The organism is Neptuniibacter pectenicola, assembly GCF_001597735.1.
Lineage (GTDB): Bacteria > Pseudomonadota > Gammaproteobacteria > Pseudomonadales > Balneatricaceae > Neptuniibacter > Neptuniibacter pectenicola.
Map to the genome: position 1 here is coordinate 170,863 of NZ_LUTS01000003.1, position 57,671 is coordinate 228,533.

At 45.6% G+C, this 57,671-nt stretch carries 55 protein-coding genes (2 of these 55 only partly in view); 36 read left to right on the top strand and 19 right to left on the bottom strand.

Going from position 1 to position 57,671, the window contains the following annotated elements; genetic code table 11:
* On the top strand, positions 1 to 82 hold the final stretch of the coding sequence (locus A3773_RS05440; RefSeq protein ID WP_067983868.1) for a thiopurine S-methyltransferase. It extends 557 nt beyond the left edge of the window; only the last 82 of its 639 coding nucleotides appear in the window; its start codon lies off the left edge, out of view; the stop codon is at positions 80 to 82.
* Between the two features lie 6 nt (positions 83 to 88).
* Here A3773_RS05440 and ispB read toward each other — a convergent pair whose 3' ends face one another.
* A complete protein-coding gene (gene ispB / locus A3773_RS05445; protein WP_067983870.1) occupies positions 89 to 1,057 on the bottom strand; it encodes an octaprenyl diphosphate synthase in 969 nt (322 codons plus the stop codon).
* 348 nt (positions 1,058 to 1,405) lie between these two features.
* Here ispB and rplU point away from each other — a divergent pair, with 348 nt between their 5' ends.
* The 4 genes from rplU to proB all read left to right on the top strand — a co-directional run bounded on the left by rplU (position 1,406) and on the right by proB (position 4,534).
* Positions 1,406 to 1,717, top strand: coding sequence for a 50S ribosomal protein L21 (gene rplU, locus A3773_RS05450; RefSeq protein ID WP_067983872.1), 312 nt, complete (start codon positions 1,406 to 1,408; stop codon positions 1,715 to 1,717).
* Positions 1,718 to 1,742: 25 nt separating this feature from the next.
* A complete protein-coding gene (gene rpmA, locus A3773_RS05455; protein ID WP_067983874.1) occupies positions 1,743 to 2,000 on the top strand; it encodes a 50S ribosomal protein L27 in 258 nt (85 codons plus the stop codon).
* 154 nt (positions 2,001 to 2,154) lie between these two features.
* A complete protein-coding gene (gene cgtA, locus A3773_RS05460; protein ID WP_067983875.1) occupies positions 2,155 to 3,354 on the top strand; it encodes an Obg family GTPase CgtA in 1,200 nt (399 codons plus the stop codon).
* Between the two features lie 55 nt (positions 3,355 to 3,409).
* Positions 3,410 to 4,534: a glutamate 5-kinase gene (gene proB, locus A3773_RS05465; protein WP_067983876.1), complete on the top strand. Its 1,125-nt coding sequence runs from the start codon at positions 3,410 to 3,412 to the stop codon at positions 4,532 to 4,534.
* 58 nt (positions 4,535 to 4,592) lie between these two features.
* Here the strand turns inward: proB and rpsT are convergent, their stop codons facing one another.
* On the bottom strand, positions 4,593 to 4,856 hold the full coding sequence (gene rpsT / locus A3773_RS05470; RefSeq protein ID WP_067862774.1) for a 30S ribosomal protein S20: 264 nt from the start codon (positions 4,854 to 4,856) through the stop codon (positions 4,593 to 4,595).
* A 257-nt stretch (positions 4,857 to 5,113) separates the two neighbouring features.
* Here rpsT and murJ point away from each other — a divergent pair, with 257 nt between their 5' ends.
* From murJ to thiO, 13 genes are all read left to right on the top strand, one after another.
* The gene (murJ, locus tag A3773_RS05475; RefSeq protein WP_067984207.1) at positions 5,114 to 6,610 is read left to right on the top strand and encodes a murein biosynthesis integral membrane protein MurJ; all 1,497 of its coding nucleotides are present in this window, start codon (positions 5,114 to 5,116) and stop codon (positions 6,608 to 6,610) included.
* A gap of 121 nt (positions 6,611 to 6,731) precedes the next feature.
* Positions 6,732 to 7,664: a bifunctional riboflavin kinase/FAD synthetase gene (gene ribF, locus A3773_RS05480; protein ID WP_067983878.1), complete on the top strand. Its 933-nt coding sequence runs from the start codon at positions 6,732 to 6,734 to the stop codon at positions 7,662 to 7,664.
* Between the two features lie 17 nt (positions 7,665 to 7,681).
* Positions 7,682 to 10,501: an isoleucine--tRNA ligase gene (ileS, locus tag A3773_RS05485; RefSeq protein ID WP_067983880.1), complete on the top strand. Its 2,820-nt coding sequence runs from the start codon at positions 7,682 to 7,684 to the stop codon at positions 10,499 to 10,501.
* Positions 10,501 to 11,043, top strand: a complete 543-nt coding sequence (gene lspA, locus A3773_RS05490) for a signal peptidase II (RefSeq protein WP_438942550.1) — start codon at positions 10,501 to 10,503, stop codon at positions 11,041 to 11,043. The genes ileS and lspA overlap by 1 nt, the downstream gene beginning before the upstream one ends.
* Complete coding sequence (locus A3773_RS05495; protein WP_067983882.1) at positions 11,044 to 11,472, top strand: FKBP-type peptidyl-prolyl cis-trans isomerase; 429 nt, start codon at positions 11,044 to 11,046, stop codon at positions 11,470 to 11,472.
* A gap of 161 nt (positions 11,473 to 11,633) precedes the next feature.
* The gene (locus tag A3773_RS05500; RefSeq protein WP_067983884.1) at positions 11,634 to 12,140 is read left to right on the top strand and encodes a GspH/FimT family pseudopilin; all 507 of its coding nucleotides are present in this window, start codon (positions 11,634 to 11,636) and stop codon (positions 12,138 to 12,140) included.
* Positions 12,137 to 12,583 (top strand): type IV pilus modification protein PilV, encoded by a 447-nt coding sequence (pilV, locus tag A3773_RS05505; RefSeq protein ID WP_067983886.1) that lies wholly within the window; start codon positions 12,137 to 12,139, stop codon positions 12,581 to 12,583. Before A3773_RS05500 ends, pilV begins: the two co-directional genes overlap by 4 nt.
* A gap of 3 nt (positions 12,584 to 12,586) precedes the next feature.
* Positions 12,587 to 13,546: a PilW family protein gene (locus tag A3773_RS05510; RefSeq protein WP_067983888.1), complete on the top strand. Its 960-nt coding sequence runs from the start codon at positions 12,587 to 12,589 to the stop codon at positions 13,544 to 13,546.
* A complete protein-coding gene (locus A3773_RS05515; RefSeq protein ID WP_067983890.1) occupies positions 13,543 to 13,986 on the top strand; it encodes a pilus assembly PilX family protein in 444 nt (147 codons plus the stop codon). The genes A3773_RS05510 and A3773_RS05515 overlap by 4 nt, the downstream gene beginning before the upstream one ends.
* Positions 13,987 to 14,017: 31 nt before the next feature.
* Positions 14,018 to 18,565 carry a pilus assembly protein gene (locus A3773_RS05520; RefSeq protein WP_067983892.1) on the top strand — a complete coding sequence of 1,516 codons (4,548 nt, stop codon included), beginning with the start codon at positions 14,018 to 14,020 and terminating at the stop codon, positions 18,563 to 18,565.
* Positions 18,565 to 18,957, top strand: a complete 393-nt coding sequence (locus tag A3773_RS18535) for a type IV pilin protein (RefSeq protein ID WP_067983894.1) — start codon at positions 18,565 to 18,567, stop codon at positions 18,955 to 18,957. The genes A3773_RS05520 and A3773_RS18535 overlap by 1 nt, the downstream gene beginning before the upstream one ends.
* A 50-nt stretch (positions 18,958 to 19,007) precedes the next feature.
* Positions 19,008 to 19,565 carry a GspH/FimT family protein gene (locus A3773_RS05530; protein WP_075109491.1) on the top strand — a complete coding sequence of 186 codons (558 nt, stop codon included), beginning with the start codon at positions 19,008 to 19,010 and terminating at the stop codon, positions 19,563 to 19,565.
* Positions 19,566 to 19,640: 75 nt separating this feature from the next.
* Positions 19,641 to 20,726 (top strand): glycine oxidase ThiO, encoded by a 1,086-nt coding sequence (gene thiO, locus A3773_RS05535; protein WP_067983898.1) that lies wholly within the window; start codon positions 19,641 to 19,643, stop codon positions 20,724 to 20,726.
* Positions 20,727 to 20,834: 108 nt separating this feature from the next.
* Here thiO and nadE read toward each other — a convergent pair whose 3' ends face one another.
* Both nadE and A3773_RS05545 read right to left on the bottom strand, forming a co-directional pair.
* Entirely contained in the window at positions 20,835 to 21,668 is an 834-nt protein-coding gene (gene nadE, locus A3773_RS05540) for an NAD(+) synthase (protein WP_067983900.1), read from the bottom strand.
* 125 nt (positions 21,669 to 21,793) lie between these two features.
* Positions 21,794 to 22,714 carry an outer membrane protein assembly factor BamD gene (locus A3773_RS05545; RefSeq protein WP_331709169.1) on the bottom strand — a complete coding sequence of 307 codons (921 nt, stop codon included), beginning with the start codon at positions 22,712 to 22,714 and terminating at the stop codon, positions 21,794 to 21,796.
* Positions 22,715 to 22,868: 154 nt separating this feature from the next.
* Between A3773_RS05545 and rluD the strand changes: the two genes are divergently transcribed.
* From rluD to clpB, 8 genes are all read left to right on the top strand, one after another.
* The gene (gene rluD, locus A3773_RS05550) at positions 22,869 to 23,837 is read left to right on the top strand and encodes a 23S rRNA pseudouridine(1911/1915/1917) synthase RluD (RefSeq protein WP_067983903.1); all 969 of its coding nucleotides are present in this window, start codon (positions 22,869 to 22,871) and stop codon (positions 23,835 to 23,837) included.
* A 6-nt stretch (positions 23,838 to 23,843) separates the two neighbouring features.
* Positions 23,844 to 24,575, top strand: coding sequence for a peptidoglycan editing factor PgeF (gene pgeF / locus A3773_RS05555; protein WP_067983905.1), 732 nt, complete (start codon positions 23,844 to 23,846; stop codon positions 24,573 to 24,575).
* A gap of 38 nt (positions 24,576 to 24,613) precedes the next feature.
* A complete protein-coding gene (locus tag A3773_RS05560; protein WP_067983907.1) occupies positions 24,614 to 25,246 on the top strand; it encodes a M15 family metallopeptidase in 633 nt (210 codons plus the stop codon).
* Positions 25,247 to 25,713: 467 nt separating this feature from the next.
* On the top strand, positions 25,714 to 26,679 hold the full coding sequence (locus tag A3773_RS05565; protein ID WP_067983909.1) for a GTP-binding protein: 966 nt from the start codon (positions 25,714 to 25,716) through the stop codon (positions 26,677 to 26,679).
* Complete coding sequence (locus A3773_RS05570; protein ID WP_067983910.1) at positions 26,676 to 27,026, top strand: hypothetical protein; 351 nt, start codon at positions 26,676 to 26,678, stop codon at positions 27,024 to 27,026. Before A3773_RS05565 ends, A3773_RS05570 begins: the two co-directional genes overlap by 4 nt.
* A 210-nt stretch (positions 27,027 to 27,236) precedes the next feature.
* Positions 27,237 to 28,193, top strand: coding sequence for a GTP-binding protein (locus tag A3773_RS05575; RefSeq protein WP_067983913.1), 957 nt, complete (start codon positions 27,237 to 27,239; stop codon positions 28,191 to 28,193).
* Positions 28,177 to 28,503 (top strand): hypothetical protein, encoded by a 327-nt coding sequence (locus A3773_RS05580; RefSeq protein ID WP_067983915.1) that lies wholly within the window; start codon positions 28,177 to 28,179, stop codon positions 28,501 to 28,503. The genes A3773_RS05575 and A3773_RS05580 overlap by 17 nt, the downstream gene beginning before the upstream one ends.
* Positions 28,504 to 28,670: 167 nt before the next feature.
* Positions 28,671 to 31,250 (top strand): ATP-dependent chaperone ClpB, encoded by a 2,580-nt coding sequence (gene clpB, locus A3773_RS05585; RefSeq protein ID WP_067983917.1) that lies wholly within the window; start codon positions 28,671 to 28,673, stop codon positions 31,248 to 31,250.
* A 128-nt stretch (positions 31,251 to 31,378) separates the two neighbouring features.
* Here clpB and A3773_RS05590 read toward each other — a convergent pair whose 3' ends face one another.
* The 4 genes from A3773_RS05590 to A3773_RS05605 all read right to left on the bottom strand — a co-directional run bounded on the left by A3773_RS05590 (position 31,379) and on the right by A3773_RS05605 (position 37,309).
* Positions 31,379 to 32,539 (bottom strand): siderophore-interacting protein, encoded by a 1,161-nt coding sequence (locus tag A3773_RS05590; protein WP_067983919.1) that lies wholly within the window; start codon positions 32,537 to 32,539, stop codon positions 31,379 to 31,381.
* Between the two features lie 87 nt (positions 32,540 to 32,626).
* A complete protein-coding gene (locus tag A3773_RS05595; protein ID WP_231902151.1) occupies positions 32,627 to 34,633 on the bottom strand; it encodes a TonB-dependent receptor in 2,007 nt (668 codons plus the stop codon).
* 235 nt (positions 34,634 to 34,868) lie between these two features.
* Positions 34,869 to 36,113, bottom strand: coding sequence for an MFS transporter (locus A3773_RS05600; RefSeq protein ID WP_067983922.1), 1,245 nt, complete (start codon positions 36,111 to 36,113; stop codon positions 34,869 to 34,871).
* A 311-nt stretch (positions 36,114 to 36,424) separates the two neighbouring features.
* Positions 36,425 to 37,309 (bottom strand): helix-turn-helix domain-containing protein, encoded by an 885-nt coding sequence (locus A3773_RS05605; RefSeq protein ID WP_067983925.1) that lies wholly within the window; start codon positions 37,307 to 37,309, stop codon positions 36,425 to 36,427.
* A 414-nt stretch (positions 37,310 to 37,723) separates the two neighbouring features.
* On the opposite strand from A3773_RS05605, the gene A3773_RS05610 reads away from it, so the two are divergent.
* The gene (locus tag A3773_RS05610) at positions 37,724 to 38,404 is read left to right on the top strand and encodes a hypothetical protein (RefSeq protein ID WP_067983927.1); all 681 of its coding nucleotides are present in this window, start codon (positions 37,724 to 37,726) and stop codon (positions 38,402 to 38,404) included.
* 129 nt (positions 38,405 to 38,533) lie between these two features.
* Positions 38,534 to 39,319, top strand: a complete 786-nt coding sequence (locus tag A3773_RS05615; RefSeq protein ID WP_067983928.1) for a response regulator — start codon at positions 38,534 to 38,536, stop codon at positions 39,317 to 39,319.
* 76 nt (positions 39,320 to 39,395) lie between these two features.
* Here the strand turns inward: A3773_RS05615 and A3773_RS05620 are convergent, their stop codons facing one another.
* Entirely contained in the window at positions 39,396 to 39,662 is a 267-nt protein-coding gene (locus tag A3773_RS05620; RefSeq protein ID WP_067983930.1) for a hypothetical protein, read from the bottom strand.
* Between the two features lie 459 nt (positions 39,663 to 40,121).
* Between A3773_RS05620 and A3773_RS05625 the strand changes: the two genes are divergently transcribed.
* Together A3773_RS05625 and ilvN are read left to right on the top strand one after the other, a co-directional pair.
* Positions 40,122 to 41,843, top strand: coding sequence for an acetolactate synthase 3 large subunit (locus A3773_RS05625; protein ID WP_067983932.1), 1,722 nt, complete (start codon positions 40,122 to 40,124; stop codon positions 41,841 to 41,843).
* A gap of 2 nt (positions 41,844 to 41,845) precedes the next feature.
* Positions 41,846 to 42,340, top strand: coding sequence for an acetolactate synthase small subunit (ilvN, locus tag A3773_RS05630; protein WP_067983934.1), 495 nt, complete (start codon positions 41,846 to 41,848; stop codon positions 42,338 to 42,340).
* A 141-nt stretch (positions 42,341 to 42,481) separates the two neighbouring features.
* Here ilvN and A3773_RS05635 read toward each other — a convergent pair whose 3' ends face one another.
* A complete protein-coding gene (locus tag A3773_RS05635; protein WP_067983936.1) occupies positions 42,482 to 42,760 on the bottom strand; it encodes a hypothetical protein in 279 nt (92 codons plus the stop codon).
* Positions 42,761 to 42,901: 141 nt separating this feature from the next.
* Positions 42,902 to 44,068 (bottom strand): cytochrome-c peroxidase, encoded by a 1,167-nt coding sequence (locus A3773_RS05640; RefSeq protein ID WP_067983938.1) that lies wholly within the window; start codon positions 44,066 to 44,068, stop codon positions 42,902 to 42,904.
* Between the two features lie 183 nt (positions 44,069 to 44,251).
* On the opposite strand from A3773_RS05640, the gene A3773_RS05645 reads away from it, so the two are divergent.
* Positions 44,252 to 45,688 carry a sensor domain-containing diguanylate cyclase gene (locus A3773_RS05645; RefSeq protein WP_067983940.1) on the top strand — a complete coding sequence of 479 codons (1,437 nt, stop codon included), beginning with the start codon at positions 44,252 to 44,254 and terminating at the stop codon, positions 45,686 to 45,688.
* On the opposite strand, the gene A3773_RS05650 is transcribed toward A3773_RS05645, so the two are convergent.
* From A3773_RS05650 to A3773_RS05660, 3 genes are all read right to left on the bottom strand, one after another.
* Positions 45,689 to 45,970, bottom strand: coding sequence for a peptidylprolyl isomerase (locus A3773_RS05650; protein WP_067983942.1), 282 nt, complete (start codon positions 45,968 to 45,970; stop codon positions 45,689 to 45,691).
* An 84-nt stretch (positions 45,971 to 46,054) separates the two neighbouring features.
* Complete coding sequence (locus A3773_RS05655) at positions 46,055 to 46,888, bottom strand: NAD-dependent protein deacetylase (protein ID WP_231902152.1); 834 nt, start codon at positions 46,886 to 46,888, stop codon at positions 46,055 to 46,057.
* A 106-nt stretch (positions 46,889 to 46,994) separates the two neighbouring features.
* On the bottom strand, positions 46,995 to 49,172 hold the full coding sequence (locus A3773_RS05660; RefSeq protein ID WP_067983945.1) for a malate synthase G: 2,178 nt from the start codon (positions 49,170 to 49,172) through the stop codon (positions 46,995 to 46,997).
* Between the two features lie 231 nt (positions 49,173 to 49,403).
* Between A3773_RS05660 and A3773_RS05665 the strand changes: the two genes are divergently transcribed.
* Entirely contained in the window at positions 49,404 to 50,408 is a 1,005-nt protein-coding gene (locus tag A3773_RS05665; RefSeq protein WP_067983947.1) for an alpha/beta hydrolase, read from the top strand.
* Between the two features lie 40 nt (positions 50,409 to 50,448).
* On the opposite strand, the gene serA is transcribed toward A3773_RS05665, so the two are convergent.
* From serA to A3773_RS05680, 3 genes are all read right to left on the bottom strand, one after another.
* A complete protein-coding gene (gene serA, locus A3773_RS05670) occupies positions 50,449 to 51,681 on the bottom strand; it encodes a phosphoglycerate dehydrogenase (RefSeq protein WP_067983949.1) in 1,233 nt (410 codons plus the stop codon).
* Positions 51,682 to 51,936: 255 nt separating this feature from the next.
* On the bottom strand, positions 51,937 to 52,218 hold the full coding sequence (gene ppnP, locus A3773_RS05675) for a pyrimidine/purine nucleoside phosphorylase (RefSeq protein WP_067983952.1): 282 nt from the start codon (positions 52,216 to 52,218) through the stop codon (positions 51,937 to 51,939).
* A 65-nt stretch (positions 52,219 to 52,283) separates the two neighbouring features.
* Complete coding sequence (locus A3773_RS05680; RefSeq protein ID WP_067983954.1) at positions 52,284 to 53,183, bottom strand: LysR family transcriptional regulator; 900 nt, start codon at positions 53,181 to 53,183, stop codon at positions 52,284 to 52,286.
* Between the two features lie 93 nt (positions 53,184 to 53,276).
* Between A3773_RS05680 and A3773_RS05685 the strand changes: the two genes are divergently transcribed.
* Genes A3773_RS05685 through A3773_RS05700 form a run of 4 tightly spaced genes read left to right on the top strand, consistent with a single transcriptional unit; the run spans position 53,277 to position 56,394 of the window.
* Entirely contained in the window at positions 53,277 to 54,482 is a 1,206-nt protein-coding gene (locus A3773_RS05685; protein ID WP_067983957.1) for an MFS transporter, read from the top strand.
* Positions 54,483 to 54,525: 43 nt separating this feature from the next.
* Positions 54,526 to 55,188, top strand: a complete 663-nt coding sequence (locus A3773_RS05690) for a fumarylacetoacetate hydrolase family protein (protein ID WP_067983959.1) — start codon at positions 54,526 to 54,528, stop codon at positions 55,186 to 55,188.
* Complete coding sequence (locus tag A3773_RS05695) at positions 55,188 to 55,970, top strand: DUF2927 domain-containing protein (RefSeq protein ID WP_067983961.1); 783 nt, start codon at positions 55,188 to 55,190, stop codon at positions 55,968 to 55,970. The genes A3773_RS05690 and A3773_RS05695 overlap by 1 nt, the downstream gene beginning before the upstream one ends.
* Positions 55,971 to 55,980: 10 nt before the next feature.
* Complete coding sequence (locus tag A3773_RS05700; RefSeq protein ID WP_197462728.1) at positions 55,981 to 56,394, top strand: CopD family protein; 414 nt, start codon at positions 55,981 to 55,983, stop codon at positions 56,392 to 56,394.
* 15 nt (positions 56,395 to 56,409) lie between these two features.
* Here the strand turns inward: A3773_RS05700 and A3773_RS05705 are convergent, their stop codons facing one another.
* A complete protein-coding gene (locus A3773_RS05705) occupies positions 56,410 to 57,027 on the bottom strand; it encodes a ubiquinone biosynthesis accessory factor UbiJ (protein ID WP_067983964.1) in 618 nt (205 codons plus the stop codon).
* A 13-nt stretch (positions 57,028 to 57,040) separates the two neighbouring features.
* Positions 57,041 to 57,671, bottom strand: the 3' portion of a protein-coding gene (gene ubiE, locus A3773_RS05710) for a bifunctional demethylmenaquinone methyltransferase/2-methoxy-6-polyprenyl-1,4-benzoquinol methylase UbiE (protein ID WP_067983966.1). The gene runs 128 nt beyond the window's last position; the window shows 631 of its 759 coding nt (coding positions 129-759); its start codon lies off the right edge, out of view — the gene reads right to left on this strand; the stop codon is at positions 57,041 to 57,043.

Genomic DNA, 57,671 nt, shown 5'->3' on the forward strand with positions numbered 1-57,671 from the left:
GCATGAGGTACAGCTGTCAGACCCCCGGGACGCTGGGCGTACAGAGGTCGTATGGCTGCTTACCGATAAGTCATGCGGGTAAGGTAGGTTAGCTTTTTCGTTTTACTGCGATATTAGCTATTTGAATTAGCGTGTCTTTAAATGAGTTATCCGGCAGCGCGGTGAGTGCGGCGATTGCGCTGTCGGCTTCTGTTTGAGCTTTTTGTTGTGTGTATTCGATCGCGCCTGTTTCTTTGACGATATCCATGATGGGCTGGAGGTCGTCTAAGCCGCCTTTTCGAATCGCTTGGCGAACCAGCAGACGTTGCTCTTCGGTTCCCGCGCGCATGGCATGGATGAGGGGAAGAGTGGCCTTTCCTTCGGCGAGATCGTCACCTACATTTTTACCCATCTCTTCAGTGGTAGACAGGTAATCCATTACATCGTCAATGAGCTGGAAAGCGGTGCCTAAATGTAGGCCGTATAGACGTAAAGCTTCACGTTCGCTGGCGCTGCTATTGGCTAAAATAGCGCCGGCTTCTGTTGCTGCTTCAAATAGCATGGCTGTTTTGCCTAAGATAACCTGCATATAGGCATCTTCTGTTGTATCGGGGTTTTTAGTATTGAGTAACTGAAGCACTTCCCCTTCGGCAATCACATTAGTTGCGTTGGAGATTACAGACATGATCTCCATGGAGCCGATCTCGACCATAATTTGAAACGCACGTGAATAGAGGAAGTCACCCACTAATACACTCGGTGCGTTGCCCCACTTTGCGTTCGCTGTGTCTTTGCCACGGCGTAGATCTGAGTTATCCACAACGTCATCATGCAGAAGTGTCGCGGTGTGGATAAATTCAATGATGGCCGCTAAAGAGATATGTTCTTTTCCCTTATAGCCTGCCACATTCGCAGCGAGTAGCACGAGGAGGGGGCGGATTCTTTTTCCGCCGCTTTCTACTATATAGTGACCAATTTTTTCTACCAGCGGCACATTGGAGCCTAAGTGATTGATAATGTAATCATTTACGGCTTCAAATTGTGGTTCAATGGCCGGATTTAATTGGTGTGGCTGCATAATAATAGGCTACTGCTTACTTGGCGAATAGTGGAGTTGTAGCGCGAATGCTAGGGGGCTGGCTGGACGCTGTCAAGAAGCGGGCTATTAATCGTATGTTGTATTGATCTAATAGGAAAAGACTGCGGATTGTTGGAGGAAACGTGGGCTCCATCCCTTTTTTGCCAATAAATTAAGCGAGGTTTATCGGTTTGTTGAGGTATGGGGTGGTTTCAGCTTGTGTCTTTTTTTAGTTTGTCTTATAATCGCGCGCCCTGACCCATCCAAAATGGCTCCCTACCATATGGTGTATCCATTAGAAGTAGGCCTTTTTCTTAGTAGCTGGTTGGGCAATAAACGGAGAAAATCATGTACGCAGTAATCGTAAGCGGTGGTAAACAGTACCGCGTCCAGGAAGGTGAAGTCCTTAAACTGGAAAAGCTGCCAGTAGAAGCAGGATCAAATGTAGATTTTGATCGTGTTCTATTAGTAGGCAATGGCGACGATTTGAAAATCGGCGCGCCTGTTGTAGAAGGTGCTAAAGTGACTGCTGAAGTTGTTCAGCATGGCCGCGCTAAGAAAGTTGAGATTATCAAGTTCAAGCGTCGTAAGCATCACATGAAACGTCAGGGCCACCGTCAGTGGTTTACTGAAGTTAAAATTACTGGCATTTCTGCCTAATATAACCGATCTGGGAGACAGATAGATGGCTCATAAGAAAGCTGGTGGTTCTACTAAGAACGGTCGCGATTCCGAGTCGAAACGACTTGGTGTCAAGCGTTTCGGCGGACAAGCTGTAACTGCTGGAAACATCCTTATTCGTCAGCGTGGAACTAAATTCCATGCCGGTACGAACGTAGGTTGTGGTAAAGACCACACATTGTTTGCGAAAGCAGATGGCGTTGTTAAATTTGAAGTTAAAGGCCCACAAAAACGTAAATACATCTCTGTTGTAGATGCGTAAATAACGGTTTTTTACTTTTTGAAAAGCTCCGCTATGGCGGAGCTTTTTTGTTTATGATGTTTTTTATAAAATTTAGGGTATCTACCGCTGAGTCTTGGAAGTAAAGGCAGGGCTTAATTGTAGATTATCCTAGCGATAACTTTGGGGAGATGAAATGAAATTTGTCGATGAGGCGGTCATTACGGTGGAAGCCGGTAAGGGCGGCAACGGTTGTATGAGCTTTCGGCGTGAGAAGTATATCCCCCGAGGTGGTCCTGATGGTGGTGATGGCGGCGATGGCGGTTCTATCTTTTTTGAAGCGGATGAGAACTTAAATACACTGATCGATTTCCGTTTTACCCGGCATTACAGTTCGGATAATGGTAAGAATGGAACAAGCCGAAATTGTACTGGCCCTAAAGGTGAAGACCTTATCTTAAAGGTGCCTGTAGGTACGACTATTATTGATACGGATACTGAAGAGATCTTGGCTGATATGACTGAGATTGGTCAGCTGGAGAAGGTTGCTCAGGGTGGCTTTCATGGTCTAGGTAATACGCGTTTCAAAAGTAGTGTGAATCGCGCCCCTCGTCAGACAACGAAAGGGTCAATGGGTGAGATTCGTAACCTTAAACTAGAGCTTAAAGTGTTAGCGGATGTTGGCTTGCTAGGCTTGCCTAATGCCGGTAAATCTACATTGATTCGTGCGGTTTCTGCGGCTAAGCCTAAAGTGGCGAATTACCCTTTTACCACCTTAGTGCCTAACTTGGGTGTTGTTCGTATTGAGCAAGAGCGTAGCTTTGTTATTGCGGATATTCCGGGCATTATCGAAGGCGCGGCTGAAGGTGCGGGTTTAGGAATTCGTTTCCTTAAGCATCTTGCACGTAACCGTTTGTTATTGCATCTGGTTGATATGGCGCCTTGGGATGATGTAACGCCCGCACAGGCAGCTGAGGTTGCGGTGAATGAGTTGACTAAATTTAGTGCGACTTTGTCAGAGCAGCCCCGTTGGTTGGTGTTAAATAAGCTTGATATGGTGACTGAAGAGGAGCGTGAAGAGCGCTGTCAGGCGGTCATTGATGCCTTAGATTGGAAAGGGCCTGTTTATCGTATCTCTGCGTTGAGTAAGCAGGGTACGGACGAGATGATGCGCGACATACAGATGTTCCTTGATAAGCGTCTTGAGGCGATAGAGGAAGATCCAAGCATCATTGAGCAGGAACAAGCAATCCGCGAGAAAGTTGATACTGAGGCGCGTGAGCGTGTTGAGCGGATGCGTGCTGAAATGCGAGCGCGTAGAGAAGCAGATAATCTGGATGATGACGACTTTGACGATGATGATTACGATGTCGAAGTTGAATATGTGCGTGAGTAGAAGAACCTAAATACTCGGTGTTTTTACGGCTGTAGATAAAAGTCGGGGTGGTTAAGTGTCGTTGGGTAGGGAAAAGCTTAAGCGTAGTAAACGCTGGGTTGTAAAAATTGGTAGTGCGCTACTAACGAATGATGGTCAAGGCCTTGATCTTGCGGCGATCGCGCGCTGGGTTGATCAGATCGCTGCGTTGAAGCAATCGGGTATTGAGGTTGTTTTGGTTTCATCTGGCTCTGTTGCTGAAGGGATGACGCGCTTGGGCTGGAGTGATCGGCCGCAGGAGGTGTACAAGCTACAGGCGGCAGCCGCGGTAGGCCAGATGGGGTTGGTGCAGGCCTATGAGACTAATTTTCGGCGTCATGACACCCATACAGCACAAATACTCCTAACCCATGAAGACCATTCAAATCGCAAGCGCTACCTTAATGCGCAGGCTACGTTGCGTGCTTTGTTGGGTATGGGGGTTGTTCCGGTTGTTAATGAGAATGATACGGTTGTCACCAAAGAGATCCGTTTTGGTGACAATGATACCTTAGGTGCGTTGGTTGCCAATTTGGTTGAAGCAGATGCGTTGATCCTTTTGACGGATCAGCAGGGCTTGTTTACCGCTGATCCGCGTCAGGATCCTACCGCAACATTGATTTCGGAAGCACGTACTGAGGACGACGCATTGGTGGCTATGGCTGGTGATGGCGGAAGGCTGGGTCGTGGAGGGATGGCGACCAAAGTTCGCGCAGCGAGGCTTGCAGCGCGCTCAGGAGCGGTTACTGTCATTGCAAGTGGGCGCGAAGATGATGTTTTGTTGCGTATACGTGATGCGGAGGCTGTTGGGACCTTATTGGTGCCTGAGCAAAGTCCGGTTGTTGCGCGTAAGCAGTGGATCGCAGGCCATCTCCAAGCGCGGGGTAATCTTGTGTTGGATGAGGGAGCTGTAAAAGCATTAAAAGAGCGTGGTAAAAGCTTGTTGCCTGCGGGTGTGCGTAGCGTCAGTGGTGATTTCTCACGTGGTGAGATGGTTATTATTAGTGATGAGCTGGGTCGGATTGTAGCGCGTGGCTTGGTTAACTATGGTTTAGATGATGCTGAGAGGATTATCGGTAAGCCAAGTCGTGAGATTGAATCGATTTTAGGGTTTATGGGTGAAGAAGAGTTAGTCCATCGTGATAATCTTGTACTTGCCTGAATTTAGGCAATAAAAAACCGGCATATGCCGGTTTTTTTTATTGTTGGAATTGCTTAAATTAAGCGATACCAACAATCTGTTTTACCATGCGGCTCTTAGTGCGGGCAATCTTGTTTTTATGGAAGATGCCTTTGTTTACAGAACCATCCAAGATAGGCTGTGCAGTTTTAAATGCTGCTTCTGCTGCTGCTTTGTCGCCAGCTTCAATAGCTACTTGAACTTTTTTGATGTAGGTACGTACCATGGAACGCAGGCTAGCGTTATGCTGGCGACGCTTCTCTGCCTGGCGAGCACGTTTACGAGATCCTGCGGAATTTGCCACAGTTCGGCTCCTTAAAATTAGTTAGTGTGCAATATATCGGCTTAGCGCCGAAAAATAAGAGGCGAGATTATTCATATTTGTTGGCCCTCTGTCAATAAAACTACAGAAATTTTCTTGTTGAAGCAGTAATATGCCGTTTCTCTTGAGTATAATTCATCGAATAATGGAATTTATCAGTGCAACAGGACAAATCACAGGCCGTCGTTAAGCCGAAAAAAACCGTAGGTTTGCTGCGTTCAAGTGCCATTGTGGGTGTGATGACTATGTTATCACGCATGCTTGGTTTGGCACGTGATGTGGTGGTGGCGAGTTATTTTGGTGCCAGCGGCAGTGCGGATGCTTTTTTTGTTGCCTTCAAAATCCCGAACTTTATGCGCCGCCTTTTTGCCGAAGGGGCATTTTCCCAAGCGTTTGTGCCGGTTTTATCTGAGTATCGTTCGCAGCGGGACCTCCAGTCGGTTCAACAACTTGTGAACTATGTGGCGGGAACGCTGGGTAGTGTTTTGATTGCTATCACGGTACTGGCGGTTGTGGGCGCGCCCATGCTAACGGCGTTGTTTGCACCCGGTTTTTATCTTGGGGATGAAGGTAAGTTTGAGCTGGCTGCCCAGATGTTGCGTATAACCTTTCCCTATTTGCTGTTGATCTCTTTAACGGCGTTTGCCGGGGCGGTGCTCAATAGCTATGAGCGCTTCGCTATTCCTGCTTTTACGCCAGTCTTGTTGAATGTTTCGTTGATCTGCTCAGCTATTTTCTTGAGTCCTCTGTTTGATCCGCCCGTTTTAGCATTAGCGTGGGGGGTTATGATCGCCGGTTGCGTGCAGTTAGTGTTTCAGCTGCCCTTTATGGCGCAGATGCGTTTGCTCCCTAAGCCGCGATGGGGATGGGATGATCCCGGTGTTCGCCGTATTATGACGTTGATGGTGCCTGCGCTGTTTGGTGTGTCGGTGACGCAGATTAACCTGTTGCTCGATACGGTGTTGGCGTCATTTTTACAAACGGGGAGTGTTTCATGGCTTTACTACTCGGATCGTTTAGCTGAGTTGCCTTTAGGTGTGTTTGGTATTGCGATTGCTACCGTTATTTTGCCGAGCCTTTCGCGACGACATGCCGAAGACTCTAATGAATCCTTTTCGGCAACGTTAAATTGGGCGTTGCAGATGGTGATGTTGATTGGGATTCCGGCCGCTGTTGCGTTGTTTGTGCTGGCCGAACCGATGTTAATAACCCTTTTTCACTATGGCGCATTGGGTGATCGTGATGTGTTGATGGCGTCGATGAGCTTAAGGGCGTATGCCTGTGGCTTGTTGGCTTTCATGATGATTAAAGTGTTAGCGACAGGGTATTTCTCTCGGCAGGATACAAAAACCCCCGTAAAAATTGGTATTCAGGCGGCGGTCGTCAATATGATTTTTAATCTGTTGTTGATTGGGCCGTTTGATCATGTGGGCTTGGCTGCGGCGACGGCGATCTCTGCGTTTATGAATGCGGGCTTGTTATTGTACGGTTTAATTAAGTCAGGCGTTTTTGCTTGGAGTACGGGCTGGGGCATGTCTATTGTTCGAATGCTGGCGGCCAATGTTGTGATGGGGGCTGTCTTGATCTGGTTGATGAAAGCCCCCTCTGTTTGGTTACAGTTGGGGTTGTGGCCCCGTGTTATTGATATGGCTATTTTGGTGACCGTAGGTGCAGTGGTCTATGTGCTGGTCTTGGTGGTTTTTGGATTAAGGTTACGGCATTTGAGGCATAGTTAGCCTTATGCTCTAGGTTTGTTGAAAACAACGTGGCTCAGTGGTACTCGTTGATCACTATCTAGGCTATAATGCCGCGTTTATTTTTAGCCAGTAGCGTTTGGGCAGCAATTAAGAGTTCTTAATGGAATTAATTCGCGGATTACATAACCTGCGCGAAAAGCACCGTGGGTGCGTCGCGACTATTGGTAACTTTGATGGTGTACATCTTGGTCATCGACAGGTTTTGAGGCAGGTAAGGGCAAAAGCGGATGAGCTTGGCTTGCCCTCTGTTGTGATTACTTTTGAGCCTCAGCCACGAGAGTTTTTTGCTGGCAAAGACGCGCCGCCGCGATTGACCCGTTTTAGTGAGAAGCATCGCTTGTTGGCGTCGGAGGAGATTGATCGTCATCTCTGTCTCACGTTTAACGAACGGTTACGCTCCATGACGGCTGATGCCTTTGTTGAGGAGTTGTTGCTTCGAGGGTTGGCGGTCGAGCATTTTGTTGTGGGTGATGATTTCCGCTTTGGCTGTGATCGCTCAGGTGATTACAACATGTTAAGAGAAGCGGGTGAAAAGCATGGCTTCTCTGTGGTTAATACAGAGACTTTTTTGAGCGCCGATGAACGTGTCAGTAGTTCACGTATTCGTCATGCGCTTGAAGACAATTTATTTGAAGAGGCGGCCCAGCTTTTGGGACGTCCGTACGCAGTAACTGGGCGTGTGATGCATGGCCAGAAGTTAGGTCGCCAGTTAGGCGTGCCGACGGCTAATGTAAGAATGCATCGCTTTCCTTGTCCTTTACGGGGTGTTTATGCCGTTGAGGTATCAGGGGAGGGGATAAAATCTCAAGGGGTTTGTAATGTTGGGGTGCGGCCGACTGTAGGCGGTAGACAGCCCGTGTTAGAAGCGCATTTGTTTGATTTTGATGAAGATATTTATGGGCAGTTGTTAACGGTCGAATTTAAGCATTTTATTCGTGCAGAAAAAAAATTCGATGGCATAGAGCAGCTCAAACAGCAGATTTTTGCAGATATTGATGAAGTGCAGGCCTTTTTCGCCTGTGCCCGTAGTTAATTCGGAACTTAATAACCATGACCGATTATAAAGCGACACTGAACCTTCCAAATACCCCTTTCCCTATGCGAGGCAATCTTGCTCAGCGCGAGCCTGAAATGCTCAAGGGTTGGCAGAAAATGGATCTATACCAAAAAATTCGTGAGGTAAGTGCCGGCCGCGATAAGTTTATTTTGCATGATGGCCCCCCTTACGCGAATGGTGATATCCATATTGGTCATTCGGTTAATAAGATTCTTAAAGATATTATTATTAAATCAAAAACCATGAGTGGCTTTGACGCGCCTTATATCCCTGGTTGGGATTGCCACGGGTTGCCGATTGAACACAAGGTGGAGACTAAGGTTGGTAAGGCCGGCGTCAAAGTGTCACATAAAGTGTTCCGTCAAAAATGTCGTGAATATGCACGTAAACAGGTTGAAGGTCAGAAGAAAGACTTTATCCGTTTAGGTGTGCAAGGTGATTGGGATAACCCTTACCTAACGATGAATTTTGATACTGAAGCGAACATTATCCGAGCGCTTGGTAAAATTGTTAAAAATGGCCACTTAGTTAAAGGTTTTAAACCGGTTTACTGGAGTGTTGTGGGTGGTTCAGCGTTGGCTGAAGCGGAAGTGGAATATCAAGATAAAACCTCTACGGCGGTTGATGTTCGTTTTGCGCCCGTTGATAAAGCCGATTTTCTCTCCCGCTTTGATGCAGCAGACTCTGGCGAAGGTGAGCCATCCGTTGTTATCTGGACGACAACACCGTGGACATTGCCTTCTAACCAAGCCGTTTCATTGAATGCTGAATTGGATTATGTCCTTGTTCAGCTAGACCTTGGCCAAGGCCAGGAACGCATTTTGCTGGCGGAAGGTTTAGTCGATGATGTCATGGGACGTTACGGCGTAGAGACATACGCTGTCGTGGGGCGCTGTCTTGGTGCTGCGCTTGAAAACGTTGCGCTTCAGCATCCCTTTGTTGATCGTCAAGTGCCGATTATTTTGGGTGATCATGTCACGCTAGATGCCGGTACTGGAGCGGTACATACTGCGCCGGACCATGGTGTAGAAGATTTTGAAGTGGGTCGTAAATACGGCATTGGTACTTTGAATTTAGTCAACGCTGCGGGCGTACTAGGTGAAGGTGCGGGCGTGTTTGCAGGCGAACATGTGTATAAAGTGGACGAGAAAATCGTTGCTTTATTACAAGAGAAAGGTGTGTTGGTACTGGAGCATAAATTCCAGCACAGTTACCCCCATTGCTGGCGTACAAAAACACCGTTGATCTACCGTGCGACTCCGCAATGGTTTATCAGTATGGAAGAGAAAGGCCTTAAAGCGGACGCTTTAGCTGCGATCAAAGGGGTTGAATGGTTCCCAGAGTGGGGCCAAAACCGTATTGAATCGATGGTTGAACAGAGCCCTGATTGGTGCGTGTCGCGTCAGCGTACATGGGGTGTGCCTATTGCTTTATTTATCCACAAGGAAACGCAGCAGCTACATCCAAACACGGCGGAGCTTATCGAACAGGTTGCGCTTCGAGTAGAAAAGGAAGGTATCGATGCGTGGTTTGATCTCGATGCAGCTGAGCTGTTAGGTGATGAAGCCGCAGACTACGAAAAAGTGACGGATACCTTAGATGTTTGGTTTGATTCGGGTGTGACGCACTACTCAGTCGTGGATCAGCGTGATGAGCTAACCTTCCCTGCTGATATGTATCTAGAAGGCTCTGACCAGCATCGTGGTTGGTTCCAGTCTTCGCTGAAAACCGGTATAGCGATTAAAGGGTGTGCACCTTATAAGCAAGTGCTTACTCACGGCTTTACGGTTGATGGGCAAGGTCGCAAGATGTCTAAATCTGTGGGTAACGTTGTTGCGCCGCAGGAAGTCATGAACAAATACGGCGCTGATATTCTGCGCTTGTGGGTTGCGTCTACTGATTACAGTGGCGAGATGACCTGCTCTGACGATATTTTGAAACGCGCTGCTGATGCTTACCGTCGTATCCGTAATACGGCGCGCTTCTTTCTTGCTAACTTGAGCGGCTTCAACCCTGAAACAGATATGGTTCCGCCAGAAAAAATGGTGGCCTTAGATGCGTGGGCTGTTGATCGTGCGGCGCGTTTACAGGAAGAGTTGCTGGGGCATTATAACCAGTATGAGTTTTTGCTCGTGTTCCAAAAAATCTCCCACTTCTGCTCTCAGGATATGGGTGGTTTTTATCTCGACATTATTAAAGATCGCCAGTATACGGCTGCAACTAATTCGGCTGCGCGTAAGTCAGCACAGACCGCTTTGTACCATATTGTTGAGGCCTTAGTACGTTGGATTGCACCTATATGTAGCTTTACTGCTGATGAGATCTGGGCAACGCTGGCAGGGGAGCGTACTGCGTCGGTACACCTTGATCTATGGTATCAAGGATTAACTAAGTTACCCGAGAACTGCCCGCTTGATAGTGCCTATTGGGAACAGCTGATGGCCGTGAAAGATGCGGTGAATAAGCAGCTAGAAGAGCAGCGAAATGCGGGTGTTGTGGGCGGTAGTCTTGAAGCAGAAGTAACTCTGTATTGCAGTGATGAGCTGCAACAGCTGCTGGCTAAGTTAGACGATGAACTACGTTTTGTCTTGATTACCTCACAAGCTCAGGTTGCGCCGTTATGTGATGCAGTTGATGCTAAGCAAACAGAACTTGATGGCTTGCAGGTTAAGATCGTGAAGAGTAGCGCGGAAAAATGTCCACGCTGCTGGCACTACCGTGCTGATGTGGGTCTGAATGCCGATGAGCCTGAGTTGTGTGGACGTTGTGTCGAAAATGTTCATGGTGACGGTGAAAGCCGTAGCTTTGCTTAATGGCAGAAACAGAGATGACGCTGAAAGCAACGAAAACCTCTGACGTTAAGGGAAGCTGCCTCATCTGGGGGTGGCTTTCTTTGTTGGTTGTGTTGCTTGATCTGGGTAGTAAGCAGCTTGCTGATATGTATCTAGATTATGCGGACCCTAATCCGTTGCTGCCGATGTTTGATCTGACGCTGCTCTATAACCGAGGTGCGGCGTTTAGCTTTTTGTCAGACGCGGGTGGTTGGCAGCGGTGGTTGTTTGCGATGATTGCTGTGCTTGTGAGTACGGTAATCGTTGTTTGGTTGCGCCGTATTGAGCGTAAGCACTGGTGGTTAGGTTTCGCACTCTCCATGATACTCGGGGGTGCGCTGGGTAATCTATATGACCGTGTAGTTCTGGGATATGTAATTGATTTTATCTCTTTGCATTATCAAGGTTATTATTTCCCAGCGTTCAATTTGGCCGATTTTGCTATCACTTTAGGCGCTGTAATACTTATTTTTGATATGCTGTTTCTAGAAGCTAAGCGAAAACCCTCTAAAGAGAAAATGTAAATGAGTAAATTGATCGGTCCCGGAAAAACAGTCACCTTGAATTTTGCAATTAAGTTGGCAGACGGTCAGATTGTTGATTCCACTTTTGATAAAGAGCCTGCTACGTTTACGGTTGGTGATGGTAATCTACTCGAAGGATTTGAAAAAGCACTCTTTGGTTTGGAGGAAGGCGCAAAGCAAACGCTGAAAATTCTTCCGGAAAATGGTTTTGGTATGTCTAATCCTAGCAATATCCATAATGTTCCCCGTTCGCAGTTTAAGGATGTGGAACTTGAACTAGGTTTAGTGATCTCGTTTTCAGATGCTGGAAACGGAGAGCTACCTGGAGTAATATCGGAATTTGACGATAAGATGGTAGCGGTTGATTTTAATCATCCATTAGCAGGGAAACAGCTCGATTTTGAAGTAGAAATACTTCAAGTGAGCTAGCAGCAAACATGCAGCCCGAATAAAATATTCGGGTTTTTTGTATTTTTACAATCTTAGGTCTACGCTTCCTTAAAGACCCCTCAAATGTTTGTATGGCGTATGTTTCCCTAAACGACTAATCTTAAGTATATAAGAGCATTTTTATTTACTGGATGTAGGTAATGTCTGAACGGGAAAAAGGCTTCACTTTGTTAGAGTTGATGATCACTCTAGTTATATTAGGGATCATCCTTGGGCTTGGTGTGCCTAGCTATAATTCAATTACCGAGTCATCTCGACTTCGGGCAGCCACTCATAGTTTAAATTCTGCTATTCAGCTTGCGCGTTCTGAGGCTTTGGCTCGGCGCGAGACCGCGGCTGCGTGTCGCTCTAATTTGGCACTTACCGCTTGTGATTTTGATCCTGACTGGAGCCGTGGCTGGATGGTTGTGACACAGCAAGGTACAGATTTGGAAACGCCTGCCGATGTGACTGTTATACGTATTTGGGAGGGCATTGACCTTGTGACCTCTGGCGCTGCGAGTGGTTTTGTTTTCGACCGTTTGGGGCGGGGGCAGGTTACAGGCGCTTTGCGAATTCAGAATGATACAGACCACCGCTGCTTATCAACTAATGCTACAGGGCGTACAACTGTACAAGAGATTGATCCGGGGGACAGTTGTCCATGATGCATCATCCAAGTAATTTACATAAGAAGCAACAAGGTACAACGTTGATTGAGGTGTTGATTGCCGTTGTTGTTATCTCTATCGGTCTGTTGGCTGTTGCAGCACTGCAAACGGTTGCGTTAAAAAGCAATAATGGATCGTACTATCGGTCACAGGCTACGTTTTTGGCTTACGATATGGCTGATAGAATTCGAGCGGCACCAGACGCTGCTGAAAATGGGGATTACAACGACGGTCAAGCGGGTGATCGAGCTGAATGGGATGCAAGGGTGACGGCTTTATTAGGGTCTGGTGCTGTAGGGCAAGTTGTGATGGCCATAGGTTCAACGGCTAATCAGGCATCTATCACGATTCAGTGGAATGATAATAGAGCAAGAATTCGTGCGGCGAGTGATGCTGATGAATCTGCGATAACTAGCTTTAGCTATCAAATGGAGTTTTAGTTGATGTTAGTAAAAGGCAAACAGCTTGAAAAGGGTTTCAGCTTAGTTGAGCTGATGATTGCCTTGGTTTTAGGTTTGTTTCTCATCGGTGGGGTGATCTCTGTTTTTATCGGGAGTTCGCAAAGCTTTAATGCTAATGAAGCGTTATCTCGGGTACAAGAAAATGGGCGTTTTGCCATAGAGCTGATCGCACAAGATGTGCGTAATACCGGTTATAAAGGCAGCTGTTTTGTTAATGCATTAGATATTATTGATACGGCTGATGGGGATTACGAAGCGGATGCTTATGACATCAATGACCCAATTAAAGGCTGGGATGACCCAGCGGGCGAGTTTTTTGTTGGGGATTTGACCGATTACGTGGCGGGCACTGATCTTATTCTAGTGAAACATGCCGCAGAAGCCGCTGGCGCGATACTTTCTGCTAATGTTGACACGGACGATGTAACGTTTACTACGATTGGTGGTGAAACGCCCGGCGCTATTTTGGTTATGTCAGATGCTGCGGGTTGCGATATCTTTCAAAATACGGCTGCGAGTGATACGGCTGACCTTCAGCGGGGCACCGCCGGGCAATCAATTAATAATAAATCGGCTGCGGCGCAACCATTAAGCCATGCCTATCTATCAGGTGGGAGTACGAATATAGCACGTTTTTCAAGTACGCTATTTTATGTCGGTTCAGGTTTAACGTCTTCGCGTGCTTTACGCAGTATTAGTTACGATAATGGTGCGCCAAATGACCAAGAGTTGGTAGAGGGTGTTTCTAATTTAACGGTGACCTACGCTATTGCATCAGGTGGAGGCGCTTCACTTGATTATTCCAATACAGCGACTCAAGTGAGTGCCGCAAGTGACTGGGATGATGTGGTGGCTGTCAGGGTGACGATTGATGTGGAAGGTGAGCAAAATATATCGCATCAGTTCTCTACAACCATCGCGTTAAGGAATCGCTTAGAATGATAGCTAACTGTAAAGGTCGCATGGGTGAAAAAGGCGCTGTATTAGTGGTGGCGCTGATCTTCTTATTAATCTTATCTTTGATCGGTGTGAGCTCTATGCAAGGCACTACGATGCAGGAAAAGATGTCAGGTAACTTGCGTGATCAGCACTCTGCTTTTAATGCGGCGGAAGCGGCATTAAGAGAAGGGGAGCGGCAGGCGCGTCTCGACTATTTCAATGATTTATTAGATCAAGATACGATGGTCAATGATACTTATGCCTCATCATTTTCGTCAGCAGCAATCCCGTCTTGGAATGCTGAGCTACTTGCTCAAATTTTTGTAAGTACAGGTATAGATGCGGAGCCATCTGGAGCTGTTATCCGAGTAACTGCATCGTCCGCCGGCTTTAGTGGTCGGTCAGATGTTCGGCTGGAATCAATTTATGTAGTGGAAGAGTAAGAGGACTTACTCTGCTATAGGAGACTTTGCAATGAAAATGTTTAAATCTACAAGCCTCTGTTACTTAGTCTCTGCGCTTGTTTATGCTGGTGCTTTATTTCCTGTAAATACCGTCGCTGGTACTGTTGCTCAAACCCCCCTTTTCTTAGGTGAAGGTAATGTGCCGGGTAATTTAGCGCTTACTCCTTCAGTTGAGTACCCTACCGTAACGAGTGTTGCTAATTTAGGGAATTATGACGAAACGGTCAAAAGTGTAGGCTATTTTGATTCAAATAAATGTTACGGCTACCAGTATAGTGCCACCGAGTCCGAACGACACTTTTACCCAGTCAGTGTGAGCGCGGACTATACCTGTCCAGGCGATGTATGGAGTGGCAACTATTTGAATTGGGCGGCGACCTCAACAATTGACCCATTTCGTTGGGCATTAACAGGTGGATATCGAGTTAAAGACACGGTTACTGAAACTTGGATTGAAAAAGCCCGTCATACGGGGCAAGGCAGTCTTTTCCCCACGCGAACGATCTCCGGTGTGGCGGTTGTTAATAATGCTACGCCCTTTTCTACTTCAAGCATCACAACCTATGTGAATGGTGAAGGTAACAAAATGGATTTTCAGTTACCTAGTGGACACGGGTTTTCAAACACAGCGCCAGGAGTAGATACGCCAGTCTTTAGTGATACTGACTTTGGTTCTATATCAATAACTCAATTTGGCTCAGGTACAGTTGAGCGTAGTTCCGAGTATTCCTATGACGCGGGTGGATTCTCGCTTAAGAAAAAAACAAACAGTGACCCAAATGGTGCGCGGATAAAAGTCGTTGATTCCGGTAGTGTTGATTATGATAATTTCATCTTTACGGGGCGGATCTATCGTCCCTCTGGTGGCCCCACAAACGGGAGTTCTGATCGACTCGCCTTGTCTGATAGTGACGGTAATGGTTATGGTTTTTCGGTTTCTGGTAGTTCTATTAAGGTAGAAAAACGTACTAAAAGTGGTTCTTCTGTTAGTACTAATACGCTAGGTAGTAGCGTTTCTATTAGTCGGCCGACAGGGAGTTGGTATAGCTTTGTTTTTGAATCCGTATCGGGGAATAAGTTTAAATTAACCGTTTATAACGAGGGCGGCACAGAGTTAGGCAGCGTTACCAGTAGCTCATCTAGCTCCCATTCAGATTTTAACTATTTATTTATTCATGGTGGTTCAGATTATTATATTGATGATCTAAGTATTATTGAAAGTGGCGGAGGCGGTGGTGTTGCTTATCATGCTATATCTGGTGATCGTTTTGAAACCAGTGTACGCGTCAAAGTGTGTGACCCTGCTGTAGGTGTTGAATCTAATTGCCGACTTTATGGTTCTAACTGGAAGCCCGAAGGGTTGATCCAACGTTATTCCGATAATGTACGTTACAGTGTGTTTGGTTATTTAAATGATAGTAACGGCCTGCGAGACGGCGGTGTATTAAGGGCTGAACAGAAGTTTGTTGGGCCTGAGCAGTTAGACCCTAGCTTAGGGGTAGTGGCGAATCCAAATAAAGAGTGGGATGAAAATACGGGTATTTTAATTCAAAATCCTGATGCTTCTATTGCGGCTGATACGGCGAGTTATTATGGTGTGTCTATTGCCGATAGCGGTGTGATCAATTATATCAATAAGTTTGGTCAACTTAACTCTAACTCGTTTAAGAGTATTGACCCTGTTAGTGAGCTATATTACACCGCCCTACGTTATTACAAAAACCAATCTAACGTTCCTGCTTATTATTCGAAGTCTCCTGCCCATAACTCGTCACCTAGTAGTGGTACTATTTCGGCGTGGTTAGATAACTTTCCAGTGGTTCGTAGTTGGGATGACCCAATTCAATATGCTTGCCAAAAAAATGTGGTGTTGGGAATTGGGGATGTTAATACCCATAGAGATAAAAACTTACCGGGCAACACGTCAAGCGAAAATGAGCCAGCAAAGCCGTCCGAGGTTAGCAGCGATACTACGGTGAACGTGCGAACAGCGACGGATAAAATCGCTGAGTTGGAGGGTATTAGTATTGATACTGCTTCGGGTAGTTATTCGGGGCGTAATAACTCGGCGTTTATGGCGGGCCTTGCTTATGATGCTAACACGTCCGATATTCGGGATGATTTTGCGGGTACTCAAACCATTCAGACCTACTGGGTGGATGTGCTGGAAGGTCAGGTGCTTCAAGATAAAAGGGATAACCAGTTTTGGTTGACAGCTAAATATGGCGGGTTTGAAGTACGTAAGCATCCTAGCTGTTCTATACCAAGTTATACCCCGGTTGGAACTGAGTGCAATGAACAGAGTTTGGGCAATCCTTATGCAAGGACAGATCCTTTACCTGAGTGGTGGTGGCATACCAATAGCGATACTTTAGATCCTAATTCGGGCAGCGATTATAAACGAGCGGATACCTACTATACTGCTGGCGATGCTCAGAAGATGGTTGATGGGTTAACAGATGCATTCGCTTCAATCTCTGCATCTGTACGTGGCGCTGCTTCTGCGCTGACAGCCAATACCTCTCGTTTAGGTACGGACTCCGCGTTATTTAATGCGCTTATGGATACAACTTTATGGTCGGGTGATTTGGTTGCGCGGGGGATTAGTTCGACGGGTGTACTAGATAGTGCGGATACATGGAGTGCAGCATCTATTATGGATGCCATTCCTGAAGCCGACTTAAATAGTCGGAAGATATTTACCAGTACTTATGCCGCTAAAGATGCATTAACGGGTGTCACTTTAAACTCTGGTGGGGTCGAATTTAAATGGGCTAGCTTATCCGCAGAGCAGAAAGAGATGCTGCAGACGACACCCGCGAGCGGTCCTTTAACGACAGAGGCTGTAGCGCAGCAGCGGTTAGACTTTTTACGTGGTAGTCGCACATTAGAACAGACGATTGTGAATACATCGAATCCTTTCCGGCAGCGTAGTAGTCGTTTGGGGGATATCGTAAATTCTTCGCCTCAGTATGTGAATAAAAATAACTATGGTTACAGTGCGCTAGGGGCACCTACGTTTTCAGCTTCTGTTGGTAATGATTATATTAGCTATCGTAAATCGGCTACTTATGTGGATAAACCACCGATCATCTTGGTCGGTGCAAATGATGGGATGCTTCATGCGTTTGATGCCTCTTTAGGCGTTAATGGTGGTAAAGAACTGTTTGCGTATGTGCCATCGGGAGTGTTTAGTAATTTATATGAACTCGTTTATCCCGATTATAGTCATCGCTACTATGTAGATGGCATTCCTCGAGTTTTTGATGCTTGGTTTGATCCTGCTGATGTGCCGACTGGGATAAGTTCTGGTTGGAAGTCTGTGGTGGCTGTGACGCCTGGAGCGGGCGGTGCTGGGGTATCGCTATTAGATATTAGTAATCCTGAAAATATGACCAAAGATGAGGTCTTGTGGGAGTTCTCCCATGAAAATATGGGGGTGTTGATTCAGCAGCCTTATATTGCACCTTTGCATAATGGTAAGTTTGGTGTAATCGTCACGAGTGGTTTCTCTCATGGTGCCACGGAGGGACATATTTGGGTTTTAAATATTGCTGATGGATCAGTCATTAGAGACATTATTGTGCCAACGTTGGGGGGGCTAGGTCAGCCAGCCATTGTTGATTTAAATAGAGATAAAATCGCTGATCGCATTATTGTAGGTGATACGTTAGGTAATGTGTGGCGGTTTGATATTACTAGCTCGCTTCCGAGTAGTTGGGCGCCACCTAGTGCTTTACTTAGTGGCGTAACTCCTCTCCCATTTTTTGTTGCTAAAGATGCGTCGGGAACACGTCAGCCGATTACGGGGCCGGTAAATACAGCGTTTGATAGCAAAGGTCGTCATATGGTGTTGTTCGGCACGGGTAGTTATTATTTGAGCGGCGATAATCAGATAACTGCGACACCTCAAGTGCAATCACTATACGGTGTATTAGATACAGGTGAGGTTATCAATGATCGGTCTCAGCTTCTGAAGCAAGAAGTTCTTTTTGAGGGTTACATTGGAGGCAATGGGGCACGAGTGACGACGGATAATAACTTGCTGCTATCCCATAAGGGGTGGTACTTGGATTTAGCGTGGGGGTCCTTGTATGGAGGGCCTGGCGGCATTGGCGAGTTGGTTGATACGCGTCCTGTGTTAAGAATTGGGCAAATGATTGTTGCAACAAAAGTTCCCTCATCAGACCCTTGTCTGGCAGGGGGGAGCAGTTGGATTATGGCGCTTGATTATGAGTCGGGATCAGCATTAAGTAATACGACATTTGATTATGACGAGGATGGAAGCTTCACTAGTTCTGATTTAGTCGGGGTGCCTACGACGGATGCGGATGGTAATCCGATCGTTGAGAACCAAGTGGGGTCTGGTTTGATGTTGCAAGGCGGAGGGTTTGCGAATTTAGGTGACGGATCATTTGTTGCCGAAATTCCGCCGGAGGATGGTTCTTCGACCACCATCAGGGCGTGCTTAAGCAACAGTAGTACTACAGGGATTAGTTGTCCTGAATTTAATGGGACATTTAGCCAAGGCCGTAAAGGGTGGAGAGAGGTAAGGTGATGCAGCGAAGGAGTGAACAAGGCTTTTCTTTATTAGAGCTAATGATTGTTGTGGCAATTATCGGTATTTTGGCATCGATAGCTTACCCTAGCTATCAGGAAAGTGTTGCAGAAGGGCGTAGGGTTGATGCGCAAGCGAACTTATTATCGTTGGCTCAACATATGGAACGTGAGTTTACAGAGAATGGGACTTATGCAGGTGCTGGTTTGCCTTACACTGAGGCGCCGAAAGATGGCACTGATAAGTTTTATGACCTTGCGCTAACTGTGCAAACGGCTACCACTTACACCATCAGGGCTCGGCCTAAGAATGGCATGGCTGGTGATCGTTGTGGTGATATGTCCCTTAATCATATAGGGCAAAAAACAGCGGCGGAGACTGACTGCTGGTAGCAATTTCTATAATTTAATTGACTAACCTGCAATGGACTGCGGGGGGATGTATGAGAAAGGGATGTTCTTCCGGCTATTGTTGGCCGCTGCCTGTGATTTTTTCAAAAGGCTTTTCTCTTGTTGAGTTGTTGTTGGCGTTAGCCTTGCTCTCAATCTTATTATTTGTAGCGGTGCCAAATTTTTCTGCAGTGTTGTCAAGGATGCAGGTGGATGCTGACGTGTCTTCTATTCGAGGCACATTGTCCTTTGCTCGAATGACGGCTTTATCAACACATAAAAAAATCATTGTTTGTCGCTGGGATGGCGGCAGTAATTGCACGGGCGATAGCGGAAAAGATTCATTGATATGGCAAGAAGGTATGCTCGTGTATGTAGACGAGGATGCTGATGGTAACTGGAATCCTTTAATTGATAATGTACTTAAAATTATTGCGTTTACTACTCATAATGAGATTAGATGGAATAATGGAGAGAAAGTTATTTTCCAGCCTAATGGAAGCAGTCCTGGGTACAATGGGACGTTTCGTATAGTGAATAATACGAATGTAATTTCGGCCGAACTGATTTTATCTATGACCGGCCGTTTACGCAATAAAAGTTTAGAATAAATTACCTATGTCATGGTATCTATGCCAACTTACCTGCAGAATATAGCCCATTTTCAATAGCCCTAGGATTTTTTAATGTCTGACTTCCTCATTATTGGTGGTGGTGTGATCGGCATGATGTTGGCGCGTGAATTGGCGCAGTCAGGTGCAGAGGTAACCATCGTAGATCGTAAAGCATGTGCGAAAGAAGCCTCGTGGGCGGGTGGAGGGATTGTTTCACCACTTTACCCTTGGCGATACCCCGATGCCGTTACCCAGCTAGCCACATGGTCGCAAAGTAGTTATATACACTTATCTCAAGACCTACTTGAAGAAACCGGCTGTGATCCTGAGTTGCGACAAAAAGGGATGTTTATGGTTGATGTTGAGGACCATAAAGAGGCGCTTGTTTGGGCACAGAAGTTTCACCGCCCTCTCCGTGAAGTTGATGCTTCTTTCGTTTATCAGAAAGAACCTAATCTTGCTAAAGATATCGAGAATGCTTTATGGATGCCTGAGGTCTGTAGCATTCGAAATCCACGCTTAGGTCGTTCGTTACGTGAAAGTTTATTAAAAAACCCTAAGGTCAGTTTGCTTGAGCATCAAGAGGTGCATGGCTTTATTCGGGCAGGAAACCGAGTCTTAGGGATCAAAACTCAGCAAGGGGATGTATGTGGTAATAATGTCATTATTGCTGCTGGTGCCTGGAGTGCTGAACTACTCAAATTAGTGGGTAAAGCTATTCCGATTGAGCCTGTGCATGGGCAGATGATGTTGTTTAAGGCTGAGCCTGGTTTGGTTAATCGAGTGGTGCTAAAAGGTGGGCGTTACGTCATTCCTCGAAATGATGGGCGTGTGTTGGTGGGGAGTACGCTTGAGCATTTTGGGTTTGAGAAGCAAACGACAGAAGAGGCTGCCGCGTCACTGTATCAAACGGCGTTAGATATTGTGCCTGAATTAGAGAAGTTTAACGTTGAACACCATTGGTCGGGTTTACGCCCAGGGTCTCCAGAAGGGATACCTTATATTGGTCGTGTTCCTGACGTTGATAATCTCTATGTAAATGCAGGTCAGTACCGAAATGGCTTGGTATTAGCGCCAGCATCTACGCGTCTACTGGTGGATATTCTCTTAGGGCAGGAGCCGATTATTCCTGCTGATCCCTATCGAGTGGATCGATAACTCAAACGGCAAAATAAACAGTCTTGTTTGTCAGAGTGAAGGCCTTAATTTGATTAAGGCCTGTTTGCCTATAGGTAGACTCCTGTAGGCAGGGGGCTCTATTATGGTTTAATCGTAAATGGTTGGAATGGGGGCGCGCTTATGCACAGTCTTTGTGTAGATTTCAATAATGCGTTGCTCTGCTGCTTTGGATACGCTTTTACCTTCTAAAAAGTCATCTATTTCATCATACGTAAGGCCGAGAGCGAGTTCGTCAGCTTTTTGAGGGGCTAAGCACTCCAGATCCGCAGTGGGTGTTTTCTCTACGAGAGGGGCGGGCGCACCTAACGTTTGTGCGAGGAGGCGAACTTGACGTTTACTCAGGCCAAACAAGGGCGCTAAGTCGCAGGCGCCATCACCCCATTTAGTGTAAAACCCCGTAATGTTTTCGGCGGAGTGGTCCGTGCCGAGCACTAATGCACCTGTAATACCGGCCACTTCATATTGAGCGATCATGCGTGCGCGGGCTTTGACATTGCCTTTTGCAAAATCAATGGCTGATTCTGATGCTTGATTTAAACCGTTTTCTGCAAGCGATTTGCAAACTTCAGTGTGCATGCCTTCAACGCCAGGTTGTACATTTACCGTTAGTCGCTGGGAGGGTTGAATGAAATCCAGTGCCATCTGGGCGTCATCTTCATCATGCTGAGTACCAAAAGGTAAACGCATAGCAATAAAGCGATAGTCGCTGCTGTGACTTTCTGCATTAAGCTCATCGATGGCGAGTTGAGCAAGCCGTCCACAGGTTGATGAGTCAACACCACCACTGATACCAAGCACAAGGGTTTTGAGTCCTGATTTTTTTAGTGTGTTTTTAATAAATGAAGTTCTGCGTGCGATTTCTGTTATAGGGTCGATTTCCGCTAAAACTTTCATCTCTTGAATAATGGTTTCGGCCTGCATCGTGGATATCTCTGCTTAGTTGAACGCTTTTAATGTGATTATGCTACTTGAATTAGGCCTTGTAGGTAAATTATGTTTTATGCTTTCGCCATTAAAAAAGGCACCCGAAGGTGCCCTGTTATGAATTACTTACTTTCTTCATCATCATCGAACACACCAAATGTGACGGTGCTGAAAATACTACGTTCAGGTTTGGGTGCATCTTGGCTCATTCGAACCGGTGCGGCTACCGGCGCTTCTTTTGCGCTACTAAAGAGATCGAAGGTGGCGGCGTCAAATAACGTTTTCTCCCCTTTATAAACGGGGGTGTATTGATAGCCCGGGAAGTTTTTATTTAAGACCGATTGGGTATCTGCTGCTAAGTCTTGCTGCCCTAAATGGGTATAGGCCTCTATCATTACCGCTAACGCGTCAGGTACCGCTGGCGTTTCCTGCATATTCTCAACCACGTAACGACCTCGGTTGGCGGCTGCGACAAACGCTTCACGTTGAATATAGTAACGGGCTACATGGACTTCATATGCGGCCAAACGGTTTTTTAGGTACACCATACGTTTTTGTGAGTCGGGCGCATATTGGCTATCAGGGTAACGGTTAACCAGTGTTGAGAAGCTTTCAAATGAGTCAAGTGCGGCGCCTGGGTCTCGTTGTGTTTCATCAACCGGTAAATATTGTGTTATCCATGAGATGTCTTGCTCAAATGAGGTGAGTCCTTTGAGGTAGTATGCGTAGTCGATATTTTCATGGTTTGGGTGTAAACGAATGAACCGGTCTGCTGCCGCACGAGCGGCTTCTGGCTCGTAGCTATTATGGTAGGCATAGATCAGCTCAAGCTGAGCCTGTTCGGAAAAACGCCCAAATGGATAACGGGCTTCAAGTAACTGTAATTTTTCGATGGCGAGATCATAGTTTTCCTGATCCATCGCGCTCATCGCTTCTTGGTAAAGCTGTTGCTCAGGAATATCCGGTACCTCTTGGATATCCTCAAACCATGAGCATGCTGTTGTCATAACGCAAAACAAAGCAATAATAAGTAATTTGGTCATTCGCATCTTTTATTAATCCCAGTGTAGTCTCGGGCCCGAACGGTTATACTGGGCTCAAAGAGGCTATAAGCAATTCAACGGCCTATTTAAACACAACTGGTTGGGCCTGTTAACACACTCAGGCCTACAATTAAGAAAGTTCTGCTAGGTTCTGATGTCTGACCAAATACAACTACAAGCACAAGTGGGAAATGATCTCGTTGGTAAACGACTTGATCAAGCGGTAGCGCAGCTATTTCCAGAGTATTCACGTTCTCGTCTTCAAGGCTGGATCAAAGATGGGTCATTGACGGTTGATGGCGTTGTAAAGCGTCCGCGTGACAAGTTATTTGGTGGCGAGATAGTCGCTATTGATGCTGAGCTTGAGAAGATCGAAGATCACCAGCCACAAAATATCCCGCTGGATATCGTTTATGAAGATGATCATATTCTGATTGTTAATAAGCCCGCAGGTTTAGTGGTGCACCCCGCCATAGGTCATCGTGACAGTACGCTATTGAATGCACTACTTTACCATTGCCCAGAGATAGCCCAAGTGCCTAGGGCCGGTATTGTCCATCGGCTTGATATGGATACGACAGGGTTGATGGTTGTTGCGAAAACGATCATGGCTCAAACCGAATTGGTAACACAACTGCAAGAGCGCTCTATGGGGCGCGAATATGAAGCGGTTGTGAATGGTGTGATGACGGGGGGAGGTATGGTAGATGAACCGATGGGACGTCACTCCAAACACCGTCAAAAGATGGCCGTTGTTGGGGTAGGTAAGGAAGCGGTTACCCATTATCGCGTGCTGAAAAAATTACGTGCCCACACGCATATTCGTTTAAAGCTCGAAACGGGCCGTACCCATCAGATTCGAGTACATATGGCGCATATTAATTACCCTCTTGTGGGCGATCAACTTTATGGTGGTCGTTTTCGTCTGCCCAAAGGGTGTAGTGATGAGATGTTAAAGACCTTACGTGATTTTAAGCGTCAGGCTTTGCATGCGAAAAAGCTAGAACTCTGGCACCCTCATAGTGGTGAGTTAGTCTCTTGGGAGGTTGATCTGCCTGATGACTTTCAGCATTTGCTGCAAGTACTTACCGCGGATGCGGATGCATCCACCGATGAGATTTGATTTATTGTGGAATTTATAACCGCTCAATGGGATGCGCCTAAGCGCGTTCACGCCTTGACGACGACGCGCATTGGCGGTGTTAGTGAGGGTGTGTATCAAGGATTAAACCTTGGTGATCATGTATCTGATCGTGAATGCGATGTTCAGACTAATCGTCAGCAGTTAACAGCGCTATTGGGTTTGGCCCGTAGACCGCAATGGTTATCACAAGTGCATGGCGTTGAGTTGGTTAAGGCGATTGATGATGGCGTTAAGCGTGAAGCGGATGCCTGTTGGACCGATGAGCGCGGATTGGCGTGCGTTATTATGACGGCGGATTGTCTACCTGTTTTTTTTAGTAATCGTGAGGGTAGTCAAGTAGCGGTAGCGCATGCGGGTTGGCGAGGATTGCTGAATGGCGTATTGGAAAAGACATTAAGTGTTTTCCATGATCCTGCGGATCTACATGTTTGGTTAGGGCCGGCTATTGGGCCTAATGCTTTCGAGGTGGGTCGTGACGTTTATGAGCAATTTTGTAGCTATAGCCCAGAGGCGCAAACGGCGTTTATACCTCTGATAGATCGTGAGGGTAAATATCTAGCTGATATTTATCGTTTAGCAGCGCTGCGTTTAAAGCATGCAGGTGTGATTGATGTGACGTCTTCTGATCTGTGTACATATTCTGATGCTGAGCGTTTTTACTCCTATCGTCGTGATGGCGAGACTGGGCGTTTAGCCAGTTTGATCTGGATTGAGTAACCTTTGAGTGGACGTGAATGTAAAAGCTTTCTTGGGAGATGAGTTTGCTTGATGTGACCGCAAGACCGGCATCGTTTGTGGAGCTTAATACAGTGATCCCGAATGTAGTGGTGGAGCTTAAATATTTCACAGGTGATAACTTTGTCGGTTCTCGAGTTAACGGCTACGAACGCGAGGTTTGCCTGATAACACACCCGGCCGCACAAGCGCTTTTGAGAGTTCAGCATGAACTCGCCAGTTTTGGTTTAGGCCTTAAAGTGTTTGATGCGTATCGTCCGCAAAGGGCTGTAGATCACTTTATTGATTGGTGTCGAGAGGTTGGTCCTTGCGCTACGCAGTCACGTTTTTTTCCAGATTTAGCTAAAGGAGAGCTTTTTAGTAAAGGCTACTTAGTGCGCCACTCAAGCCATAGTCGTGGTAGTACCGTTGATCTGACGCTTATTGATTTAGTCAGCCAAACAGAGCTTGAGATGGGGACTGAGTTTGATTTTTTTGGGCCTGAATCATGGATTGATCATCAGCAGATACCACACCAGGCAAGAGCTAATCGGATGTTATTGCAAAAACTGATGATGCAACACGGTTTTGTACCTTACCATCATGAGTGGTGGCACTTTACCTTGCAGGGTGAGCTTTACACGGATACCTATTTCGATTTTCTAATTGCATAGCGAGGGTGAGCAAGCCCACCATGTTATATGTTTATAAGGCCATGCCCACTGTGTTGTGCGGCTAAATCGCACACCTTTTTCCTCCTTACGCCTGATAACTCCCCTCTATTGCTGGTACCCCTCCCGTTTTATTGATACTGGAGTGAGTGAATAAAACGGCCCGTTTTAGAGGCCTTATTTACGGGGATGTTATTTAAATCCTTCTTTCTACGGCAATCCCTACCGTTTTCCACTATATTTGTATTATTGAATAGTTGTTTTTTGTTTGAGCATGTAGCAGTGAGCGCCAGCGCAATTGACTTGCAACTTTTCTTGTTTAGGCTAAGAATTAGCTTGCTTCAAACGTACCTCCCACCTTAAACGCTATAAAGTGGCTACCACGGATATGGCTCAGGTATAGTTAATCTGTTCTGTGTAACAGTGTTCTATTGCTTCGTTTTGTATGCTGAAGCTATAAGGGATTAATAATGACTGATTATAAAGTTTTATTCACAGGCTCGGTGTGCTCAGGTAAGACCACGGCCATTCGTTCATTAAGCGACATCGAAACGGTTGATACGGATGCCCGAGTCAGTGACTCGGCTATTCGCCGTAAGCGAAAAACCACAATTGCGATGGATTACGGGGTACTGGATTTATCGGATGACGCTCGCTTGCACCTTTATGGAACACCGGGGCAAGAGCGCTTTAAGTTTATGTGGGAAGTGATGATGAGTGACTTAGTGCATGATGCTGAGGGACTGGTCTTGCTGGTGGATAATACGCGGAACGACCCATTTAAAGATATCCGTTTTTATGTGGAAGAGTTTCGTGACTTTATTGTGCGTCGTCGCTTAATTATTGCCGTTACCCATTCGGATGAACAAGCCGAACCCGATCACGATTACTATATGCAAGAACTGAAGGCGATGGGGTTGTTTACGACGGTCATCTTCATTGATGCTAGGGATCCCTCTTCGGTGTTAAAAATCGTTAAAGAGTTGGTTGGGCATAGGGAAAAAGAGATCGCTTGGTCGGAACTGGAAGAGCGCTTGGCTGTAAATAGTTCGATGCCTCAAGTCACCGAGGAAGAGCATGAGTCTTCTAGCGCTGACATGAGTGAGAATGTCACCCTCCTTGACGCCGCAATGAATACCCGAGGTATAACGGGGGCTATTCACTTAGGCGCGGACCGTAAAGTGCTTAGCTCTAATGTAAGCAGTAAGCAAAATAAAGAGTTGCTTCGCTCCATGATCAATCTCGTGACTGCATTAGAGACGAAAGCGTCTTTCTTAGGGCATATAGACGACCTGGTGTTATGTGGGCCGCAACAAGAAACCCTATCGGTTTTTGTGGAAAAAGAGCAAGCACTGGGCTTGTGTTCTGATAAAGAGTTAAGTATCAATGTAGTTAAACAGCAAGCGATGGATCTTTTGCAGTGGAGTCAGCGGTGAACGAATTGCTCGGTACAGTCGATAAAGAGAATATTGTTGAGAGTAGTTGCTTCTTGGAAGGTAAAGAGGTGACCGCGTCCTCTTTTTCTAAAGCGAATCGACATTACGAGACCGTTGCAAGACAGACCTTTAGCTATATCTTTTTAAATGTAGGGAAGCATAAAAGTAAGCACAATGAGGCGCATTTAGAGATAGGTGATAAGCGTTTAAGCGGCTTTCTGCTCAAGGCGAATCGGGTGTTGGTCTGCTTGTCGGCGAAAGATACCAATATTGTTGATGTGCGTGCGCATGTTCAACAGGTTCAGCGTTTAATGTTAAAGGCTGAAGTAGATCGAATGCTCGCTTAATTGAGCGTTAGCTTGATTATAGATCTCTATTTTTCTGTTCCTATCGGTAGGTCTTCGACTTATTCGTCATATCAATACATGATTAAGCATGCGATAAATGCCGTACTCTCGATAAAAATCTGAATGTTTTTTGAGGTGTTTTAGTTTCTGTTCAGCTCGATCTGGCTACACTGACACTATCAATATTCCTCTGACATAAGGACAGTATGCATGAAGGATTATAAGATCCTATTCACAGGGTCGGTTTGTTCAGGTAAAACGACAGCGATTCGGTCAGTGAGTGATATTGAAACACTGGATACAGATGCGCAAGCCAGTGATGTAACCGTTCGGCGTAAGAAAAACACCACCATCGCAATGGATTATGGTGTGTTAGATTTAAATGATGATACCCGTGTCCATCTGTATGGAACGCCAGGACAAGAACGATTCCGCTTTATGTGGGATATGTTAACCAGCGAATTTGCTCACGACGCCATTGGTATGGTGTTATTGGTTGATAACACCCGCAAAGACCCTTTCAGAGATATCCGCTTCTACGCTAAAGAGTTTGGCGATTACCTGCGCCAACGCCGATTAATTATCGCCGTTACTCACTCCGATGTGGAGCCTTCCCCTGATTACAACCGTTACCTAAGTGAGTTAAAAGGCTTAGGTGTGATGACAACGGTTATGTTCGTCGATGCCAGAGACCCCCGCGCTATATTGGGGGTGATTGAAGAGTTGATTTCAGCGGTAGAAAGAGAGATCGATTGGGATAAAGTATCTGATCGCTTGCTTGATACAAATGGCTTTTCGCTTGATTTCTATAAGCCCCTCTATGAAGAAACACTCCTCGATGCTGCGATGAATAAACGCGGGGTTTTAGGCGCGATGCATCTAGGGGATGCTCATGATGTATTGTGCTCAAATATAGACGATGCCTCCGTTAAAACATTACTACTGAATATTGATAGGCTCACGGGCGCTATTTCCGACAAGGCGAGTTTTATGGGCGCTGTGAATAACGTTGTTTTAGCGGGACCTGACGTTGATACCTTATCGGTTTTTAATGATCAGAATCAGGCCCTCTGTTTACGTTCAGATAAAGCGATATCACTGCCGGTATTAAAACAGCAAGCGAGTGACCTGTTGCAATGGAGTATCGAAAATGACTATATGGCATGATATGCAGGCGGCGGGTTTAATTCATTGCGGCTGCGTATTACTGAATGGGGAAGTGCAGCACTCCTGTTTTCCTGCTGAGTCTAAAAAACAATTGGCGGTTGCTAAACAAGCACTCATGTATGTTTTTCGTTCGGTGGATAAAAGCGATAAGGATTATGATGAAGCACATATCGAGATAGGCGATGCCTTGTTTAGTGGCTTTAAGCTAGATTCTGATAGGTTGCTGATTTTTTTGAGTGAACATGACACGAACACATTACAGATCCGTCAGTTTATTGATGACAATAAAGAACGCTTTCTACAGCTGTAAAGATAGCCTGCCTCGCTTTAATATAAGAATTATCTAATTTTTGTTTGCTCAGCTCTTGAAGCGAACCACTTCCACCCTCATATCATTGGTATAGATAAATTATTTAATCATCCTATCCTTTATAACGCGAGGATAATCGGTGTATTGGATTAACCAGCGGAGGGCATATGCGTCCAGATAAATTTACATCCCAATTGCAAGAAGCTCTGGCAGACGCGCAATCTTTGGCTGTAGGCAGAGATCATAATTATATTGAACCTGTTCACTTATTACATGCGTTGTTAGAGCAGAAAAAAGGCAGTGCTGTGCAGTTATTAGCTCAGGCGGGTGCAGATATGCAGCGCTTGCAGAGTCTGACAGCGCAATACATTGATCGCTTGCCGAGTGTGCAAAATCCTGATGGTGAGATTCGTTTTTCTCAAGATGTTGCGCGCGTTTTTAACAAAACAGATAAGATCGCCCAACAGCGGGGTGATCAATATATCGCTAGCGAGCTTCTTCTCTTAGCATTACTCGATGATAAATCAGATGCAGGTAAAGCACTGCGTGAATCGGGTGTTAGTAAAGATCGATTAGAAGCGGTTATTAATCAAATGCGTGGAGGGGAGTCGGTGCAAGATCCTAATGCAGAAAGCAATCGTCAGTCTTTAGATAAATACTGTATCGACCTCACAGAGCGCGCGGAATTAGGCAAATTAGACCCTGTTATCGGCCGTGATGATGAGATTCGTCGGACGATTCAGGTGTTACAGCGCAGGACTAAAAATAACCCCGTGCTTATCGGTGAGCCGGGTGTGGGTAAAACAGCGATTGTTGAAGGGTTGGCTCAGCGTATTGTGAATGGTGAGGTCCCTGAAGGCCTTAAACGTAAAAAGGTGCTTTCGCTTGATATGGGCTCATTAATCGCCGGCGCTAAATTTCGCGGTGAATTTGAAGAGCGCTTAAAAGCGGTTTTAAATGAGCTTTCTAAGCAGGAAGGTCAAGTCATCCTATTTATAGATGAGTTGCACACCATGGTTGGGGCAGGCAAGGGCGAAGGCTCTATGGATGCCGGCAACATGTTAAAACCTGCGCTAGCGCGTGGTGAGTTGCACTGTGTAGGTGCCACAACGCTGGATGAGTACCGTCAATATGTGGAAAAAGATGCTGCACTAGAGCGTCGTTTCCAAAAAGTGATTGTGGATGAGCCGGATGAGGAATCCACCATTGCGATTTTACGTGGACTAAAAGAGCGTTACGAAATTCACCATGCGGTAGATATTACCGACTCTGCCATTATTGCCGCCGCTAAGCTGTCGCAGCGATATATCACCGATCGTCAACTGCCTGATAAAGCGATAGACCTGATCGATGAGGCGGCGTCCCGTATCCGTATGGAGATGGACTCTAAGCCAGAGGATATGGACCGTTTAGAGCGCCGTTTAATCCAATTGAAGATGGAGCGAGAGGCGCTTAAAAAAGAGAAAGATGCCGCAGCTAAACAGCGCTTACACGAGCTGGAAGATACCATCGCTAAAGTTGAAAAAGAGTTTTCCGATTTAGATGAAGTGTGGAAAGCTGAAAAACTAGCGTTGCAGGGCTCGCAAAAAGTTAAAGAAGAGTTGGATCAGGCGCGTATTGAGCTGGAAAAGTTCACGCGAGCGGGTGATCTACAAAAAATGTCTGAACTGCAATACGGTCTAATTCCTGAACTAGAGAAGCAACTTGCTGCCGCAGCAGAAGCGGAAGAGGAGGGACAGCCAGAGACTAAATTACTTCGAAATAAAGTGACCGAAGAAGAGGTGGCTGAAGTTGTCTCTCGGTGGACGGGGATTCCGGTCAACCGTATGTTGGAGGGTGAACGGGAAAAACTACTTCGTATGGAGACTGAGCTGCATAAGCAAGTGATCGGGCAAGATGAGGCCGTGATTGCTGTCTCAAATGCGGTACGCCGTTCACGCGCGGGGTTATCTGATCCGAATCGCCCTAATGGTTCATTTCTGTTCCTTGGCCCTACAGGGGTCGGTAAGACCGAGTTGTGTAAAGCCCTCGCGAGCTTTCTTTTTGATACGAAGGACGCGATGGTACGCATCGATATGTCTGAGTTTATGGAGAAGCACTCCGTTGCTCGTTTAATCGGTGCGCCTCCGGGCTATGTGGGTTATGAAGAAGGGGGCTACCTGACCGAGGCCGTGCGGCGTAAGCCATACTCTGTCTTGCTGCTGGATGAGGTAGAAAAAGCACATCCTGATGTCTTTAATATCCTATTGCAGGTGTTGGAAGATGGTCGTTTAACGGATGGGCAGGGGCGCACTGTTGATTTTAGAAATACGATTGTCGTCATGACGTCAAACTTGGGGTCTGATCTGATTCAGAACTTCAGTGATGACGACGATTATCAGCTCATGCATAACGCGGTAATGGAATCGGTGGGTATGCATTTCCGCCCTGAGGTGATTAACCGTATAGACGAGGTCGTTGTGTTCCATAGCCTGAAGAAAAGTCAGGTGGCAGGCATCGCAACTATCCAGCTTCAGCATTTGCAGGATCGCTTAGCCGAACGGGAGTTAAAACTCACGTTAACCAGCTCCGCGATGGACAAATTGGTGGAGGTTGGTTTTGAGCCAGTGTATGGGGCGCGGCCTTTAAAACGTGCGATTCAACAATGGATAGAAAACCCGTTGGCGCAGCAAATACTGGCGGGTAAATACCTTCCCGGTACTGAAATTGCGGTAGATGTCGAGCAAGGGGAATTTGTGTTTAGATAGGTTGTATCAGTTTCGACGCGAAAGTTGAGGTTTTCTTCTATAAAAATGCTCGATGCATTGTATCGGGCATTTTTATATCTGCTATTTATTACCGCGTAGGTCTGTCATCTTCGTTATTGATTCACGTCCTATAGGTCCTCGACCGTGCCTCTTTTCGATTTTAAGTTCCAGTATGCCTTGGTGTGATTGTTTTTTCCGGCGATCTTTCTGTGGTTACGTAAGTAATGTCTCACTGCTTTTGCAGACTCAGATTCGAAAGCGGCCCAAACTACATCTATGTCAGTTATCTGTTTCACGATGGCTAAGATTTCAGTAGCTTGATTCTCGGGTGGGCATATTATTCTATGTATTTGGCCTGCGGCTAATTGGTCTTTATCCTCAAAATAGCACTGCTCATCTTCTGATTCGCTAATGATAATAATGTGAGGCGGTAATGGGTTCTGCCAATGCTCAAGAATGCCTGCCATTGCGGGATAAGCGGTTTCATCGGCAATAAGTAGGGCTTGCCCATTTGATAGGTGAGGATGTTTATCTTTGGCTTCCGAACGACTCATAATGATGTCGTCAGTGTTGAGCTCATTAGCCCATTGACTGCCTAGGGTCTCCCCATGCGTGAAGATGTCTATATATCCTTGATTATGAAAACGATCATTTTTATTCTTTTTCCAGGATTTACGCAGCGTATAAAGGCGAACATCTTTGTTCGCGCTTTGTAAGAGCTTTTGGCGATTTTTACTGGATAAGTACTTCATCAATGAGATAAAAACACGATCGAAAAGTTTTTTGCTCCAGTGTTTTTTATTCGATTCTGGAGTAGCTGGGAGGGGGCGTTTTTTAAGTGTTTTTAGCAAAAAAGCATAAGCGTAGCCCGGATAATATGTAGGAAGTTCGGTCGTGCTTTCAATGGTTAGACGCACTATATTAGTGGTGATTTTTTGTTTGTCTATAATCTTAAAAAAGCGTTTGCCTACGCCGCTAAAATCACGACCTTGTTGAATGATAGAGGCATAGGCTTGATAGAGAATTTTGTCCTCTAATTCACCTTCAATTTCAAAAGGCACAAAAATTTTTGTGTTCTGAGGAGTCGTCTTTAAGTGAACGCTAATGTCTATGCCTTCTTGGAAAATGTCTAGAACGCTTGCTGATCGAATATTCGTCTCGTGTGGGGATTTTGTTTGAGATAGATGACTTTTTGCAATCGCTAAAAGTTCTTCCGTATGATCTTGATTAACATGATCAATAATATCTATTTTTTGATCGATATCTTGGATAGGCGTGTAGGTGTCCATAGGTCTCGGTATTTAATTAGATAGAAGAGGTGTCATATAGAGGCGCAATGCGCCTCTATGATTAGGATGTTGAGGGGCTATAGCCTATTACATGCGGTAAGTTGCGCTAATACCTACAGATCGATCTTGACCTACTGCCGCCAAGGAGTCTGCTCGGTAATACAGGATATTTTCATCGGTTAGGTTTTTAATAAAGCCGTTAATCGTTAAGTCTCCAGTTACGTATTCAAAGCGTGCATTAGTAATTAAATAATCACCGGCCATATCATTAGTAGTGTTACTCAGATCAGAATAATATTCGCCAACATAAGTTATGTCGGCACCGAAGGACCATTTGTTGCCAATGTACTGGGTAAAGCCTAAACCTAAGTTCGTTTCGGGTGCGCCTGAAAGTTGGTTCCCTTTATCAGTGGTGTTTGATGCGTACTCATCGATTTCACTGCGTAGTAAACCAATAGAGCCCTGCAGTTCAAGGTTCTTGGAAATCCATGTGGAGGCTTCTAACTCAAAGCCTATCGTGTGTGCAGCATCTACATTGACCACGCTAAAGCCGGATAGAGCTTGGTAGTCAGAATAATCGTTGTAAAATAGATTGGCGCTTAACGTTGTGCCTTTACCAAAATCGCTTTTACTGCTTAATTCAAAGGAGGATACTTTCTCGCTATCAAAGGCAAAAACATCACCTGTTGTATTAATATAGGTTCCACTCGGGCTGTAGCCTTTGCGAATGCTGGCACCTAACGTGGTGGAGTTAGAGATATCATGCGTAATGGCGAGTTTCGGTAAGTAATAGGTCGAATCTGTGTTTTGAGCCACTTCGGTGCTCGAAAAAAAAGAACCAATCTTATCGGTATTTTCATTCTCAATACGCAATCCCGTTGTTAGCTTTGTTTCAGGGGAAAGTGCATAAGTCCCTTCACCATAAAGGGCTGTAGTAGTGGTGTTATAACTCGTATCAATATTAATCACTCCTTGAGATGCATCGATGACCGAGTCTTTATAAGCAGCAAAGAGCCCTATTACACCGGATAGCTTGGTGTTTTGATTATTAAAAATAATACGGTTTTCTAATGAGGTCGTAGTTTGTTCAATATCGTAACTGTGGGTGGTTGTGCCACTAGCCGAACCGTAACCATCGGCATACATATCTGAATCTATGTAGCTAATATGTAAAGCGTTAGTAATGCTGTCGCTGATCTGGTAATCGATATCTGTAGCCACACTTTTTTCTTTAGAATCTTGTACGCGGGAGACGGCACCACCAGCGTCAGCAATTGTCATTGTTTGTGTGGCGATACCTTCGGTGGTATTGCTGGCGAAATTAGCATGCTCACCCTTATTTTTAAGGTAATTTACGGTCAGTTTGGCTGATAATTCAGGGGCATCTGTGGGTTCCCATAGTAACTTGCTTCGCACGTTAAGACTTGTGGACTCGCTGAGATTGGGAAGATAGCCGCTGTAGCCAGATGTATCGTAACTCAGCCAGCCCTCCCCTTTTGTTTGGTCAACTGCGATACGGTAAGCAAGCTCATCTTTAATTAAGGCACCAGACGACATAACTGCCAAATTGTGTTTTAGGTTACCATTTTTATAGCTTTCTAATCCCGCTCGAATAGCCGCTTCATTTTCAAATGTTGGATCATTTGTATTAACGACAAGCGCGCCTGCGATGGCACTTGCCCCTTGCGTTGTAGACTGTGGACCACGGAGAACCTCTACTTGCTCAACATCCCATAAATTAGTAGGTGAAAAATTGTAACCTGACCAGTCTTGGGTGGTGCCATCTACCACGGTAGCGATACGAGCACGAGCGCCTGTCATTAGTGCTACGCCTCCTGTTGCAGCCCCTCCACCAGAAATGCCGCGAATAGCGATATGACCAAAGGTATCGGTAGTAACGTTAGGGGCGCTTGTCGCAATATCTTTGACTTGCTTAACCTCTCCTGTTCCTAGAGTTTTTTCAGAGAAAACAGTGACTGCTGTTGTTGTATCTTTAATATTTTTATCAATTTTTTCACCGGTCACCACAATGGCGTCTAGTACTACAGCTTCTGCATTCGCCATAGGGGAAGTTAATAAGCTGTTAATGGCCATAATGGATAACGCCATAAAAGAAAGTGTAGGAGGATTATGGGGGGAAACGGTGTTAGTTTTTCTAGCGGGATACATAATTTAGGTTTCCTGTACTTACAATAAAATAATATTAAAAAGGCTAATGATTCTTATTCTTTGATTTTGTTAGATATAGCTATTCATGCTCTTATCGAAACAGATAAGGTATTTAAAATACTATCGGATTTAGTAAATATAAAAATCTAACTGATTGATATTATTGAATATTGACTGGTTCTGATATTGTAATGACGCGTTTCAGAATGAAGCTGATAAATAAGGCAATACTAAAGCTGATTACAATACCGGCTATTACGACGGCGCTGTAACCAATATGTTTTGCCATCGCCATACTAATTGAGGAGTAAATAAAACCGAGTAGAGAGGCAAAACTAAACTGCAGTGTAAAAAAAGTAGCCTTATGTAAAGTTTGAGCCGCTTTATCCATGATTATTGTCGAGGAAACGACTAATAGAGCAGGGAAGCTGATAAAGTGTAAGGTAATCGCTGTGTATACCATAAGCTTACCGGTAAATCCGAGTGTTAGCGGTATCATGAGCAGTAAAGCTAGGACTTGAATAAACAGTACCCCAATAAAAGCATGCACGCGGCCAAACCGGGTAATAAGTGGGGTTGCAAGTAAGGCTGCACATAAACCCACGGCAGAGCCAAATATTTTTACTGCAAAGCCAACGTCCCCCAGTGCCCAACCACTGTCGATTAATAAAGGATTGAGTAAGGCAAAACCACAGGTTGAGCCGATGGGATAGAGCGCCAAGATGAAAAGCCAATACTTTTGCTCTGTGATAAAGCGTTTTATATCCTGCAAAAGGTGTCGAGGTTCTGTTGAATGGGCCTTGTTGCTAGGGATATCTTCAGGTTCGGTAAACAAGGTTATTTGTAACAATGAGATACAGGTTAGACCAGCTAGCAGCCATAATGAGCCCTGCCAATCAAGCCAAGGGTAAAACATGAGGATTAGGCCACCCCCAATAATGTTTCCCAATAAATTTCCTGAGAATTGAATACTACTAGCAAGTTTACGAGCTTCTGGGGCAAATAACTTGCAGGATAAGCCGTCGATAGCAACATCCTGTACGCTCATACAAAAAGCATAGAGTGCTAGGATGGCTATTATCCATGTAAATTGGTGTTGAAAGTCCATTGAGCCTGCCACGGCCAATAACAACGCCATACCGGTTTGAGCCATAATTAACCAGCTACGATACTTACCATGCAGCGATAAGCGATATTTATCAATTAATGGGGCATACAATACTTTTCCCATCAAAGGTAAGACTGCAAGATTGAGTAACGCTAACTTATCTAGGGCAACGCCTTGTTGCCGTAAAATCGCTACAGCCGCTGACAGAATAAATGCCACGCCGATATATTGGGTGATATATATGCTAGCTAGCATCCCCCAAGGGTATTGGGTGTTTAGCTTAAAGCGGTTTGTCATTACTCATTATCCTGCGTGCCTTCCGTTTGGGCGGAAGGCTAGTTTGATTTCTTTTAACGTTTTATTTTATTTTATTTTGTGCGATGCGATGCAGTGTCAGAAAATACTAGTCTTCAATTATTGATAACTTTGAAGTTTATCGATGAAAAGTCTTAATATCTTTCGGATAGGGACATGGGGCTTTCGAAAATAGATAATTTTTGCCTGATGTTTTTAGTTTAAAAAGTGCGGATGGTATAGCCTTAACTCTTTAATACGGTTTTCTGGTTTCAATCTCTCAGTATGTTAAGTCCAATGCTTTTAGCTTTTTACTAAGCGCTGCGTTGCATTGATAAAGATTGTCGATACTCACTAGGGGTAACACCTACTTCGCTTTTAAATAAGGTGGCAAAATGGGCTTGGCTTTTGAAACCGACATTATGGGCTATTTGGGTAATAGATTCGCGGCCAGCCAGTTGTTCGCGAGCGGCTTCAAGCCTGATGTTTTTGAGCCAATCCCTAAAGCTGGTACCTATTAGTTCTTTAATATCTTGTTTTACGTAGGTGCGATTACTCCCTGCCATATGCGCGACGGAAGAGAGCGACCAATCTTGGGCTAAGTTGGTCTGTATGTGGCTTAAAACATTCGATAACTGGGTGATTCGTGAGGTTGCGGGTACTTGATGTTGCTCATGTCGCTTGTGGAGAAAGAGCGCTAATACTTCTTGGGCTTTTGCTTTAATGAATAGCTCCCGTTCAAAGCCTTCAAATGCACAATCCCAAACAGCTTCGCAGCAGCGTAAAATATCAGCTGGAATGGGGCCTAACTCAGCAAAACGAATGTTAGGGATTGCGTCAAGGGCGTTGCCTGGTTGTTTGGGGAGGATGGAGCTTTCGTTGAGTTTATTGAGTGGAAGCATAATAGCGAATGTCTGCCAAACACTGTTGTGAGCAAAGTGTATTCGGCTAGTACTCGATTGATCAACTAAGGCAACCACATATTGATGATTATAATTACGTTGCTTGTCTGTCCCTTCGTTTAATGTTTCGCATTGGCACTGGCCCAGCATCGAAATATAAAGGCCGGGGGGATAAATATGTTCAATTACGGTATCTTCAGTAAAACGATGATTGACGAGTCGCACTGAACTTTGAGCATCTAAACCGAGGTTAAAGTGCTCGAATGTAGAAATGTTCTCAAGTGAGTGTTGTGACACGAGGATACCTCTTAGTAGGTGTAAAGCTTTATGTGGTTATCTGTAAAACTCTAGTTAGGGAACTATAGTATCAAAAAATGCCATAATTAATAATCATTATCATTATCATTTACGTTTTAGGTAATAGCAATGCTAAGTTTGGTTACGTAATGCTTAATAAGGATTGGAAGTGAAAGATTTGTCAGTGTAATAGTTACTTGTTAATTATTGCTTCAGCCTTAGTTGGCTGGCTCTAAATGTTAGGAGTTACTGCGAAACCTAAACACTAAGTAGTGAAGGGCGCTAGCCGAGTAAGAGGGGGCTCTTCCAAGGTAGTGCATAAAATTTTAGAGACTTCATTATTCTGTATGTATAAGTTCTTTTATTGATACGTTATGTTTAAGTTAGTTTAGTTTTTTATAGGATTGCGTTGATATGCGATTATGGTTTATAGCTTTTTTATTACTGACTGGATGTGCAACACAAAAACCGCAAGAGCAGGTTCCGCCCATTTCAAAGGTTACAACCGTCACGCCGATTGAGATCGGTTTACCTACACACTATGCCTATTCAGCTTATGCTGATTATCTATCGCCCCTCTTATCTAACTTGAACCAAGCACCGTTTTATCAATTAAGTAACCCCCAATTATTAGTTAATGCCTACCGTTATCATGATCAAATCGGTGCGGCTGACCCACGCAAAACGATCTATACATTTAAGAGCACAACAGATGATAGCTGGGGTTATGTTACAACCAGTGTAGGCCGCTCACCGATTGCCAATGGGTTTGTTATTGAAGGGAGTGCTTTAGGGACGGTATATGCGTTAGTGCTTAAGCAGACCAAACTTTGTTTAGCGACTCAAGCGAAAGGTTTGCCGGTGTTTGCAAATGGGCGTTGGCTGTTTAATGAGTCCCCCGGTTTTTTTGAATGCACAGGGTTAACCAATACGCGTATCTATAAAGTGGGTTCAGGTTTGCCGGGGCTACTAGGGCCTTACTTTGATGATAAAGATACCGTGTTTGTTTTTCGCTCACAGGGGCAGTTACAGCGGGTTGCGGTGGCACTTAAACAGCAGTTTCCTCAACTCAGCGTGCCCGATATTAGAAACTGATGTGTGCTTTTGTAATCGACTCAACTAGACTGAAAACGTTGTGTTTGTTATACCTGACAGGCTTACATATTTTTTTGTATGGGTTAACCGCCCAGTTTCAGTTAACGGGTTGTGTTGTAGAGGGAAAGAATGAGCCAAATTAAGGTGCTGATTGTAGATGATGCCCGCTTTATACGTGATCACGTTTCACGCATTGTAAGAGAACACTTTCCTGACTATCACATTGATTCCGCTGAAGACGGTGAAGTTGGTCGAAAATTGATGAGCGCGCAGGGGTATGATCTCATTCTTTGTGATTGGGAGATGCCTGGCATGTCCGGATTGGATCTTCTGCAGTGGGCGCGTAAGCAAAGTAGTTATGCCGATATTCCGTTTATTATGATTACGAGCCGCGGGGAGCGTGATTATGTTTTAAAAGCGATTCAGGCGGGTGTTAATGACTACATGGGTAAACCGTTTGAGGATGCGCAGTTAGTCGAGAAAATTAAAAAATATGTGGGTAAGCGCTTTGAGACAAGTGCTGAGTCTCGTCGTAAGGCGGCCCAAATGTTAGCGGCGGGTCAAACCGCAGCGGTGGCCAAAAAAGCGAAAAAGCCAAAAGGTCTAGCGCAGTTACGTGTGGCTGCGGGCGTGCTTCGTTGTGCGATTAAAGAGGTGACACTACAGTCGGTACAGGTGGTGGTGAAACGGGAAGATGGTATCCCACTGTTGCTTGAGCAGTCGGTGGTGGATATCGAGCAAGTAAGCGGTAACAGTGTTGCTCAGATGAATGGCTTTATCTCGGGTTTGCACGCTAATGAGAAAAGTACGCAAACAAACTTTATTAGCGTTGATATACAGTTTGTTGATAATGACCCCGAGAAGCTCGAAGTGTTAACCCATTATATTGCCAGCCTGGCTAAAAAACCGAGTTAGTGCTGAAGGGTTTTTTGCATAGTAAAGGCTGCGATGAAGCAGCCTTTAAGTCAATGAATAGGCGTCGATCGCTCGCTTAATATAGTGCCTTCTCATCTTTAATAACGTCGATCAGCACTTCAAGGAAAAGGCGATCAGCTTCGCTGTGTTCTAGCGGTATTTTAATGTTCGTGACTGATGATAGTTCATCCGCGATAACCACTGCTGCATTATCATCATTTATATGTTCTCGTGCTATTTTTAGCGCCGTTTCACAAATCTCGGGTTCAACAAGCACTTTTCGTATGAACGACATCAGTTCGTTAATCACGCGCTCTTTGTTCTTAATCTCAGCAATACTCATAGGGATCTCCTGTAAACGTATGGTCGAAGTGGGTCGGTTATTAGCACTTCGTCTCTGAGCTTTTTATAGCAAAACTATAACTCGATCTGCTTGTTCTGGATAGCATCTTGCCATAAACAGGCCGAATACGGCTGTTTTACCACCTTTTGGTTGAAAAAATAAACCGGTCTAGGCTACAATTACCGCCTCGAATTTTGAGACCTTGAGTATGTAGGTAACCCCGAAACTCAGGGAGACTGCTTTCTGTGAGCCGTTTCTCAAAGGTCTGTCGGTTAGGCGATCCCTAACACTGGCACACACCCGAACGTGAACCTTCGGCTCTACCCCTGGAATGGTTCAGAGTGAGATCGCTAGAGAGTCAAAAAATATTGTCTGGTACAGGCACGTTCAACGTTACAGAAACAAAAACTGTTAATTTCGTCAGTAACGAGACACTGACGTCGTTAGAGGGTGAATAAAGTGGAATTACTTTCAGGCGCAGAAATGGTTGTTCGCGCACTTCGTGATGAAGGCGTTAAATTTATATACGGATATCCTGGCGGTGCATTACTGCACATTTACGATGCGATCTTTACACAGGATGACGTCGAACACATTTTGGTCCGCCACGAGCAAGCTGCTACTCATATGGCAGATGCGTATGCACGTGCTACCGGTAAAGCCGGTGTTGCACTTGTTACTTCAGGTCCAGGCGCTACCAATGCCGTTACAGGTATTGCTACGGCTTACATGGACTCAATCCCAATGGTTGTTCTTACAGGTCAGGTTATGTCACACCTGATCGGTGAAGATGCTTTCCAAGAAACCGATATGATCGGTGTCTCGCGTCCTATCGTGAAACACAGCTTCAGTGTTCAGCGTCCGGAAGATATTCCAGAGATTATAAAGAAAGCGTTCCATATCGCTGAGAGTGGCCGTCCAGGCCCCGTTGTTGTCGATATCCCTAAAGATATGACAACACCCACAGAGCGTTATGAGTATGAATACCCTAAGAGTGTCAAAATGCGCTCTTACAACCCTATCTCTAAAGGGCATTCCGGCCAGATTAAAAAGGCTGTGGATATGCTGTTGGCTGCCAAGCGTCCTGTTATCTATGCGGGCGGTGGTGTCATTATGGGTGATGCGAGTCAAGAGTTGATCGCACTTGCTAAAGAGTTAGGTTGCCCCGTTACAAATACGCTGATGGGCTTGGGTGGTTTCCCAGGTACTGACCCTCAGTTTATTGGTATGTTAGGTATGCATGGTAGCTATGAAGCAAATATGGCGATGCATCATAGTGATATGATTTTAGCGGTCGGTGCTCGCTTTGATGACCGAGTAACGAACGGTACCGATAAGTTTTGTCCAACGGCAAAAATTGTTCATATTGATATTGATCCAGCATCGATCTCAAAAACGATTAAAGCCGATGTGCCAATCGTAGGGCCTGCGCAAGCGGTCTTAAAAGAGATGTTAGAGCAACTGCAAGCGGCGAAAAGCACGCCATCTGCTGAAAGCCTGAAAACATGGTGGGAGCAGATCGAAGAGTGGCGTGGTCGTCACGGCGGTCGTTATAACACCAATGATTCAGAACTCATGAAGCCTCAACAGGTTATTGAGATGCTGAGTAAAGTTACAAACGGCGATGCTTATGTTTGTTCTGACGTAGGTCAGCATCAGATGTTTGCCGCTCAGTATTATAAGTTCAACAAACCTAACCGTTGGATCAACTCAGGTGGTTTAGGCACGATGGGCTTTGGTTTGCCTGCTGCGATGGGCGTTAAGCTTAACTTTCCTGATGAGGAAGTGGTTTGCGTAACAGGTGAAGGTAGTATCCAGATGAACATTCAGGAGCTATCTACCATTAGCCAATATGGCATCCCTGTAAAAGTTATCTGCTTGAATAACCAATCCCTCGGTATGGTGCGCCAGTGGCAGGATATGAACTATGAGTCCCGCCATTCTCAGTCTTACATGAAGTCATTACCTGATTTCGTGAAGCTGGTGGAGTCGTACGGTCACGTAGGGATTAAAGTTGAGCGTTATGAAGATCTGGAAGGGGCGATGCGTGAAGCGTTTGCCATGAAGGATCGTATGGTATTCATGGATATCGCTGTAGATCCGTTTGAGCACGTTTACCCTATGCAGGTACCGCGTGGTTCTATGCGTGATATGTGGTTAAGCAAAACGGAGAGAACATAATCATGCGTCATATAATTTCTGTATTGATGGAAAACGAACCGGGCGCATTGTCCCGTGTAGTTGGATTGTTCTCTCAGCGCAACTTCAATATTGAGTCGTTAACCGTTGCACCGACCGAAGATGAGACGTTGTCTCGTTTGACGGTGACAACGATTGGCGATGACCGTGTGGTTGAGCAGATCACTAAGCAGCTAAATAAGCTGATCGATATCGTAAAGGTTGTTGACCTGACTGAGGGTGACCACCTTGAGCGTGAGCTTATGATGATCAAGATGAAAGCGAATAATGGTACTGTGCGCGCTGAAATTAAGCGTACGGCAGATATCTTTCGTGGCACCATCATTGATGTAACACCCAATACCTTTACCGTACAGTTGGTAGGTGCAAGCAGCAAGCTAGATGCATTTATCGAAGCCTTGGGTACCGCTAATATTATGGAAGTGGTGCGTTCAGGTGTATCGGGTATTGCACGTGGTGAGAAAGTTCTGAGCGTATAAATTCAGACAACGGTTAGAATCAAGCGGCATTCTGGTAACGGGATGCCGCTTTTTTTATGCCACAACCATATGTTTTGGTGGCGTTTTTAGCCTAGAGATCTTTAGTTATTATTGGAGAGGTGGCTGGTAACTGACCGAATGTTAGGCAATAAGGAGTTGTTTAAGCTCGGATATTTTCTCGCGAGAGATATCTAAATCAACTTTAATTGCCGTGTCGGCAGCGCGTCTTCGGGTCGTGTGATGTTTATCACAAGCAGATTTGCGGCGTTCAGGGCCGGGGTAGTTCACACGCTGTTGCTGAACAAACCAATCCTCAGCATGGTTAAGTGTGGGGAAGTAGGGGCTAACTTTACCCGCATCCTTCTCATACCAGTAATAAACAAATTGGTAGTTACGAAAGTCTTTGATGAGTTTAGGCATAATTTCTACAGCAGTGATACAAGGTATGTCTCTGTATTGTATCTGTAGAAAGCTGAACAAAAGCTGATAATTTTACAGGTTTATAAAATCTCGTATAAACCTGTAAAAAAAGGCGGCAGCTATAGATTAAGGTATCGGGTTTTACTGTGTGTTAAGCAGATGCTCATAACGTTTATCTGTGAGTGTTTTCATAAAGGCCACGAGTGCATCGATGCGTTCATCTTTGAGGGCAGGTCCTGTTTCTAACTCGGTTAATGATAAGTTTTGAGGGACTTCGGGTGCGCCCCAAGCCCGCCCTGTTTCAGGGTTGACCTGACGTTTACTGCTGCGGCTATTGTATTTATCGTAAAATAGAACAACCGTACGTAAGTCTTTAAAAACGCCATTGTGCATATATGGGCCGGTTACCGCGACATTACGTAGAGTCGGTACTTTAAATTTCCCCGCTTGTTTAGCATCATCAACCTGTGGATTGTTGAGTAAACCTGTATCCGCTGTATCAACAGGCACACCATTTTTCTTGCGCCCCTCAATGTTGGTTGGAACGCCAATGTTGTGATACTGGTAGTTAGTGAAGGTCTCTTGCGGATGACGTTGGGACGTGTTGAGTTGGTGACATAAATTACAGTTGGTGAACTGTTGAGAGAAGAATAGCGTACGACCTAACTCCTCCTGCTCAGTCATCTGGTATTCGCCTTTTAAATAGCGGTCATATTTTGAATCAAAGGGCGCGAACAGCTCAGTGCGCTCGAAGTGGGCAATACTGTCCGCCATTGCGGCATAGCTTTTTTCGTTGTCAGAAAAGATTGCCTCGCCATAAAGTGACTGTAGTGCGGCCACATAAGTGGGGTTTTCTTGTAGGCGCTCGACCATCGCCGCTTTACTCGGCATACCCATTTCGATTGGATTTGTGGGTGGGCCACCGGCTTGCCCCGCTAAATTATGTTCACGTCCATCATGAAATTGACCACCAACATACACCCCTTTTTCATTGACACCAAAATCAGGACTAAACATTGCGTAGGCGGCGGTGGGTGCATTTCGGTCACCGAGGGAGTGGCCGTCGTCGCCGAGAGAGTATGCGCCGTTGACACCATTATCGCGAGGGTCCACAAATGCATGACTTGGCGCATGACAGGTCGCGCAGGATTGGGTTCGGTTTGATGATAAGTTAGTGTCAAAGAACAGTTGTTGCCCTAACTGCTCTTTGCTTAGAGCCTGTTGGGTGTTATCGACATCATTATTATGGCCACAAGCGGTGAGCAGAAGTAAGGCGATGGACGATAAGAGTGTATGGCGAATATACATAGTAAATAGATTCAGTAATATAAATGTAATTGATAATGGTTATCGATAATAACCTGTTCTACTCGATTTTTATATTGATGCTTATCAAATAGTAGCGAGGGAGTGGGCCTTATTCCCTGTTTTACTTGGTATCTTGGGGGATAAGGCACTAAAATGGTCTGTAAAACGGTTAGGTGAGAGTTAGTGAAGTTTAAACAGCGGATGCTTGTGGTTGTTAGTCTACTTATTATCGTAGGATTTACGTTAACCGCCAGTGTGAGTTTTTACCTTTCAAGGCAAGCGGCTTTAGATTCCCTTGTTGAGCATGAGATGCCGTTAACCAGCGATAATATTTATGCTGAAGTACAACGGGATTTAATCAAACCGAGAACCGTTTCCTCATTTATGGGGAATGATACCTTTCTAGAAGATTGGATTTTAGGTGGTGAGCAGGATCCCACTTCGGTAACGCGCTATTTAAATGAGATTAAGCAGAAATATGGCGCATTTACTGCGTTTATGGTCTCCGATTTAACACGTAATTATTACCATGCCGAAGGTCTTCTTAAGCAGGTCTCCGAGAGCGACTCGCGGGATGATTGGTATTTTCATCTGCGCCAGATACCCGGTGATAGTGAGTTAAATCTTGACCCTGACTTAGCGAATGGCGATGAATTAACGATCTTTATTAATTTTAAAATTCACACCTCAGACGGCACATTTCTTGGTGCGACAGGGCTTGGCCTAAATTTAGCGAGTATCACGCAGACGTTTTCAGATTATCGTGAACGTTATGGTAATAACGTTTACCTTGTTACGCCGACGGGTAATCTTTTATTGCATGATCGCTCTACCCCTTTCTCGGAAACTCTCTTTCAAAAAATCGGCATACAATCAGTCGTTGATCAGGTTTTGTCTCAGCCAGAAGGGCGTTTCTCTTACGTGAAAGATGGAACCACTTATCTGCTTAATACGCGCCATATTGAGGAATTAAACCTGATTCTCTGTGTTGAAGCAGAGGAGGGGCAGGTTGATGATGCTCTTTTCCCACCGCTGTTTATTACCTTATTTGTCTGTTTTATTGTAACGGGTGTTGTGCTGATCCTGCTTCTTAAAGCGATTAATCATTATCAGCAGGAGTTAGAAGGGGTTGCTTGGCAAGACCCACTCACGGGGTTGCTTAATCGCCGCGCCTTCACTGAACGTTATGAGCGTATCAAAAGCAGTCACCTTAGGAGCGGTAAGCCTCTTGCTTTGTTAATGATCGATGTTGATCACTTTAAAGCGGTGAATGATCACGGGGGGCACGCCTTAGGGGATAAAGTCTTACAAACGATTGCACAGTTGCTTAACAGCAACCAGCGGCCTGCTGATTGTTTGGGGCGTTGGGGTGGTGAAGAGTTTATTCTTTTGTTGCCGGAAACGGACCTTGAGCAGGCGAGAGTGATCGCAGAACGTGTTCGCTTGAATCTTGAGACTGATGGGTTACTTGCTACGCTGTGCCCGCAGGGCGTGACACTCAGTATCGGTGTCGCTGTGGAGCAGGACGTATTTGATTTGGATGCCCATGTTTTAGCTGCCGATACGGCCTTGTATCAGGCAAAACAAGATGGCCGTAATTGCGTACGCACAGCGGAGTAATTATTTACGGTAGATCGTTTCGATTAAATGCCAACCAAACTGGGTTTTTACCGGCCCATGTACAACATGAAGCGGTTTTTTGAAGACAACATCATCAAACGGCTTCACCATCTGACCGCGTCGGAATTCACCGAGGTCGCCAAATCGTTTGGCAGACGGGCAAAATGAGTGTTTTTTTGCCAGTTTGCCAAAGTCAGCACCACGCTTTAACTGTTTTTTGATGGCTTCTGCTTGATCCCGTGTTTTTACTAATATATGCCGTGCGCAGGCGCGATTAGCCATGATGCTACCCCTTAAAATCTATCCCTTTATTTTACTGTAAAAGGGTACGTATTGCAGAAACATTCTGTCGGCGGCCGCAGGGCTTTATAGTAATGGCAGTGTTGCGGTGAGGGTTTCGCTAATGGGGGCGTTAATTTTTAAGTTGAGTAGCGGGTCTGCACGGGTGACGCCTAAGTTAAGTGCGGCAATCGGTTTATTCCATTCGGCTGCTTTTTTGCAAAACCTATAGCCGGAATAGACCATCAGTGAGCTACCTACGGTCAACAAAGCATCAGCGTTCTGTAAGGCATCTAACGCGCTAAATACGGTTTCTTTGGGGACATTGTCGCCAAAGTAGACGACATCTGGTTTTAATATGCCCCCGCAAGCCGAGCATTCCGGCACCTTAAAAAGGTTAAACTGTTCTGTTTCTAAATCGGCGTCGCCATCGGGCTTCGCCGCCACTTGGATCTGTTCAAAATGAGGGTTTGCTTGCGCACTGAGTTCATGGATATAGGTTCGATTGTAACGCTGTGCACATTGCATGCACTTTACTTTGTCGGAGCGCCCATGCAAATCGATAACTTGGTGACTGCCTGCTTTTTGGTGTAAACGGTCAACATTTTGTGTAATGAGCAAATGGATGTGACCTAATTGCTCCAGTTTGGATAGGGCTACGTGGGCAGGGCTTGGTTGGGCATCACGAATCGTTGGCCAGCCGAGTAAGCTCCGTGCCCAATAACGCTGGCGGGCATAATGACTGTTCATAAACTCATGGTGTTGTACGGGGGCGGCGTGCTGCCAGTTGCCCTGTTTATCCCTATAGGCAGGGATTCCCGAGTCTGTGCTCACGCCTGCACCCGTCAGGACGACTAGGCGAGGGTGTTCGCTAATAAAGGCAGCCAGTTGTTCTGCATGGGGCGTAATATTCATTAACATTTGACTCGTAAACGGTAACTGTAGTTTACCTTATACGAAAAAACCGCGCTCTCGGTTTAGAGGTGCGCGGTTTTATATGTTATTCAGTCGCTATTAGTGAAACTAATTATGCACCAAATTTTTCTTTTGCTTCGATACGACGACGATGAAGAACCGGCTCGGTATAACCGTTTGGCTGTTTGCACCCTTCGATAACGAGCTCACAGGCTGCTGCGAAGGCGATGCTGTCGTCAAAATTAGCGGCCATAGGACGGTAAAGAGGATCGTTTTCGTTCTGGCGATCCACAACGGCAGCCATGCGTTTCATGGTTTCCATTACTTGCGCTTCAGAGCAGATGCCATGACGTAACCAGTTAGCAATATGTTGGCTAGAGATACGCAGTGTCGCGCGATCTTCCATTAGGCCTACATCATTGATATCGGGCACTTTAGAACAACCTACACCTTGGTCGATCCAGCGAACAACGTAGCCTAAGATACCTTGTGCATTGTTATCGAGCTCCTGTTGAATCTCTTCTGCAGACCAGCTTGGGTTTGCTTCAACGGGAATGGTGAGAATGTCATCTAGGTTGGCACGAGAACGTGATTTAAGCTCGTCTTGACGGGCAAAAACGTCAACCTGATGGTAATGGGTAGCATGAAGAACCGCTGCGGTAGGCGAGGGTACCCATGCGGTATTTGCACCCGACATAGGGTGACCGATCTTAGCTTTTAGCATATTCGCCATTTGATCAGGGATTGGCCACATGCCTTTACCGATCTGCGCTCGACCTTGTAGACCACAAAGTAGACCGTTATCAACGTTCCAGTCTTCGTAAGCACCAATCCATGACGCGGCTTTCATATCACCTTTACGGATCATTGGGCCCGCTTCCATCGATGTATGAATCTCATCGCCGGTACGGTCAAGGAAACCTGTGTTGATGAATACCACACGTTCTTTAGCTGCGCGGATACACTCTTTTAGGTTGACCGTCGTACGGCGCTCTTCATCCATGATGCCCATCTTCATCGTGAAGCGTGCAAGGCCAAGCATATCTTCGATACGAGCAAATAGTTCATTCGCAAAAGCGACTTCTTCAGGGCCGTGCATCTTAGGTTTAACGATGTAGGTAGAGCCGGTTGTCGTGTTACTGAACTTGCCGGTGCCTTTCATGTCATGGATGGAGATAAGTGTTGTAACGACACCATCCATGATCCCTTCAGGTACTTCATTGCCATCTTTGTCCAAGATCGCTTCGTTTGTCATTAGATGACCTACGTTACGAACGAACATCAGGCTACGACCTTTAAGGGCGATAGTTGAACCGTCTAGTGCAGTAAACTCACGGTCAGGGTTAATACGGCGTGTAAACGTTTTGCCGCCTTTGTTAACCTCTTCCGTCAGGTCACCTTTCATTAGGCCTAACCAGTTACGGTAGATCACAACTTTGTCATCGCCATCAACGGCAGCAACGGAGTCTTCACAATCCATAATGGCTGTTAACGCCGCTTCCATGATGATGTCTTTAATGCCCGCAGCGTCTTCTTTGCCGATTAGACTGTCACGGTCGATCTGCACTTCAAAATGCAGGCCGTTATTTTTAAATAAGATAGAGAGTGGCGCAGACGTTTCACCGGTATAGCCGATAAGCTTTTCAGCATCGGCCAATGTTGCTGTGCTGCCGTCGCGCATGGTGACAACAAGTTTACCTTCGGCAATCGCATAGGCTGCAGAATCTTTGTGCGATCCCGCTGCCAGTGGTGCTGCTTGATCGAGGAATTCACGTGCTGCGGTAATAACTTTTGCACCACGTGCAGGGTTATAGTCTGCTGTTTTTGCAGCGCCGCCCTCTTCAGATACCGCATCGGTACCATAAAGTGCGTCGTACAGGCTGCCCCAGCGAGCATTTGCAGCATTCAATGCAAAGCGTGCATTCATGACAGGGACAACAAGTTGAGGGCCTGCCATTGTTGCCATTTCTGGATCAACATTTTCTGTTGTCGCGGTGAAATCTTCACCTTCAGGCAATAGATAGCCGATCTCAGATAAGAAGCCTTTGTAGGCCTCTAGGTTGAAAGCTTGACCTTGACGTTCGCGGTGCCATGCATCGATCTGTTCTTGGATCGCATCACGTTTCGCAAGCAGGTCGCGATTTTTAGGTGCTAGGTCGTGAACAAGTGCATCAAAACCAGCCCAGAATTGTTCGCTAGTTACGCCAGTGCCTGGCAGTGCTTCATTGTTTACGAAATTATATAGAGACTCTGCAACTTGAAGGCCGCCGCTCTGTACCCTTTGACTCATAATTATTTGCCCCAGTTATATGTTCCGACAGTCCTGGTGCGAGGCAACCGGGAGCTGAGTGGAGTAGAAACTGCTTTTGATTGCAGTTGTCTTTGTGCAATGCAACAGTAGCGTAAAGAAGGAAAAAAGTCGCCTGACTAGACCCTAAAGTATGATAAGCAAGCCTTATGTTCGGTATAAGTTGAGCGAATGGCTATAGTTATACGTTAAGGTTAGGGGCGTGTTTTCGTTGTGGCGGTGTTATTTAAAGAGGAAGGGATGGATCTATTTGATCGCGAGATACTAATTAAAAGCTTACCTGCCTATCACGATGCGACGCCCGGTCTGCTCAATAGTCAGGTTAAGGGGTATTTACAGATGTACCAACTCTTACCTTTAGTGACGCGAGCGCATTATAAAATGGGGCGTGTGGTGTTGGATGGTATTGAGGTAACGCTTCAGTACTATGGGCAGAAAAAAAGAGAGACTGCGCGTGGAACCGTTATCATCGTGCATGGCTACATGGATCATGTAGGTCTATATCGACATGTCATTGAAGCGTTGCACGACGATGGTTTTGATCTGCTCTGTTATGACCTCAGTGGTCATGGTCTTTCTGGCGGTGAGCCTTTATCGGTGGATAGCTTTAAACATTATGCTACCCAATTAGCCGAACTGATCACTACTGTGGAAGAGGATATTGCTTACCCGCTGCACTTAATGGGGCAGAGTACGGGGGCTGCGATCGTGATGGCCCATCAGTTGTTTTTTATGCATGAAAACCGCGCCCCTATGGGTGAGCGAATTCTATTAGCGCCATTAGTACGTTCGACTTCATGGCGTTCAGTCCAGCGCAAATTTCGTTGGTTTCAGCATATAGTAAAGCAAGTGCCACGGGGTCATAGCAATAACACCCATGACCTAGGGTTTCGGCAATTTATTAATGAGTACGATCCTTTGCAGCATAAAAAAATACCCGTGAACTGGGTAGGGGCAATGTTGATCTGGGGAGAGTGGATCGAGTCACATGCGCCGGTGGCGGGGACGATCCATATGATTCAAGGAACCAATGATGATACGGTCGATTGGCGTCACAATCTGGTGGTATTAGGACGTTTATACCCCGATTTGGCATTAACGTTGATCAAGGGCGCTAAACACCATTTAGTGAATGAAACACCCGCCTATCGTCACCAAGTATTTACAACGGTGCGGCAGATTCTTACTCACTGGGAAAATAAAAACGGGCGCCTATAAGGTCGCCCGTTTTATGTGTCGCTTTATGTGCGCTTGCTGCTTAGAACAAACGACGGCAGCGAATAGTGCCTTCGATCCGTTTTAAGTTTTCTAACGCAACTTTAGAGCAGTCTGCGTCTACATCAATGACGACATAGCCTACTTTCTCGTTGGTCTGTAGGTATTGGCCGCTAACGTTAATGCTGTTTGATGAGAACACGTTGTTAATGGATGCCATAATGCCGGGTACGTTGTTATGAACATGTAGCAAACGGTGAACATTTGGGTACTCTGGCAGTGCCACTTCAGGGAAGTTAACAGAGGTAATTGAAGAACCGTTATCACTATATTTGATCAGTTTTTCAGCGACTTCATAGCCAATGTTTTCCTGTGCTTCCATAGTAGAGCCACCGACGTGAGGTGTCAGAATAACATTGTCATATTTGCGTAGTGGTGAGATGAACTCATCATTGTTAGAGCGAGGTTCAACTGGGAATACGTCGACTGCAGCGCCTAGTAAACGGCCTGAATCAAGCGCTTTACATAGATCGTCGATAACCACGACGGTGCCACGAGCAGCGTTTAAAAAGATAGAGCCTTGCTTCATCTCTGCAAACTGAGCTTCGCCCATCATATCTTTGGTTGAGGGTGTTTCAGGAACATGCAACGTCACAATATCACTAATATTAAGCAGTTCTTTTAACGATCCCACCTGTTTGGCATTACCCAGGGACAATTTTGTCACTACGTCATAAAAGTAAACATCCATGCCCAGCGCTTCAGCAATGATACTTAACTGTGAGCCGATGCTGCCATAGCCAACGATACCAAGCTTTTTACCACGAATTTCATAAGAGTTTTTAGCCGATTTCTGCCATTCGCCGCGGTGAGCTTTAGCACTTTTTTCTGCAACGCCACGCAGTAATATGATCGCTTCAGCAATCACTAACTCTGCTACAGAGCGTGTATTTGAGAAAGGCGCATTAAAGACGGCAACCCCATTGATGGTCGCTGCTTCTAAGTTCACCTGGTTAGTGCCGATACAGAAACAACCTACCGCTACTAATTTTTTAGCAGCATCAAAAACTTTATCCGTTAGCTGAGTGCGGGAACGAATACCAATGAAGTGAACATCTTTTACACGGGCGATCAATTCGTCTTCTGGTAGTGAGCCAGTTAGGAATTCGATATTGGTGTAACCATTCTGATTAAAAGTGTCCACCGCAGATTGGTGTACGCCTTCTAGTAGCAAGATCTTAATTTTGCTTTTATCAAGAGAGGTTGTATTACTCATGGTAGTAGCTCTTTAATTGCGTGGTGATCGCCTATAACAGGTGCGCCACAGGTTTAGTCGCTGAAAAATTATGCGGGCATATTATCACAGCCTAAGTTGAAAAGGATGAATGAACAGTCCAGATTGCGGGAAAAATATTCAACTTAAGTTGAGGCAGATTGGATTGAATCAGAAAAGGGCCCTATTCTTACAGGCGTCCACTCGAAGGGATATTTTTTCCCTTCGAGTGGGAAGGGTGCATTCAGTAACGGTTATTTAGCCGTAGAAGCATAAGTAGGCAGTCGGTTGCTCAACTTTTAGCTGGAAACGTTGGTTAGCCACAACGTTGAACTCAGTGCCTGTCGGGAACGACTGAAAGGCGTCGCTATCTGGAAGTTTTACAATGAGTTCGCCGCTGACGACTTTCATTAATTCGTCTTCGCTTGTGCCGAATTCATATTCGCCAGGTGCCATGACGCCTACGGTTGCTTTACCTTCAGTATTTGTAAAACCAATCGATTTGACGGTTCCGTCGAAGTATTCATTTACATCCAACATTATCGTGCTCTCCTGAAATTTTCGCGAATCATAGAGATAAATGCAGATCGCTGCAAGCTGAGCGTTTATCGTGCTTTATCTTGCTGCCTGTTTGTTTGGCTGTGCTCTAAAAGAAAGTCGACAAAGGTTCGGTTCGCCTGTGAAAGATAGCCGCCTTTACGCCAAGCAATCGATAGGTCTAGCCATACGGATTTGGTGAAGGGCCTCGCCACGAGATCAGGCTCATCTTGAATCACCATCTCCATTAAAGTGGAGATCGCAAATCCCTGTTTTACGATCGATTTAATGAGCGGGATTAGGTTGGTTTCAAAGCTTATATTAGGTGTGACACCTGATTCGGCGGCGATACGGTCTACAACGTTACGATGAAAGTAGCCGCTGTTAAACATGACCAGTTCTTCGGCGAAGAGCTGTGGATAACTAATACTCTTTAATGCGGCGAAGGGATGGTCTTTGGGTGAGACGACCATCATTTGTGCACGTAAGAAGACTTCTGTTTCTAAAAATTCAGATGTGGTTTCGTCTACGATAACGGCAAGATCAAGCTCACCGGTTTCAAGTAGTTGTTGTAGTTTTCCCGCCCCACCATCGATCACTGTTAGGTTTAACTGTGGATAGCGGTGGCGAAACGCCATCAGTATGGGAGGGAAATAATAGGACCCCAGCATACTAGGGATACCTACACGGACATCGCCTCGAATTAATCCTTTTAACTCCTGCATCTCCAGCAAAGCATCTTCTGTTGCTTGCAGAATACGGCAGGCATGTTGGTAAAGGTGTGTGCCCTCATCGGTGAGGCTTATTTTACGGTCTTGGCGATGGAATAGGGTGAGCTCTAATTCGGCCTCTAGCTTTTTTATGGCCATGCTGATGGCCGGCTGGGCTATATGAAGATGGTCGGCGGCTTTTGTAAAGCTGCTGAAGTCGGCTACGGTTTTGAAGTAGGTCAGGTGTTTTATATCCATGCATAATATTTTCTTATGAAATGTATAAAAAGTATATATTTTTATTATTACTATTAGGTTGCTAATCTACTTTGCATAATGAGAGGTGTAGAGATGATTGAAGCAGGTACAGCACAGTTTTGGCGGGCCACATTGGCGTTATGCTTGGGGTCCTTTATGGTTTTCTCCAATGTATATATCACCCAGCCACTGCTTCCAATGTTGGCGAATGAGTTTCAAGTCACACCTTTGCAAGCGAGCTGGAGTTTAACCGTGACAACGCTCACGTTAGGCATCTCATTACTGTTTTTTGGTCCCATCTCTGATGCCATCGGACGCACACAGTTGATGCTGGGCAGTATGGCTGGTGTGGTTGTATGCAGCTTTGCGCTGTCACAGGTGAGCAGTTTTGAGCAATTAATACTGTTAAGGGCGGTACAAGGGGTGTGCTTAGCAGGGCTGCCCGCGATTGCTATCGCGTATATGGGCGATGAGTTCGGCCGTAATGCCTTGAGGGTTGCGGTGGGTTTGTACATTAGCGGAAACACGCTAGGCGGTATTGGTGGTCGCTTGATCGGTGGTTTTATCGGTGATTGGCTGGGTTGGCAAGAGGCGTTTGCGCTGATGAGCCTGATTAGTTTTGTCTGTTTAAGTGTGTTTGCTTGGATGTTGCCAGTGTCTGAGAATTTTACGCCTTCCTTATTACGTCCTAAACGTATTGTGGATGATATGTTGTCACACCTGCGTAACCCGTTACTGGTGTTGGCTTATTTAATTGGTGGTTTTAACTTTTTTATTTTTATCAACCAATATAGCTATGCCACGTTCCTATTAGCGGAGGCGCCGTTTAGTCTGCCTGCTAGTTTGTTAGGTATGTTGTTTTTGACCTATTTAAGCGGGACATTCGGCTCGGCCATCTCGGGTAATATTGCGGCGAGAATTCCGCAGCCTTTGGTGATTGCACTGGGTTGTTTAATCTTAATGTTAGGGACGCTGGTTACGCTCATCCCGTCGTTATGGGCGATTATTCTTGGCTTCCTTATTAATGCGTTTGGCTTCTTTGTAGCGCACTCTAGCGCCAGCAGCTGGGTGAGTCAAAATGCGCGTCATGCTAGAGCTACGGCGTCCTCTATCTATCTTGTGTTTTATTATTTGGGTGCCAGTAGCGGAGGTTTTTATCTGGATCCGTTTTGGCACTGGGCGGGCTGGTCCGGTATTGTTGTCGGCTCATTAATGGTATTAGTGTTCACCTTTGTTTTATCTATAGGGTTGTATTTACGTTCACGCCCATCGCTAGCTACTGAGCAAGGGTGCGGGTAAACTTAGCCTCTAAATTGACCTTTGATATAGTTGGGGAGCACTGATGAGTTATCAACATCGTTTTATTGACGGTACACCTGCAGGTTTACCTACAGGTAAAGTAATTTGTGTGGGACGTAACTATGCTGATCATGCCGCTGAGCTAAATAACCCTATTCCTACTGAACCGATGTTGTTTATTAAGCCATCCACCAGTGTGGTTGATATGGCGCAGCCTTTTGTAGTTCCACAGGGATATGGCTCCGTGCATTTTGAGACAGAGATGTCGATATTAATTGGCAAACGGTTGAGTCATGCCTCTGAAGATGAAGCGAAAGCAGCCATTGCGGGTGTTGGTCTAGGTTTGGACCTCACGCTTCGCGACCTGCAGGGGAGGCTTAAAGATAAAGGTCACCCTTGGGAAAAAGCGAAAGGCTTTGATGGTGCGGCTCCTTTATCGGTATTTGTTGCGCCGAGTGAGGTGCCGGATTTGCAGAATGTAGCGATTAAACTGACGGTCAATGGCGAGCTGCGTCAGTCGGGTAATAGCTCACATATGTTGAATCGCGTTTTGCCCTTGATTAGCCACAGTAGTGAGTTCTTTACCTTGGAGCCGGGTGATGTAATCTTGACCGGAACCCCCGCTGGCGTGGGACCTATATTGCCTGGCGATCAGTTACAGGTGGAATTGGCTGACCTGTTGAATATATCAACCCACGCGATCTAATGTGTCGTCTGTATTGTCGTACGGTGCTTTTTTGGGTGCTGGGGGTTTGTTCGTTCACGGCCAACGCTGATTACCGCTGGCAGGACCCGCATTATTTAATTAAGGCTTTTACCCAAGTCGCGTTGCGTAATGAGTATTCTCAGCAAGGTCAAGTTGTGCGCCGTTGGGAAAAGCCTATCCGTGTCTGGTTGGATCACCACGTAGGTGATAAAGGGTTGCATACGGACTTAGTACGTATGCATATCACGCACTTGTCCTCATTAATGCAGCGGCCTATCAGTTTTGTTTCGTCACCTGAGCAGGCTAATCTCAAAATTGTCTTTACGCAGCAGCGGGATTGGAAAGCGCAGGTGCGTCAGCTGTTTGGTGAAAAAGCAGAGAAGGCTGTACATGGTGCGGTATGTATGGCGAATTTTCATGTGAATGGTCATTATGAGATTGAACGTGCGAGTGTCATTATTCCTGTAGATCAAGCGCGAATGCATGGAAAATTAGTGGCCTGTATAGTCGAAGAGATTACTCAGGTCATGGGCTTGCCGAATGATTCTGATGAGGTATACCCTTCAATTTTTAATGATAAAACGCCAGAAAGCCTGCTCTCAGGCTTAGACGGTTTGTTGTTAAAGATGCTTTATAGCCCTAAGTTAAAAAGCGGTATGACGGAGAGTGAGGTTAGGCCTCACTTGGAAAAAATGATTGTTCAGTGGCAAGGTGACGGTACAATCAAGGCTGCGAGCCGCGAGATAAAACGCGGTGAACTTTATCCTTTATTAGGTTATTAAGGAGACTCCCATGTTATGGGTTAAAACCTTTCATATTCTTGCCATGACGAGCTGGATGGCCGGTATTTTTTACCTGCCTCGTATCTTTGTGCATTATGTTGAAGGTCGTGAGGCGGGGCAAGATGTCACTCGATTGGAGATAATGGCCGGTAAGCTCTATGGCTTTATGAGTATTATGGCGCTGTTTACGCTGGCGTTAGGTTTATGGTTGTGGCTGGGCTTTGGCTTTAGTGGTGGCTGGTTGCACGCTAAGTTGTTTTTTGTCGTGCTGTTACTGGGATATCACCACTGGTGTAAAGCGTATTTGAAGAAGATGAGGGCGGGGATGTTAGACCGAAGTGGTCGTTATTTTAGGTTATTTAATGAGCTTCCTCTTTTGATTTTTATACCGATCTTGATTTTTGTGGTGGTTAAGCCTTTTTAATAAAAGGCTTAATTTTCAGCCAAGGTTAGCAGCCTTGGCTGCAATTCTCGCGCTCAAACGTTCTACGCGTTCTCTCAATGTGTCTACCTCGCTGTAAAATTTATTAACCTCAGGGCGGGTAGGTATTACTCTGAACTCTTCTTTAAGGTATTCATCTAAATTTTGCAGGGCGCTTGTACCTGCATTCTTGTACCACTGAGCCTTCCAGCTTGCGTACAGGGCTAACTGATGGGCGGGTAGTTCACCAATAAGGTTAGCGATCATCGCTTCCCAATCAATTTGTGCGTCAGCCAAAATCTCTTGTAAACGGGTTGCAAGTACAGTGTCGCCGGTGATCTGGATGGTTTTGCCAAACATCGCATCCGCGCGGTCTGCACGGGTGATCAATGTTAAAAAGTCGATAGCGCGTCCACTAAGGATTGTGTCTGGGGTGTCATTATAAATCGATTGAAGTTGTAGGCCGTCTGCATTGGGTAAGAGGAATAGGCTTAATTGAGGCTGTGTTAGCTCTATAGAGATCACTTTACCGCTTAATCGTTCGAGATGTTGAAGGGTAACGGGATCCCGTTTTAGTAGCTGGTTGCAGATCTCTTCAGCCGTCGTGAAGAGGGTTGCTTGTAACATCTCGATCATTAGGTATGAACCTTTAAGGTTTAATACCGGTATGAAGGGCGACGATACCGCCTGTCATATTTTGGTATTTACAGTGCGTTAATCCAGCGTCTTGCATCATCGATTTTAAGGTCTCTTGGTCCGGATGCATGCGAATCGATTCTGCTAAGTAGCGATAGCTGTCGGCATCGCCCGCAATCATTGATCCCATTTGGGGAAGGATGTTGAAAGAGTAAAAATCGTAAGCTTTGGTCAATAATGGATTGTCTGTTTTAGAAAATTCTAACACCATGACTTTGCCGCCGGGCTTTAATACGCGGGTCATTGAGCGTAATGCAGCGTCTTTATCAGTGACGTTACGTAAACCAAATGCAATGGTGATAACGTCGAAGGTGTTATCCGGAAAAGGTAGGGCTTCGGCGTTGGCTTGGACAAACTCTACGTTGCCAGTGACGCCTTTATCCATCAGCTTGTCACGGCCAACTTTAAGCATAGAATCGTTGATGTCGGCTAGTACAACTTTACCTGTAGGCCCGACTAAACGGGAAAAACGCATGGTTAAGTCGCCGGTGCCGCCCGCGATATCTAATACCGTATTACCCGTACGTACGCCGCTTTGCTCAATGGTGATACGTTTCCAGAGGCGGTGAACGCCGCCGGACATG

Bases quoted from the DNA above. Each gene is read 5' to 3' on its own strand.
- ispB (WP_067983870.1), bottom strand. From the start codon at position 1,057: ATGCAGCCACACCAATTAAATCCGGCCATTGAACCACAATTTGAAGCC.
- rplU (WP_067983872.1), top strand. From the start codon at position 1,406: ATGTACGCAGTAATCGTAAGCGGTGGTAAACAGTACCGCGTCCAGGAA.
- rpmA (WP_067983874.1), top strand. From the start codon at position 1,743: ATGGCTCATAAGAAAGCTGGTGGTTCTACTAAGAACGGTCGCGATTCC.
- cgtA (WP_067983875.1), top strand. From the start codon at position 2,155: ATGAAATTTGTCGATGAGGCGGTCATTACGGTGGAAGCCGGTAAGGGC.
- murJ (WP_067984207.1), top strand. From the start codon at position 5,114: ATGACTATGTTATCACGCATGCTTGGTTTGGCACGTGATGTGGTGGTG.
- ribF (WP_067983878.1), top strand. From the start codon at position 6,732: ATGGAATTAATTCGCGGATTACATAACCTGCGCGAAAAGCACCGTGGG.
- ileS (WP_067983880.1), top strand. From the start codon at position 7,682: ATGACCGATTATAAAGCGACACTGAACCTTCCAAATACCCCTTTCCCT.
- lspA (WP_438942550.1), top strand. From the start codon at position 10,501: ATGGCAGAAACAGAGATGACGCTGAAAGCAACGAAAACCTCTGACGTT.
- A3773_RS05495 (WP_067983882.1), top strand. From the start codon at position 11,044: ATGAGTAAATTGATCGGTCCCGGAAAAACAGTCACCTTGAATTTTGCA.
- A3773_RS05500 (WP_067983884.1), top strand. From the start codon at position 11,634: ATGTCTGAACGGGAAAAAGGCTTCACTTTGTTAGAGTTGATGATCACT.
- pilV (WP_067983886.1), top strand. From the start codon at position 12,137: ATGATGCATCATCCAAGTAATTTACATAAGAAGCAACAAGGTACAACG.
- A3773_RS05510 (WP_067983888.1), top strand. From the start codon at position 12,587: ATGTTAGTAAAAGGCAAACAGCTTGAAAAGGGTTTCAGCTTAGTTGAG.
- A3773_RS05515 (WP_067983890.1), top strand. From the start codon at position 13,543: ATGATAGCTAACTGTAAAGGTCGCATGGGTGAAAAAGGCGCTGTATTA.
- A3773_RS05520 (WP_067983892.1), top strand. From the start codon at position 14,018: ATGAAAATGTTTAAATCTACAAGCCTCTGTTACTTAGTCTCTGCGCTT.
- A3773_RS18535 (WP_067983894.1), top strand. From the start codon at position 18,565: ATGCAGCGAAGGAGTGAACAAGGCTTTTCTTTATTAGAGCTAATGATT.
- A3773_RS05530 (WP_075109491.1), top strand. From the start codon at position 19,008: ATGAGAAAGGGATGTTCTTCCGGCTATTGTTGGCCGCTGCCTGTGATT.
- thiO (WP_067983898.1), top strand. From the start codon at position 19,641: ATGTCTGACTTCCTCATTATTGGTGGTGGTGTGATCGGCATGATGTTG.
- nadE (WP_067983900.1), bottom strand. From the start codon at position 21,668: ATGCAGGCCGAAACCATTATTCAAGAGATGAAAGTTTTAGCGGAAATC.
- A3773_RS05545 (WP_331709169.1), bottom strand. From the start codon at position 22,714: ATGACCAAATTACTTATTATTGCTTTGTTTTGCGTTATGACAACAGCA.
- rluD (WP_067983903.1), top strand. From the start codon at position 22,869: ATGTCTGACCAAATACAACTACAAGCACAAGTGGGAAATGATCTCGTT.
- A3773_RS05560 (WP_067983907.1), top strand. From the start codon at position 24,614: ATGAGTTTGCTTGATGTGACCGCAAGACCGGCATCGTTTGTGGAGCTT.
- A3773_RS05565 (WP_067983909.1), top strand. From the start codon at position 25,714: ATGACTGATTATAAAGTTTTATTCACAGGCTCGGTGTGCTCAGGTAAG.
- A3773_RS05575 (WP_067983913.1), top strand. From the start codon at position 27,237: ATGAAGGATTATAAGATCCTATTCACAGGGTCGGTTTGTTCAGGTAAA.
- A3773_RS05580 (WP_067983915.1), top strand. From the start codon at position 28,177: ATGACTATATGGCATGATATGCAGGCGGCGGGTTTAATTCATTGCGGC.
- clpB (WP_067983917.1), top strand. From the start codon at position 28,671: ATGCGTCCAGATAAATTTACATCCCAATTGCAAGAAGCTCTGGCAGAC.
- A3773_RS05590 (WP_067983919.1), bottom strand. From the start codon at position 32,539: ATGGACACCTACACGCCTATCCAAGATATCGATCAAAAAATAGATATT.
- A3773_RS05595 (WP_231902151.1), bottom strand. From the start codon at position 34,633: ATGGCCATTAACAGCTTATTAACTTCCCCTATGGCGAATGCAGAAGCT.
- A3773_RS05600 (WP_067983922.1), bottom strand. From the start codon at position 36,113: ATGACAAACCGCTTTAAGCTAAACACCCAATACCCTTGGGGGATGCTA.
- A3773_RS05610 (WP_067983927.1), top strand. From the start codon at position 37,724: ATGCGATTATGGTTTATAGCTTTTTTATTACTGACTGGATGTGCAACA.
- A3773_RS05615 (WP_067983928.1), top strand. From the start codon at position 38,534: ATGAGCCAAATTAAGGTGCTGATTGTAGATGATGCCCGCTTTATACGT.
- A3773_RS05620 (WP_067983930.1), bottom strand. From the start codon at position 39,662: ATGAGTATTGCTGAGATTAAGAACAAAGAGCGCGTGATTAACGAACTG.
- ilvN (WP_067983934.1), top strand. From the start codon at position 41,846: ATGCGTCATATAATTTCTGTATTGATGGAAAACGAACCGGGCGCATTG.
- A3773_RS05635 (WP_067983936.1), bottom strand. From the start codon at position 42,760: ATGCCTAAACTCATCAAAGACTTTCGTAACTACCAATTTGTTTATTAC.
- A3773_RS05640 (WP_067983938.1), bottom strand. From the start codon at position 44,068: ATGTATATTCGCCATACACTCTTATCGTCCATCGCCTTACTTCTGCTC.
- A3773_RS05650 (WP_067983942.1), bottom strand. From the start codon at position 45,970: ATGGCTAATCGCGCCTGCGCACGGCATATATTAGTAAAAACACGGGAT.
- A3773_RS05655 (WP_231902152.1), bottom strand. From the start codon at position 46,888: ATGTTAATGAATATTACGCCCCATGCAGAACAACTGGCTGCCTTTATT.
- A3773_RS05660 (WP_067983945.1), bottom strand. From the start codon at position 49,172: ATGAGTCAAAGGGTACAGAGCGGCGGCCTTCAAGTTGCAGAGTCTCTA.
- serA (WP_067983949.1), bottom strand. From the start codon at position 51,681: ATGAGTAATACAACCTCTCTTGATAAAAGCAAAATTAAGATCTTGCTA.
- ppnP (WP_067983952.1), bottom strand. From the start codon at position 52,218: ATGTTGGATGTAAATGAATACTTCGACGGAACCGTCAAATCGATTGGT.
- A3773_RS05680 (WP_067983954.1), bottom strand. From the start codon at position 53,183: ATGGATATAAAACACCTGACCTACTTCAAAACCGTAGCCGACTTCAGC.
- A3773_RS05685 (WP_067983957.1), top strand. From the start codon at position 53,277: ATGATTGAAGCAGGTACAGCACAGTTTTGGCGGGCCACATTGGCGTTA.
- A3773_RS05690 (WP_067983959.1), top strand. From the start codon at position 54,526: ATGAGTTATCAACATCGTTTTATTGACGGTACACCTGCAGGTTTACCT.
- A3773_RS05695 (WP_067983961.1), top strand. From the start codon at position 55,188: ATGTGTCGTCTGTATTGTCGTACGGTGCTTTTTTGGGTGCTGGGGGTT.
- A3773_RS05700 (WP_197462728.1), top strand. From the start codon at position 55,981: ATGTTATGGGTTAAAACCTTTCATATTCTTGCCATGACGAGCTGGATG.
- A3773_RS05705 (WP_067983964.1), bottom strand. From the start codon at position 57,027: ATGATCGAGATGTTACAAGCAACCCTCTTCACGACGGCTGAAGAGATC.